Below are 57,671 nucleotides of genomic sequence, written 5' to 3'. Positions count from 1 at the left end.
GATGCACTATTGAATAACGCGGCGGGTAATTTTATATCGCCTACGGAGCGTTTATCGGCAAACGCGTTTTCGGCTATCATTGATATTGTTTTAAAAGGTTCGGCCAATTGTTCGCTGGCTTTGGGCAAATATTGGATCAGGGAAAAAATGCCCGGAAACATATTGAATATTATTACCACTTATGCTTTTACCGGTTCGGCCTATGTTGTGCCTTCGGCCTGTGCAAAAGGCGGTGTGCTGGCCATGACCAGGTCTTTAGCCGTTGAGTGGGGCAGGCATGGCATCCGCGCCAATGCCATTGCGCCGGGCCCATTTCCCACCAAAGGCGCATGGGAAAGATTATTGCCCGGAGACATGGGCCAAAAGTTTGATTTTAAAAACAGGGTGCCGCTTAAAAGGGTAGGCGAACACCAGGAGCTGGCTAACCTGGCCGCTTTTTTGGTGTCCGATTATTCAGGATACATTAATGGCGAGGTGATTACCATCGATGGGGGAGAATGGCTGCAGGGTGCCGGTCAGTTCAGCGGGCTCGAAATGATACCGGATGAAATGTGGGATGATATTGAGAAAGCTACAAGGTCGGCGTAGGGGGAATTAGTATTGGGATATTGAGATGGTATTTTTTTGTATCTCATTGAATTACAGTGATAGCGAGCATTTTCAGGGACCTAATGCAGGACAATCCAATATGTCCTACGATTCATAAGAGACCAGCCTTAATTACCTTTTGCAAAATATTCAGCTTCTTTAGCCATCCCTTGAGAGAAACCACCTAAACCCTTCTCGACCCTATGATAAAGTAATTAATCTAACTTATTAAACGCTATAAACGGATGATTTATAGCGTTATCCCAATCATAAGATTAAATAATTTATTACAACTAATCTCCCGTATCGATGAAAGCTTAAACTATGCGAGTTTGACTGATGATGTTATAACCCCGCAAATTAAAGATGATGCAATAAAAACCAAGGGTTACAAATGTGCCTCCCGATGTTTCTTATATAAAACATCCTCTGATCATCATCCTGGTTAATTAAATTAGTGTGTACAGGTTACCTGATCACTATTTTGCGGATACGGGTGTTGCCATCCGTAACGTAAATATTACCGCTTATATCAACGGCGACGTCGGCTGGTCCACCGAATGTCGCGGTAGCGCCCGGACCATTATCGGCCCCAAACCCGCCGCTACCCGCTATTGTAGTGACCACACCTTGTGGAGTCACCTTACGTATCTTATTATTACGGGTATCTGCCACGTAAATGTCTCCAGATGCATCTAATCCCAAGCCAGACGGACGGTTAAATGATGCATCGGCTCCTTTGCCATCAGCGGAACCCTGCGTACCATTTCCTGCGAGTGTACTCACCACTCCACCCCGGTTAATCTTGCGGATCAAGTTATTTTGTGTATCTGCCACGTATATGTTACCAGTAACATCGACTGCTATATCATATGGCGAGTTGAAAGAGGCCGCCGTACCTTTACCATCGGCAGAGCCACTCATGCCGTTGCCTGCAAGTGTTGTTACTATACTATCGCGACTTATTTTTCGGATAAGGTTATTATGGGTGTCTGCCACATATACATTACCCGAAGCATCTAATGCTACGCCTCTTGGATTGTAGAATTTAGCTGTAGCGCCGGGGCCATCTGCCAGCCCCTGGCTACCTATTCCTGCCAAGGTAATTACCGTGCCTTCGCGGCTCACTTTGCGTATCCGGTTGTTATGGCTGTCGGCTATAAATAAATTATCAGAACCATCCACTGCTATACCAGTCGGATACCAAAATATAGGTCCCCTGCCATCCATGTCAATATGACTATTACCAACAAGGGTTGTTACTTCAGCCTGCGGGCTTATCTTACGGATCAAGCCGGTCCACTCATCTGTAACGTATAAGTTGCCGGCAGCGTCCGCCACTATACCCGTCGGACTATAAAATGAAGCCGAAGCGCCGATGCCATCTGACGAACCTACCGTTGCACGACCTGCGAACGTGCTTACCGTTACAGTGGTTGGTTTATGGAAGTCTTTAATACAAGATGTACTGCTCACCAGGGAAATAAATCCTAAAATAGAAACTACTTGAGTTTTCATGGTACATTAGGTTAGATGAAAGAGATCGTTATTGGAATACAAACTTAAACCAGGACGAGAATGACTTAAATGACGGCAGTTACTTAATCCGGTGATCTTTATTACAGTTAGAATAGCTACGGTGAAATTTAACCAACACTGTTTGATAAACCACTATATCTTGACCCCTGCTGGCCAATTTAAAAATGACCATAAAGGGCGCGGATATCGCCGGCACTGCCGTCCTCGATCGTCCCGATCAGTGGGTACCCCGCGTTATTCAACACGATGTCCAATCGGCCAAAATGCTCATGCGCTTTATTTACGACTTCTTTAACCTGAGCAGGGTTAGTCACGTGTGTAAAGGTTTATTAATTCTATTACCGAATTAATAAACCTTTACAACGTCGAGTTCCAGTGTCAATACCCGATCGCCATATTGTTCTTTTAATGCAGCGATGCTGCTCAGTTCGCGGACCGTCGCGGCCACCTGATCTCCGCGCTCCAATGCTGCTTCTGTCCATATACGTCCCAGACCGCGCGAAGCGCCAGTGATGAACCATATTTTATTCGTTTGCTGTGTCATACTATATTTTATTTGATGAAAGCAAAGTTCAGGGAACAAGCCTTTTGCTTTGTAGCCTAATTACGATTCTTTGTAGGTTGATCTCTGTATTTGTTCAGGTAATCCGGGATGTAGCCAGGTATCTCAAAAAAGCGCCGGGACATCTTTATTTTACTTATAAATTATTATTATATAATTTCTATAGAATTAGTAGTATTTATCAAATCTTTTTTTACATTTGCCTCAGAAAATTAATAACAACAAATTAAAATCTTTAAAAGCACCCACCATGCAACCCGAACTTTTACCTAAATACGGCCTTGCTAATTATCAGTTAACCGCTGTTGCTTTTACTTCCTGTTGTTATTCTTGTTGTTGCTGCTAATCAGTACAAGGGGTAATCCCTCCTCCATAATCGTGCGTTGATCGCACGGTACTCAATTTTTCAATTCATTACATTATTTACCAGGCATTGCTGCTTTATGCGGATTGCTGTGCAACGCCTGCATTGTTAATCACTTAATATAAGTTCATTATGACCATTAACGACGTTTCCCTGATTGGGAAAAAGGTGTTGGTAGGCGTTATAGTAACCCTCATACCTTTTGTTATCATTTTTGGCGGGCTGTGGCTTGGCCGTAAGCTATTGGAAAAAGGCTCTGCAACTAAAACAGCGCAAATTGTTCAACCTCAAAACAGTACACCCTCATGAAACTGGATCAATCAACCAAAAAGCAGATTATCAAAAACGCTTCATTGAGCCTGCTGCTTTATATACTGCCTATCGCGCTCATGTTTGGCACTTTCGCCATCACCGGTCAGCGCCCATGGGAAAAGAAGCAACATCAGCATAAACAGGAAAACACCATAAAAACTAAAACATCAAACTCGCCAGACAATGATTGATCAGATAAAGCAAATAATAGAAAACCTTAACGGCTATGGCTTTTCCGTTTTGGTATTGGTACTCGGTGTATTGGAATTTTCGTTCGGCCTTTATAAAAAGCGCTGGAACAAAAATGAAAAATGGGTTGATATTGCCTGCTTTACCATCCCTAAACTGGTGGTAAAACCATTGGTGGCCTATTACGGATTAAAAGTTCTGCCGGCTGTATTACCAGGATTAAAGAACACCTTTGATTGGGTTCCGTTTTTCTGGGGATTCATCATCATCGCGGTAGCCGATGATCTTACCCAATACTGGTATCATCGTTTGCACCATCAGGTGCCCTGGCTATGGCGTTTTCACCGTACACACCACTCGGCATCGTACATGGGTATGGCAATGGCCAGCAGGCAAAATATCATTTATACCATCTTTTTTTCGCAAACCTATTTAACCACAGCTTTGGTTTACCTTGGTTTGGGGATCCCTGCGGTAGTTGTAAAAGGTATTAAAGGTACCATTACCACACTGGCGCATTCAAGCATTCCATGGGATAAACCATTTTATAAATATAAAATATTACACCCCCTGGCCTGGGTACTTGAACGTACCATTTCAACGCCTGCAACGCATCATGCGCACCATGCAGCTACTACCGATGACGGCGTAGGCTATTATAAAGGCAACTTTGGTAACATGTTCTTTTGGTGGGATATCATTTTTGGTACTGCTCATATCTCCCGCCAGTATCCTAAAGCTTATGGTATTTCGCACTATGAAGGTGACCAATGGTATGCACAATTGGCCTGGCCTCTGTTTAAATCAAAAGTGCCCGGAAGCGAACTTGCAGCCGATGGTCCGATGGTTAAGGATGATGTGCCTTTGCAGCCTCATCAATTATACAGAACCGATGTTGCAGTGCAGCCCGAAGCTGAACAGGTTGATGCAGCATTTCAATTACAGCCTGTAAAAGCGTAATGAAAAAGATTGTACTTATACTTTTTAGTATTGTATTGTTTGTATCATGCAAACAACCGGCGAAACCAGTGGCGGGTATTGCGGTAGCTACGGTTCCCGGCACTAAAAAGCAGCTTTGCTGCGAATCAAATATCCCCAACAGGTTTAAAGCGGCAGGACTAAGCGGTGCGGCGCTTAGTTTGCCTGATACCGGTAATACTCATGCCAGCCATGCGGGGATGGCGTGGGTACCGGCTGGGAGTTTCAGAATGGGGGCCGATAACCAGCAGGCAGAACCTGATGAATACCCCAAACACGACGTAACTGTCGATGGGTTTTGGATAGATAAAACAGAAGTAACCAACGCCCAGTTTGAAAAATTTGTGAAAGCCACAGGCTATATCACCACAGCCGAGCGTAAGCCTGACTGGAACGAGCTAAAAAAACAGATGCCGCCAGGCACCGAAAAACCTGCCTATAGTTTGCTGGTTGCGGCATCACTGGTGTTTGTACCGGCAGATCATCAGGTTAACCTGAACGATTACAGCCAATGGTGGGCGTGGAAAACAGGTGCCAGCTGGAAACACCCGCACGGGCCGGGCAGCGATATTAAAGATAAAGAAAACTATCCTGTAGTGCAGGTGTCATGGTTTGATGCTGTAGCTTACAGCAAATGGGCAGGCAAACGTTTACCAACCGAAGCAGAATGGGAGCGGGCGGCGAGGGGCGGATTGGAAGATAAGATCTATCCCTGGGGAAATGAAAAAGTGAACGAAGGGCAGCCTAAAGCAAATACCTGGGAGGGAAGTTTCCCCTATAAAAACACCCAGCGCGATCATTACTATTATTTGGCGCCGGTTAGTTCATTTGCGCCCAATGGTTATGGCTTATATGATATGGCCGGCAATGTATGGGAGTGGTGTGCCGATTTGTATAACAACAACTACTACAAAACAGTAAGCAACCCGGCGGGAGTTAAAAACCCCAAAGGTGCTTCAATATCATATGATCCGGATGAGCCTTATGCCATAAAAAGGGTAGTGCGGGGTGGCTCATTTTTGTGTAACGATAGCTATTGTTCAGGCTACCGCGTATCGCGCCGGATGAAAACTACCGAAGACAGCGGCATGGAGCACCTTGGCTTCCGTTGTGTTAGCAATTAACAATAATACCCCTAAAATAAATGATTGATCGGCCTGCTTCAACAGGCATAACCAGAAAGGAACATGAAAAAGTAAACAATTACATTCTTCAAATAAGGGAAAAGCAAAGCCTTTCCCCTTCATTAAAACAACGAAACAGGGATCGATTGGCGTTGAGCCTGTTTCAATTGAGTCATTTTAATTATTCAAATCTATGCAAAATATTGCAAATGCAGGGGTTGGCTATGCGTTGACTTTTCCGCTGCACGCAGCTGCTTTTACGCTGCAAATAATCGAGGATGCTTTTCATCCGCAGCAATTATACAGGCCGTTTAATGCGGTTATTGATCAGGCGTCCGTTTTTTCATCTTTTAAAAACCTGTCGACATGAAAAAACTCTTATTAACCCCATTCCTGCTGCTTATTGTTTTTCCGTTGTTAACCATCGCGCAGCAAACCCAGCCCACTATCAATTCGCACCTGGTTGGCCGTGTAATTGACAGTACAACCCGAGAACCGTTGCCAGGGGCTGTGGTTAAGATTCAGGGTACCACGCACGTAGTTTCAACCGATATTGAAGGCAAATTCAGCTTTATAACCGGCCAGAAATTTCCATACAAACTCATTATCACCTTCACCGGCTACGAAAAGAAAGAGTTTATTGCTGATGGAAGCCCGGTTGAAATTAAGCTCAAAGACGCTCAAACCCAGCTGAACCAGGTGGTTGTAGTGGGATATGGCTCACAAAAACGTAAAGACATCACCGGTTCGGTAGCATCCGTACCTGCGCTTGCTTTGAAGCAGCCGGTCCCTTCGCTCGACAGGGCTTTGCAGGGCTCTGTTTCGGGCATCCAGGTTACACAGGCCACCGGGCAACCGGGAGCAGGCGTAACCGTGCAGATCCGCGGTGTAAACTCTATCAATGCTGTTGCCGAACCACTGTATATTATTGATGGTTTCCCTACTTCAAACAGCAACTCACTTACTGATGCGGGTGTGACCAACGGACCTAAGATCAATCCGCTGGCATCTATCAACACTTCGGATATTGAAAGTATAGAGGTTTTAAAGGATGCTTCGGCCACAGCTATTTATGGTACGCGCGGTGCCAATGGTGTAATCATTATTACCACAAAAAAAGGGAAAGCAGGCGTATCATCAATCAATTATGATGGCAGCTACGGTAAGCAGGAGGTGATTAAAACCTTGTCGCTGCTTAACACGCCTCAATGGGAAGCTTTGCGTAACGATGCTTTGGTAAACACCGGTAAAACCGCCCAAACAGAAGCGCAGCTTAATCCATACAATGCCAATACCGACTGGCAAGGTGCCGCTTTCCGTAAAGGAACTTCACAAAATCATAGTCTTTCGATATTTTCAGGTACCGAGCGTACAAGACTTGCCTTTTCCGGCAATTACTTTAAACAGGACGGGATCTTGCAAAATACCAACTTTGAGCGTTACGCGGGCAGGGTAAATGTAGAGCATGATTATAATGATAAGTTCAAGATCTCGTCATACATCACTGGCAGCCGCACCACCGCGCAAATTGCGCCGCAGGGAGTAGTACCTGCCATTTTGCTGATGACGCCAACCACGCCGGTTTATAATAGCGATGGTTCATTTTTTATCAAGAACGTTTTTGAGGGTACCTACGGAAACCCGATCAATACGCTTTATAACCAAACCAATACAACCACCACAAGCCGCATTTTAGGCAATATCGCAGGTGATTATAAGATCACCGAAAACCTTACCGCAAGAGTATTGGCCGGTGTGGATATCATCGACAATAAACAAAACCGTTATCTGCCTGCTACCGTTTATGAGGGATCGGGCTACTCGGGCCTTGGCGAGGTGGGTACGCTTAACTCATTTAACTGGCTTAACGAAAATACACTTACCTACAACAAAAAATTTGGTAAACATTCATTAAATGTATTGGCAGGTTTTACCCAGCAACAGTTTAAAGCCGAAGGAGCTATTACAGGCTCATCGGGCTTTGTGAGCGATTATGATACCTTTAATAACCTTGGTTCGGGCAGTGTAACTTCGGTATCGGGCAGTGGGTTTGCAATCGCTCCATCCTCATCGTCAAATTCCTGGGCTTTAAAATCATACCTGGGCAGGATTAACTATGGTTTTAACAGTAAATACCTGTTAACCTTAACCCTGCGTGCCGATGGTTCGTCGAAGTTTGCACCGGGCCACCAATGGGCATCTTTCCCGTCAGCTGCCATAGCCTGGAATGCATCGAGCGAAGATTTTCTGAAAAACGTAACAGCTATCAGCCAGTTAAAACTTAGGTTGAGTGCCGGTCAAACCGGTAACAGCGATATCCCGGCTTACCAGTCGTACTCGCAGTTAGGTTATTATCGTTATAATTTTGGTAACTCTACGGTTGCTGGTTTCGCACCTAATAGTTTATACAATCCTAACTTAACCTGGGAAAAAACCAGCCAGTATGATTTTGGCTTCGATCTGGGCCTGTTTAAAGACAGGGTTACCGTAACAGCCGATGTTTATTATAAGAAAACAACCAACCTGCTGCTTTACCTGCCTTTGCCGGCAACAAGCGGATTAACCATAATTACCAACACAGCTATTACCAATCCACAACAATATGAAAACGTAGGCTCGGTACAGAATAAAGGTTTTGAACTGGGTATTAACTCGCGCAACATTGTTGGCATTTTTGTATGGAATACCAACCTGGTATTTGCACTTAACCGTAACAAGGTGTTAAGTCTCGGCGGTAACGGCGTTAACCAGTTTATCCCCGATTCATCCCTGCCATCTATCATTAAAGTTGGCGAACCTATAGGCTCATTTATCGGTTACAAAACCAATGGCCTCATCCAGGCAGGCGGACCGGTACTTACCCCGGCAGCCAATACCTCGCCGGGCGGTCAAAACTACCAGGATATTAATGGCGATGGTAAAATAACGCAAACCGGCGATAGGGTGATCCTTGGTAACTCACAGCCTAAATTTACCGGAGGTATCACCAACACCTTCGCCTATAAGGGTTTTGACCTGAGTGTGTTTTTACAAGGATCATACGGTAACAAGATCTACAACCAGCAAAGAGGTGTTTTGGAATTAGGAACAGGTTATACCAACGCTACTACTACATTGTTAAACCGCTGGACACCAACCAACACTAATACGGATGTACATAGTGCTTACCAGGATCCGGCGGCAACAATATCTGACAGGTTTGTTGAAAATGGTTCATACCTGCGCCTTAAAAGCCTTGGTTTTGGTTACACTTTTCCGCAATCGGTACTTTCCAGGTCGCCTATCAAAAAGGTTAGGATCTGCCTGAGTGCCCAAAACCTTGCAACCTGGACCAAATACACCGGTTATGACCCTGAAGTAAGCAGCAACGAGCAATCGGCTATTACATCGGGAGTTGACAACGGTGCTTACCCGAACAATAAATCTGTAATAGTTGGCATAGGGGTTACCCTGTAACGGCTAAACCTTGATTTTTTTAGATATGAAGATGAAAAATATTAAATACCTCATTATACTGCTTGCATTTGCTGTCGCTTCATGCGCAAAGCTCAATGAAGACCCGCGGTCGTTTATCCCTGCAAGTCAGTTTTACAAAACCCAAGCCGATGCTGTGGCAGCAGTTACCGCAGCTTACTCCCTGCTGAATGCCGGTGCAAATAGTATTCAAACGCCTTACAATACCCTTTTTAATACGGGCATGAATTTTATGGCTGATGATGAAGGACCAGGCCCCGGCGCTACTAATGCCGACGTACGTTCGCAGGCCGTATTAGGCCATTCAGCTTCAGGCCTGAGGATCCTGCAGATCTGGCAACAGCATTATGCAGCTATCAAAAAAGCTAATATCGCTATTGATACCATTCCCGATATCAAATTTGATGCTACACTAAACAAAAGGCTTGTTGCCGAAGCTAAGTTTTTAAGGGCACTGTATTACTTTAATTTGGTAAGGCTTTATGGCGATGTGCCTTTGGTGCTGCACGATCAAACTTCCATTAACCTGTCTGATTTGCAGGTGCCAAGAACAGCCGCGGCTACAGTTTATGCCCAGATAGAAACTGATTTAACTAATGCAGCTACCGACTTACCTAATAATTACACTGGTCCGGATGTAGGCAGGGTTACAGCGGGGGCAGCCTACTCATTGCTGGCTAAGGTTTATTTGACCGAACGTAAATGGGATAAGGCCGTAGCCCAGGCAGAGGCAGTAATTAATGGCCCGTACGGCTATGACCTTTTTGCGAATTATGCCGATGTGTTTTTGCCTGCAAGTAAAAACGGAAAAGAGCACATTTTTTCGGCACAGTTTAAATCAAACTCACAGGGGCAGGGCAATAACCAGGCACCGCGATCAATATTGAACGGTATCCCGGGTATGGTGGGCAGCTATGCCGATCAGGTAGTATTTTACTCGGTACCTGATGCTACAAAGCCAAACGGTGTAGATAAGTTTTTCAGTATTTATAAGCTATATCCGGCCAATGACAAGCGTAAACGGGTAAGCTTTGTAACACGCTTTCAAAGCCCTACTACAAACCTTTGGTATGGTAAGCTGAATGATGCTACTATTGCTAACGATTCTATTCCATTTTTTAATAAATATTATGATCCAGGCGTTGCCTCAAACGAAGCTGAGTCAGGCGCTAATGTATCTATCATCCGCTTTTCGGATGTACTGCTGATCCATGCCGAAGCTGAGAATGAATTAAACGGGCCAACAGCCAAAGCATATGCATCCATCAACAGGGTAAGGAAACGTGCCGGGCTGGATGACCTTGCCGGGCTTGATCAGGCTTCATTCCGTAACGCGGTTTATTTGGAGCGCAGACTGGAATTTGTATTTGAATACCAGCGCTGGTTTGATTTGATCCGTGAGCGGGACGCTTCGGGCAACGGTATACTGGAGGCAAGTCTGCTTAAAGTTGGTAAAACCAATGTGAGCAAAGGTGCGGCAGGCAAATTTTACCTGTTCCCTATACCACAACAGGAAATTGACAACAGCAATGGTAAGCTTACGCAAAATCCGGGGTGGCAATAAAACTGATGAACTGAGCGATGCGGGCAATGGCCTGCGCGATTCCCCTCTTGAGAGGGGTGGAGGGGTGTGTTACTCTGTAGGCGACTTATCGCTCATACAACACACCCCCTCCCAAGGCTCTGTCCTTCGCGCCCCCTCTCAAGAGGGGAGTAAGAATTTTAAAGCAATACCTATGAAAAAGACAACAATGTTCCTGCTGATCATCGCTTGCCTTGCCGGCCGGGTATCGGCACAAAGCCCTGTAATTGAAAGCGGCTCGCATGGCATCGATCCAAGGGTTAGCGCTGCCGTGATTCAGGTACTTGACGAGTATATGGCCACTTTTAACGCAAAAGATCTGAAAGGGTGGGAAGATACTTATCAGTTTCCGCATTACCGGCTGGCCGGTGGTAAAATGTCAGTATTGGAGAAGGCCGGTCTGCGCGATTCAGCCAAAGTATTTGGCGAGCTGCAAAAAGCGGGATGGGACCATAGCCAGTGGGACCACCGCAACATTGTACAGGCATCGGCCGATAAGGTGCATGTAGATACCCGCTTTTCACGCTTCAGGGCAGATGGCAGCCTGATAGGGCATTATGAATCATTATACATATTAACCAAAGAAAACGGCCGCTGGGGCGTAAAGTTTCGCTCCAGCTATGCCGAATAAACTTTTTATCAATGAAAACAAGAAAAATAACATTGTTCCTTTCGCTTAGCTTGCTTGCAGCATTTACAGCCAAAGCACAAAACGGACAAACGCCGGTATTTGGCGGTACGGTGGGCAAAACGCTTGATGAGTCGAAGGAGTGGTGGCCGGAACCTCATAAAGCACCCACCGGCGCGCCAAACGTATTATGGATTATTTTAGATGATGTTGGCTTTGGTGCTACAAGTACCTTTGGCGGCGTCATCAAAACTCCCAATTTTGATACCCTGGCCAACAACGGCTTGCGTTACACCAATTTCCACACGGCTGGAATCTGCGCGCCAACGCGTTCAGCATTGCTTACCGGTCGTAACCATCATTATGTTCATGAGGGGGGATTTTCGCATGTAACTTTGTCGGCCGGTTTTCCGGGTTATGATGGGCGGATCCCATCAGATAAAGGGACTATAGCAGAGATCTTGCGCGAGAATGGTTATAACACATTCGCGGTTGGCAAATATGGGTTAACCCCCGATGAGGACGCTACCGACGCAGGTCCGTTTGACCGCTGGCCCACAGGCAAGGGCTTTGACCATTTCTTCGGATTTTTAGGGTCAGCTACAGATCAGTATAAACCCGATTTGGTTGAGGATAATGCCCATGTAACGCCGGACGGTCGTCATCTTACCGATCAGATCACCGATAAGGCGATATTTTATCTAACACGCCAGCATAAGGCTGCGCCCGATAAGCCATTCTTTTTATATTATGCTCCGGGTGCAACCCATTCGCCGCACCAGGTAGCTACCGAATGGAGCGACCTGTACAAAGGCCAGTTTGACAACGGCTGGGACGATTTCAGGGAGAAAGTTATTGCGAGGCAAAAGCAATTGGGTATTATCCCGGCCTACGCCAAACTACCCGAGCGTAATACACGCATTCCGGCCTGGAAATCATTGCCTGATGCAGAGAAAAAATTGTACGCCCGTTTCATGGAAGTTTATGCCGGATACCTTACCTATACCGATCATGAAGTTGGCAGGCTTATCAATCACCTGAAACAAAGCGGTCAGCTGGATAATACGTTGGTATTTGTGATCATTGGCGATAACGGCGCGAGTAAAGAGGGTACAGTTCACGGTGTTATCAACCCTAAAAAGAACTCGGCTAAACTTGTTGCCGAAGATGCGTATCTGAAAACCAATATTGAAGACATTACCGATATCGGTACGCCACAGGCGAGCACCAACTATCCACTAGGCTGGGCACAGGCTGCCAATACGCCCTTTAAATACTGGAAACAGGATGCCAACTCTGAAGGTGGTACCCGTAACCCACTGATAGTTTATTATCCAAAAGGCATTAAAGAAAAAGGTATCCGCACTCAGTATGGACATGTGATTGATGTATTGCCTACAACACTGGAGTATACCGGCATTAAACTGCCCGAATATATCCGCGGCATTAAGCAGGATACCTTGCAGGGCACTTCTTTGGTGTATTCTTTTGATCATCCCGAAGCAAAATCAAAACACGTTTTGCAACATTATTACATTTTCGGCTCGAGGTCGATTTATAGTGATGGCTGGAAGGCCGAAGCTGCGCACCACCCTGATAACGTAGACTTGGGCGATTTTACAGTTGGGCAAAACGTGCCGGATAAAAGTTTTGATGAGGATACCTGGGAGTTGTATAACCTGAACGAGGATTTTAATGAGCGCATCGATCTCGCTAAAAAATATCCTGAAAAGTTAAAAGAACTGAAAGCGGTATTTGAAGCGCAGGCTCAAAAAAATAACCTGTATCCGTTTATTGACTGGTATGATGTTTATCACCAGCGCATTCACAAAAACTATAAAAAGTAACTAATAACAAGAAAGCTAAAAGCGGAAGGCAGAAAGCCTAAAGCTAATAGCTTGATTGGATTAATTAAAAAACCTATATAACCATTTACAATTATGAAATCCGTTTATCAACGTATTTTCGCCATGTCGGCAATGGCTGTTGCGTTCAGCGCAACTGCTTTTGCGCAGCTGCCGCAGGTAAAGGTAACGCCGGCCAACATAGCGCCAATTGATCCCGCTAACTACAAAGGAGTGGAAGGCAAAACACTTGCCGAATCAAAAGAGTGGTGGAATAAACCACTCAAAGCGCCAAAAGGCGCGCCAAATATTGTCTGGATTTTGCTGGACGATGTAGGCTTCGGTGCGTCAGGAACCTTTGGCGGTTTAATCAATACGCCATATTTTGATACGCTGGCCAACAACGGCTTACGCTATGTTAACTTCCATACGGCAGGCATTTGCGCACCAACACGGTCGTCGTTATTAACCGGGCGTAACCACCATTATGTGCATATGGGTAACTTCGCCCATGCTTCTACAGCTGCGGGTTTCCCGGGTTATGATGGCCGCATCCCGCCGGATAAAGGCACCATTGCCGAAGCGCTTCGCTCTAATGGCTACAGCACTTTCGCTGTAGGTAAATGGGGGGTAACGCCCGATGAGGATACCACGGCCGTTGGCCCGTTTGACCGCTGGCCTACCGGTAAAGGTTTTGATCATCACTTTGGTTTCCTTGAATCGGCTACCGATCAGTATAACCCGCCGCATTTGGTGGAGGATAATTTCCACATTAAACCAGATGGCCGTAACCTGAACGAGCAGATCACGGATAAGGCCATAGCTTACATCGATGCCGCTCATAAAGCTGCTCCCGATCAGCCTTTCTTTTTATATTATGCCCCCGGCGCTACCCACGCCCCGCACCAGGTGAGCCACGAATGGAGCGACCTGTATAAAGGTAAGTTTGATGAGGGATGGGACGTGTACCGCCAAAAAGTTTTTGAAAACCAGAAGAAAGCCGGCTACATTCCTGCTTATGCCAAATTACCTGAGCGTAACGAGCGCATCCAGGCCTGGAACAGCCTTTCTGCCGATCAAAAGAAATTGTATGCGAGGTTCATGGAAGTTTATGCAGGCTATTTAACCTATATCGACCACCAGGTTGGCCGCGTGATCAGCTATCTGAAAGCTTCGGGCCAGTTTGATAATACCTTGGTTTTTGTGATGATAGGGGATAACGGTGCAAGTAAAGAGGGAACTGTACATGGTACAATCAATCCCAAAAACTCGGCAGCAACCACACCTGAGGCTGACTATCTCAAAAAGAACGAAAGCGATTACGAAACCATCGGCACTCCGGAGGCTTCAACCAACTATCCTTTAGGCTGGGCACAGGCTGCCAATACGCCTTTTAAATACTGGAAATCTGACGCTGACGCTGAAGGGGGGACCCATAACCCGCTTATTGTTTATTACCCGAAACTAATCACAGAAAAAGGCGGTATCCGTACGCAATACAGCCATGTATCTGATGTATTCCCGACCACTATTGAAGCTGCCGGTTTAAAACTGCCGGAGTACGTTAAGGGCATTAAGCAGGATACATTGCAGGGCAAATCATTCTTTAACTCATTCAATAACGCACAGGCGAAAACATTGCATACACAGCAGTATTACTACATTTTCACTTCCCGCTCTATCTACAAAGATGGCTGGAAGGCCGAGGCTGCGCACCGCCCGGATAATGTGGACCTGCTAAACTTTCCGAAAGAGAAAACCATCCCCGAGCGTAATTACGATAAGGATGTTTGGAAGCTTTATAACCTGAATGAGGATTTTAACGAGCGTGTTGATCTCGCCAAAAAATATCCTGAAAAGCTAAAGGAGCTGAAAGACCTGTTTGATGCTGAAGCCAAAAAGAACCACATCTATCCATTTATTGATCGTGATGATATCAACAACAAAAGGATCCATAAACTCAAAAACAATAATTAATCATGAAAAACCTGAAAATTGCTTTATTGGCCCTGCTGGTAATTTTTACCGGCGAAGTAAAAGCCCAATCACCTGCTTTATTATCGCTTGAAGCATTTGCGGCCAAACTAAAACAGGCTAAAGAACCACAGATCTTAGATGCCCGTTCGGCAGAAGAGTTTGCGCAAAATCATATTAAAGGTGCAGTAAATGTTGATGCCAAAGCAGCAGACTATCAGCAAAAACTGGATGGTTTGGATAAAGAAAAGCCAACGTTTGTTTACTCGATAGCTAATGGCCGTAGCACCGTACTTTCGCGCGAGCTAAGGGCTAAAGGATTTAAGGATGTAGAGGAATTGCCCGGTGGTTGCTGCTTCGTCATCTTTAGTTTTGGTTGATTTTGGGTCGAGGTATTGCGGGGCCTGCAAGAAGCTGATACCTGTGTTGGATTCGCTCAAAGCAAATTCGGCTTTTACTCCTAAAGTGATCAGCATCGAGGTTTACGACAATACCAATCTGGCTAAAGAGCTAAAGGTGAATGTACTGCCAACGCTGGTGTTGTATAAAGATGGTAAGGAAGTTTGGAAAAAGCAGGGCTTTTCATCAACGGCGCAGGTTATTGCTCAAACCGAACTCGCCAAAAACGGATTGGCGGCCAACAATAAATAAAGCCGGAAGATGATTAAATACATTGGCTACCTACTGGTAGCTATATTTTGCGCGGGGCCTGTATTTGGGCAGGCCCCTAAGCAAAAGCCCAATATCGTTGTCATTTTGGCCGACGATATGGGCTTTTCTGATATAGGCTGCTTTGGTTCGGAGATCAGCACACCTAATATTGACAGGCTTGCGCGGGAAGGCCTGAAAATGACACAGTTTTATAACGCTGGCAGATGTTGCCCTTCACGAGCTGCTTTGCTTACGGGGCTATATCCGCATCAGGCAGGCGTTGGTGACATGGTGAAATACAAAGGCTCGCCGGCATACCAGGGCTATCTGAATGAGCATAGCGCTACCATTGCCGAGTTGTTGAAAGATGAGGCTGGTTATAATACAATTGTATCGGGCAAGTGGCACGTTGGGTTACAGCAATCTGCATTAGCCTATAACCGCGGGTTTGATAAATCGTTTACGATGTTGAATAATGGCAGTAGCTATTTTAACTCGGCACCACTGTATAATGATGGCAGCAAAATTACCTTTATGCTCAATGATAAAGCGATCTCGCGCAGCGATACTTCAAAATATTTGACACAAGCCATCACTGATTTTGCAATTAAATCATTGAATGAGATCAAAGATCAGCAGAAACCATTCTTTATGTACGTAGCTTACAATGCCCCACACTGGCCTATTCAGGCGTTGCCGCAGGATATTGCAAAGTTTAAAGGTCAGTATCTTAAAGGATGGGATGTATTACGGAAACAGCGTTATAAAAAACAGCTGGCAACAGGTATCGTCAAAAAACAATGGCAGCTATCGGTAAGGGATAAACGTGCCCCTGCATGGGATTCATTATCTCCCGATGAAAAAGATAAATGGGATACCCGGATGGCCATTTATGCAGCTATGGTTTACCGGATGGACGCCTGTATAGGTGAGATCATGTCCAAACTGAAGCAATTGGGAAAAGATAAAAACACCATTGTCCTTTTTGCATCAGATAATGGCGGCAGCGCCGATGAGGTTAAAAGCCTGGCAACCGTGATACAAAAGAACGGCTCCCCGGGCTCCGTAAATTCGATCGATAGTTATGAGATACCCTGGGCAAACCTGAGCAATACACCATTTAAGTTGTTTAAACGCAACACACATGAAGGTGGTATAGCCACTCCGTTGATTGCCCGGTATCCGGGACATATCAAAGCCGGGACTACCAATAGCAATACTTTCCACTTGATCGATCTGATGCCTACCTGTTTGGAACTGGCAGGGGTAACTTATCCGGCTCTGTTTAAAAACAGGCGCCTTACAACATTGGCAGGTACCAGTTTGATTAATGTTTTTAAAGGCAAAGCTGCGTCAGGTAACGAAACTTTGTTTTGGGAGCATGAAGGTAGCAGGGCCATAAGAAAAGGCCGATGGAAGCTCGTAGCCGAACCGAAGCAACCATGGGAGTTATATGATCTGGAAGCAGACCGATCTGAAACGAAGGATCTGGCTACGAAATATCGCGCAAAGGTTATTAAACTGGAAAAGGAATATCTGGCCTGGGCAAATAAAGTTGGCGTGGTTGACTGGGAAACGATTAAGAATTTGTAACCTCAATACACCATCTTGAACCTGATCGAAGACTTAAGTTCGCCAAGGGACGTTGCGATATAAGCAGTTTTTTGATTAATAAAAGCTAAAATGCATAAAAAAAGCCTTAGCAGCACGCAAGAGCTCCAAAACAAGTTTTCCTACAAAGACTCGAACCTCAATCTTCAGAGCGGGATATGCTTTAATTATGATCACACTTGAACAGTTAATTGTGTTCGGCCACCCAAGCATACCTTAGATATGCCGACGGTGAGCCCTCCTTTTTTGATATTTTATTTTATTCGATTTTGTTTTTTGAGTTTTTCTTTGCTTAGCAGATTAGCATGAGGTGTTCGCATTTTGCGAACCCTACAGAGCCCGCTGGAGCGAAGCCCTTGGCCTCTAAACCGGCCCGGGATATTAAACCTGATAATGACCAATATCATTAAATGGGCCGGTAACGATCACCTTGTTTTCGTGCAGTTAGTGTAACTTTAATTATTCAACAATTAGTAAATGCTAAAATGACTGCCCAGGGATTTAAATTTATATTTTTTACAGGAAAGGGTGGCGTAGGTAAAACTACGCTGGCCTGCGCCACTGCGGTGGCCATGGCGGATAAGGGTAAGAAGGTACTGTTGATCAGTACGGATCCCGCTTCCAATCTGCAAGATGTATTGGGCACCCCCGTTAGCGATCAAGTAACGCAGCATCAGGATCTAAATCTCCTGTTCACGGTCAATATCGATCCCCAAACTGCTGCGGAAGATTACCGCAAAAGGGTGATAGATCCGCTTGCAGCTATTGCTACAGCTGATGAGATAAGCAAAATAAGAGAAGGGCTTTCTGGCGCCTGTACCACGGAGATCGCTTCCTTTGATGAGTTTTCCCGGTTTATCACCGGGGAAGGTCTTTCGGAAATATTTGATACCGTCATTTTTGATACTGCGCCGACCGGGCATACCATCCGTCTTCTGGAATTACCCGCCGCCTGGGATGATTTTCTTGGGAATAACCCGAACGGGGCTTCCTGCATCGGGCCTTCGTCGGCCCTGAAAAGTAGTAGGGAAAGATATGAAAAGGTAGTGTCCAGTTTAAGAGATCCCTTGCAAACTACTTTTTTCCTGATAACGCGGCCCGACGCTGCATCATTGAAAGAAGCGGGCAAAACAAGCCGGGATCTGATCGACCTGGGGATGGCCAATCAAAGCTTATTGATCAACGGAATATTTCAGGCAAGGGACCAAACAGACACTACCGCGCTAAAAATGGAAAAAATAGCGGAAAGGGAATTGCTGGAGATGCCCGGGATATTAAAAAACCTAGCTGCTGAGCATTATCCATTATTGCCTTATAACGTACTGGGCCTGGAAAATCTACGGTCTGTATTTGATACGGACCTCCAAAGTAAAATCGTAGCTGCTGAATTTTTAAAATTAACGGAAGCTGGCCATTTGCTGCCTGATTTGAAGGCATTAGTTGATGAACTGGAAAAAAATAGCGATAGTGGCCTGATCATGACCATGGGAAAAGGCGGTGTAGGTAAAACCATCGTAGCAGCATCAATAGCAACGATGCTGGCCCATCGGGGGCATACCGTTCTTTTAACCACGACCGATCCGGCGGCACATATCAGGGACTTTATGGATCAGTTAACGGCCATCCCGGAAAAATTAACCATTGAACGGATCGACCCGAAAATTGAAACGAAGGATTATATCGATAAGATCGCTGCACAAAAGGGGAAACATTTGGATGAGGAAGGTAAAAAACTCCTGCGTGAAGACCTTCAGTCGCCTTGCACGGAAGAAGTGGCTGTATTCCATGCTTTTTCTAAAGCAATTCAAAGTGCCAGGCGGCGGTTTGTGGTGATGGATACTGCGCCGACAGGCCATACACTACTACTGCTGGATACAACCGGCAGCTACCATAAGGAAATCATGAAGAACATGGCTGTAAGTCCAAGCAAGATTACCAAACCGTATATGATGCTACAAGACGGTGTTTTTGCCAAGATTCTATTGGTCGCCTTACCGGAAACAACGCCCATGAGGGAAGCTGAAGCGCTTCAAAAAGATCTGCAACGGGCCGGAATTGTACCCTATGCCTGGGTTATTAATGAATGTCTTTCAGCTGTAAACGATTTAAAAGATCCCCTTTTAAGAAAACGGGCATCCGCTGAAGTTCCTATCATTGATCATATTGCTGCTCATTTATCAAAAAGAACGTTTGAGATCCCTTATATAGCGGAAGAAAAATTGCTGCCGGCGATCCTTTCACGCTATGACGACGCAGTGATCCAGGCGATTTGATTTTTTGCCCGACTATAAAAGGCGTATATTATTGCCTATGAAAAGCTAACGCCGGTAACCGTAAAACGGGCCATAGAACTCATTGGCCTGTCGGCCTGGGACGATCATCATTTCCGGGAACACGATCCTATGCTCTTGCTGATGGCTTTTTTTTGCCGGTATCCTTTTTTTCAGAAAGATAGGGATTCCCGAAGTGATCGCCGTTTTTTTGCCATGCTTTCCATCCTTTTTTGATCTCCAGGTTCATCACCATATACTTTTCCCCGTCTGCCAGGGGGTTTGCCGTTGGACGGGCGTACACCATATTTGTTGAAGTAATAATTGGGGGATTGGCCAAAACGTTTGAAATGCAGGGGCAGGCCAATCTGGCCTTTATTGCTTATCACGCGGTCATATCGACAATAGACGAATCCTTTTGCAATAACTAAATGTATTTTGTTTTATCTCTGGTTGGAAATAAAATACCTTGTAAATCATTAATTTACAAGGTTATAATAGGTGTCGGTACCCGATTTTGTAGACGACTTCAGCAATTCGAAAACTAATAGCAGGTTAACGAGTTTTATTTCTCCAGTACATAGATTTTCTTTTCGTCAAAATCCCAAACCGTTTTGTATTGGTCAAAAAACCGATAGCCAAAACGTATATAGCTGGCCTCGTTGATTTGCATCCCTTTTCGAAACGGAGCAGTATCTGCAAAGGTATATGGAGCAATACCTTTAATATTTACTTTCAATCTACCATTTAAAACAACATCATTAACATTCACTATCGGATCATCATAGCCGTCTTTTCCGGCGTCAACGACAAGCGACTTCTTTTTTAAAGCCTTCGCTGCCTGGTCATCCAACTGTAGTAAACCACCTCATGCGGATATTATGAGGTGGTTTTTTCGTCCACTTAAGCTGTCTTGCGATGGATGTTCCTTTTATTTTTTCTACGGCGCGCTTGGAAGATATAGATCGAAAAAAAGCGAAGAGGCAGTAGTACTACTTCGTATGGTGTCGAAAACATACATTGAGATCGGTTAAAATCAGTATGAAACAATAAAGCCATCGAAGACTTTCCGATAATGCAGCATATATTGATGCTTAAAACAATTTTATATTACTTAAACCAATAGAGATAAACAGCGGGGCAGGAACAAGGGCGGTATTATCTTCATTCTTTTTGTAAACATGCCTGCTTGTTGGGAATTTGATGCCCTGAACTTCCGCATAATTTGTCAAATAATGAACAGATGCCGCATTGTTGAGAATCTCAACATTATAGTCATGCCTCTTGAACAGGCCCGACTGATCGATATAAAATACCTGTTCCCTGCAGTGTGTTGCGATGTTTTCCGGGAAAGTGACATGCAGCCGTCTTAATACCTCTCCATTTTCAGTCCATGGCTCCAACTCTTTCACTTTATATCCGGGTTCCGCTAAACAAAACGGTGTGTTCAAATAAGTCCACATAGCGTACCCTGTGAAATAGGTTACCTGAAGTTTTGACCAGGGTGTTTCTGTTACATAGTCCTTAAAGCTGTTTCGTGGAAAATACAATTGATCGACCAGTACGTCCTTCTCATCTATGATGGCGACTTTGTTAGTTTCAAAGGTATTATGCCAACCTTCTTTTATAAAAGGAGAGAACGACACATGCTGTTTTGTAGTACTCAACAAGACATTAATGTCATCCATAATACCGGGGACCTGCTTAAATGCCCAGGTAACGCCCCCAATTTTAAGATGTGCAGAAATATTTCCAAACTTTTTCCAGTTATCCAAGCCGCCATGGGCATCAATCGTAAATTTTAAGAGATCATTCATATCGTGAGTTTATTTAATTTGCAATCTGATTTAGTTTTTTTTGTTGTTGTTTTTTGCAAGTGCAAATATAAATCTTTCTACTTGTTATTTGCAAGTGGAAATATTTATGGTGGTGGGTTTTCTCTTACTAATGGGTTTTTATGCTTAAATTGCACTTGTAATCAGCAAGTGAAATGCTTGTGAAGTTTATGACGATATCATGAAAAAGATAAAGAAACGTTCTGCCTGCCCGATAAGTTTTAGCCTGGACTTTCTCGGAGATAAATGGACATTACTGATCGTCAGGGACATACTGCTTAATAATAAAAATACTTTTGGCGAGTTTTTCCAGTCGGCTGAAGGTATCGCAACCAACGTATTAACAGATCGCTTAAAAATGCTGGAAACCGAAGGTTTCATCATGAAATACCCCGTTCCTGGCAAGGCCAGGGTGGCCTATTGCCTTGCAGAAAGAGGCATTGCCCTTATCCCGATTATTATGGAAATGGCGATATGGGGAATGTCAGAGAATAACACGGAAATAAAAAAAGAGTTAACGGCAGCCCTTAAGAACGATAAGGAGGCCGTCTTATCAGGATTAGCAAAGAAACACCTGGCGATATACGAACAAAGGAAAGAATCAAGGATTGAACCCGATCAGGCAAACGTTTAACGATCAAGCATCCTGGGCAGTGTAGTCATTTTCACTCCTCCGCCATTGGCAGTACGTTTTCATTAGTTGGATAACCGGCCGTGATCATTTTATTTTTTATCAGTTTTGTTATTCAGACCCCTGCCTTCCCTGAACACTTACTCGATAATGTATCTTCCGCAGTGCTTTTTATATAAAATCAGGAAATAAAATCCATTTCCTGTGCCGGGATAAGTGTAAACAGTATGCCTTTAAAGAGAAAATCCACAAGGAACAGCGGCATCGCGTCATTTTGGCTACTATAAACTGCAATACGGCCACACATCGCAAATAACTCCTGCCGATTTTTGTACGGTAATATTTAAGCAAAAAATGGGAAAGACAATTTTTATTACCGGGGCATCTTCAGGGCTGGGTAAAGCCACTGCCAAATTATTTCAAAGTAAAGGCTGGAACGTTATCGCGACAATGCGCAATCCCGCCCTTGAAACAGAACTTACTGCATTACAAAATGTAACTCTACTGCCATTAGACGTTACCAATTTGGAGCAAATTCAAAGTACCGTAAAGGAAGCAACCGGCCAACATGATATCGATGTGGTATTTAATAACGCCGGTTATGGCCTCGTTGGCGCGCTGGAAGCTTTTTCAGATGAACAGGTGGTAAGGCAGATAAACACAAATTTGCTCGGTGTCATCCGCGTTACGCAGGCTTTTGTACCCTATTTCCGAAAAAAGAAAAGCGGGTTGTTTATTACCACAACTTCTATCGGCGGCCTGGTGACCTTCCCTCTCGACTCGATCTATCACGCAACAAAATGGGCGCTGGAAGGCTGGAGCGAGGGTATGTCCTATGAACTGGGGCTTCACAACATCGGTATCAAAACCATTGCGCCGGGTGGTATCAAAACTAACTTCGCGGGTGAGCCATTAGATGTTGCCCGCCACCCTGCCTATGAAGAAGGATTGGAAAAGCTGTTTAACCTGATGAATCCTGCCAATTTTGAACCTGTGGAATGGATTGCAGATGTGGTATATGAAGCTGCTACAGATGGTAAGCAGCAGCTACGCTATGTTGTAGGGGCATTTGCCAGGCAGTTGTATGAAAGGCGTTTGGAAATCGGTTCTGAGGTAGCAGTACAGGAGATGAACAAAATGGTCTTCGGAGAATTAGTAAATTAGCCAAATGAGGAAAGAAGCCAACAACCCCTTGCGGATAGATTCTATTTCAGCACTGCACAGAATGCTGGGCTTACCCAAGCCATTACATCCGTTAATAAGTCTGGTGGATAATACAAAAATGGTGGTAAATAAAGCGCAGCTGAACAGTTCTTTTCTCTTTAACTTTTATAAAATTTCTTTTAAGAAAACGCTAAAAGGGCTCATCGGCTATGGACAGGGCCATTACGATTTTGATGAGGGCGGTATGGTATTTACCGCCCCCAATCAATTGCTTTCAATTATTAGTAACGACGAAGAGTATGAAGGCTTCTCATTGCTTATCCACCCGGACTTTATCAGGAACTACCCGCTGGATAAAAAAATCAGGTCGTATGGATTCTTCTCTTACGAAACGAATGAGGCCCTGCACCTTTCTGATAAAGAAAAGACGATTATTTTAGGCGTTCTGGATAACATACAGCAGGAATTAAACGGAGCTATTGACGATCTCAGCCAGGACTTGCTAATCTCTTACATCGAGGTGCTGCTCAATTACAGCAACCGTTTTTACAAAAGGCAATTTATTACCCGCAAGGCGGTAAGTAATGATATGCTTATGCAGATGGAAGATGTATTAAATGACTATTTTGAAAAAGAACAGGGATTGGATAAGGGACTACTGACGGTAGAATACCTGGCGCAGCATTTACATATCTCCCCTCGGTATTTAAGTGATATGCTGCGTTCCCTTACCGGCCAAAATGCACAGCAGCATATACACGAAAAACTGATAGAAAAAGCAAAGGAATATCTTTCGGTTTCCCATTTAACAGTTGCAGAAATAGCCTACCAGCTGGGTTTTGAGCATCCGCAATCGTTCAATAAAATATTTAAAAGAAAAACCAATGTAACGCCCCTGGAATTCAGGGCCTCGTTCAATTAAAAAGCCAGTAAATGGATATCAGATTATTTATAGAAGAGTGGATTAAACTGGGCAATGCTTTCGATACGGATGCATACCTGGAAAAGTACAGGGCCGATGCAATTCTGGACGACCCTTCTGTTGGGAGGAAATTTATCGGTCACAAAGGCATCCGGGATTATTTTACCACTTATTTTATAGGATATAAAACTCAGACCCGGTTAATGAAGCTGGACATCCACGGTAACGAAGCGCATCTGGAAGTGGAATTTACCGGGGAATTTCCCGAGGGGAAAATCGGCGGTACTTTTGATATTATACTCAGAGATGAAAAAATCGCAGCAGTAAAAGCAGCGCTTATTTAAGCAGTAAAACAATAAGTTGCGATTTCGGCTGCAAACCTGTGATCAGGCTGATTTAAGCGTCATTTACCAACTCGGTCGATATTTTTAATATTTCCTGATTGAACTGGTATGTTTTAAGGATCGAGGTTTACTGGTGTGTAGTTTAATTAACACCGGTAAGGTTAATTTAATGGTTGTATAAAACACGCTAAGGAAACCGGCAGTAACGCATGAAACGTAATAAAAAAATTGTGTTGTTACTACTTGTGCTTTTTTATTGATAGATTCGGGAACTAGCTGGAATCTATGTCAATGTATCTTAAACTTGATGATCAACAACTGTTGCGATTATTGATTAATGGTAGTGAAGACGCATTTGCAGCTATCTACAACAGGTATTGGCGAAAACTGGTTGCGATAGGTTATAGTCATACTAAAGACAGGTTTTTAGCCGAAGAAATTGTACAGGAAGTTTTTCTGAGTATCTGGAACAGACGGAATGAACTAAAAATAGATACGGTAAGTAGTTACCTGGCAACAGCCATAAAATTTTCCATATTTAAACATATTGCAACCAATAACCGCCGTCAGAGAATTTTATCGGCCATGCCGAACGCAAGCTTAGTGGAAATGACGGATGAGCTTGTGCATGCCCGCTTTTTGAAGGAATATATAAGCGGCGTGGTAGAGGAGATGCCCGAAAAATGCCGCCTGGTTTATAAACTAAGTCGCGAAGAAGGGCTAAACGTTGGCGAGATCTCGCAAAAAATGAACATTGCCGAAAAAACGGTTGAAGCACATCTGTCTAAAGCGCTTAAAGTGCTCCGCCTCAATTTGAAAGAATTTATGGTATTGGCCATATTTCTTCACAAAATTTAACATCGCCCAGTTAATTTTGTTGTTTATCCGCGTCTTACCAAAGGTTTGCTCATTAAGTTATTTTAAATAAATATTAAAGTTTTTGTTTTTTGACTAAGGGTAACTTCATAGTTGTTGTACATCCTGTTATAAAAAACAAAGATGGAAGACGAACACCTGCAGTCGCTTGCCAAAAAATATCTTTCCGGCACGGCTACCGAAGCCGAAAAGGCCGAGTTGCATACCTGGTATAGACTTAAGGAAGGGGAAGATCTGATATTGCCTTATCTTGATCAGCGTGAAGAAGCGGAAGCAAGAGAGAGGATGTATAAAAACCTGAAGCAAAAAATGGATAATGCCGATGGTGAACAGCACCGACCTAAAGCACTTAAATTCAGGCTGGTTGCTGCGGCTATCGTGTTGCTGGGTATTGCCATGTCGTTTTATTACCTTAACATATACCACTCTGGCGGGCAACTACGGCTTGTAACAACCAAAAGCGGCGAGCATAAAAAAATTGAACTTACCGATGGTACTTTAATTTACTTAAGTTCAGAATCAAAGCTTTCATATCCCGTTGCCTTTAAAGGAAATACCCGCGAGGTGATTTTAGAAGGAGAAGCTTTTTTTGAGGTAGCTAAAGACAAATCAAAACCCTTCATTTTGCATACCGGTAAGTTAACTACAAAGGTGTTGGGTACATCATTTAATGTGGATGCTATCCTGTCACACCCTGATGTTACCGTGGCACTTATAAGCGGTAGGGTAATGTTTTCTGACGGAAATGCGCAAGCTGTACTTAAGCCCAACTTCCAGGTAGTATACAATAAATCAAAAAAACTGCCACAGATTGAAACAATCCCGGATTCGGCAGCGCTTATTGGCCGCCATAAGGGCTCATTTGAATACAAGAACACCCCGCTTGAACAGGTAATTGAAGATCTGAACCGAAACTTTAATACTCACGCCGTTGTAATAGGCGCTGTTAAAAACTGCACCTTTTTTGGCCGTATTAAAGAGGGCGAAAGTCCGGAGCAGTTTCTTAACAAGTTAGGAATAATTATGGATGCTACGGTAACCGGTAAAAATGGCGGTTATGTTATCAAAGGAAAGGAAGGAGGTTGCCGTTGAGCTAAGTTATCTACTTTAAAACAATCTTCAGCAGGCCCGGCAAGGCCTGCCTGAAGATCAAAAAATGTCATTCGTTAAAGCAGTACTTGAAAGGTTGGAGCCAAAAGTATCTGCAATTTTTTTAAACATTTTATTTAGTGAATATATGAAAAATAATGTGCCCTGCCAATGGGGCCGCAAGTGTACGCTTTTTATGAAATTGAGCACATTAATGCTTTTATTATGCAGCACTGCGTTTTCTATGACTCGCGTTGATGCAAACGGGCAGGAGGTCCTGAAAAAAAAGATCACTGTATACGTTAAAAATAGTCCGGTTTCTGATGCGCTCGAGAAGATCTCCGCCTCATCGGGGGTTAAGTTTACTTATAATGGAGCGGTAAGTAACAGTACCGAAAAAGTATCGGAAAAAGCGGTGAATATTGAACTTGGCGTTGTACTTAAACGGGTGCTGGCTAAAACCGATTTTACTTTTATCGTACTCGACGATGGCGAAATCCTTGTTCGCTATGATGATGCTAAAAAAAATACCAATTCTGGTAAAACGTTTTTTCAGCGAATTGTTACAGGCAGGGTCACCGATGAAAAAGGCATTGCGCTGCCCGGTGTTTCCGTTAAAGTTAAAGGAACAGATAGGGGTGGTATAGCCGATGCTAAGGGAAATTACCAGATCCAGGTTAATGCCGATAGCGAAATTTTGGTTTACAGCTTCATTGGCTATAAGAACCAGGAAGTAGCCGTTACGAACAAAAAGGTTATTGATATACAAATGCAGCCCGCGGCTGATAATGAACTAAAAGAAGTAGCGGTAGTAGCTTATGGCACGCAGAAAAAGGTAAGCCTTGTAGGCGCACAGTCAACTATTGATATTGAAAACCTGAAACAGCCTGTTTCGGATGTTACCACCCTGCTGGCCGGGCAGGTTGCCGGCGTTATCGGCGTACAACGTTCCGGCGAACCGGGCCGTAGCAGTGCCGATATCTGGATTCGTGGTATATCAACCTTTACGAGCAGCTATCCATTGGTATTGGTTGATGGTATTGAGCGCTCTATCAATAATATCGAGCCTGAGGATATTCAATCTTTCACGATTTTAAAAGACGCGTCGGCCACTGCGGTTTACGGTGTTCGTGGTGCAAACGGTGTTATCATTGTACAAACCAGGCGTGGGGTAGCCGGTAAGCCCAAAATAAACGTCGATTTTTATGAGGGTATAAACTCATTTACCCGTATCCCTAAAATGGCCGATGGCGTAACCTACATGAATATGGTTAATGAGTCATTAACCACCCGGGATCAGCCTGCCAAATACACGCAAACCTATATCCAAAACACCAAAAACCAGGTTGATCCGCTGTTGTATCCGGATATTAACTGGATAGATGCCGTTTTTAATAAATACAGCCACAACAGGCGCGCTAATATCAATGCCAGCGGCGGGGTACCAAGTGCCCGTTACTACGTTTCGGCAAGTTATTATGATGAAACCGGCTTGCTTAAAACAGATGAGCTGGCCAAATACAATTCAACTATTGATTATAACAGATACAATTTTACCAGTAATCTAAACCTTGAGCTTACAAAAACCACCAAACTTGATTTAGGTGTACAGGGTTTTGTGGGCAAAGGGAACTATCCTTCAGTTTCGGCCAGCGATATTTTTGTGCAGGCCATGATCGTACAGCCTACGGCTTTCCCCATTATGTATCCTGGCGGTTTTGTTCCGGGCGTAAACCCCAACGGCGATCAGCGAAATCCATATGCTGATTTAACTACACGGGGTTACAGCACCACGTATTCGAGCCAGTTATATTCAAATGCCAGGCTTACGCAGGACCTGAAATTTATTACACCGGGCCTGAGTTTTACGACCATGTTTGCTTATGATATCAACACATCACATAGCGTTAACCGCAGCAAGCGTTTGGATACCTATTTTCCTGATGCAACAACACCCTATAACGCCGACGGATCGCTTAACCTGATCAAAACATATTCGGGCACAAGTACATATCTTAACTTTTCGGAAGCAAGCGGCGGTTACTATAAAACCTATACCGAATCGTCGCTGAATTATGACCGCACTTTTGGCGATCACCATGTCGGTGGCCTGCTATTATTTAACCAGCAGGATCAAACCAATTATCCGGGGGGCTCCTTTGCAAACTCAATTCCTTACCGTTACAGGGGCCTGGCCGGCAGGGTTACCTACTCCTATAAAGACAGGTATTTTGCCGAGTTTAACGTAGGCTACAACGGATCTGAAAACTTCTCGCCCCAAAAACGCTACGGCTTTTTCCCGGCCTTCGGCGTGGGCTGGCTTCTGTCCGAAGAGAAATTCTTTGAGCCGCTGAAAACAGCGTTCTCCATGTTTAAGATCCGTTACAGTAATGGTTTTGCGGGTGCTGATGACGGCGGTCCGCGTTTTGACTACCTTACTTTTTTAACAGATGGTGCCGATGGTTATACATTCGGTCTTAACCGACAGGGTGTAAGCGGAATCAATATTACCAATTATGGTGTAAACGTGACCTGGGCAAAATCACACAAACAGGATCTCGGCTTTGATATACGAACGCTGAATGATAAGCTCTCACTTACTGTTGATTTGTTTAAAGAACACCGCACGGGTATTTTATTGCAAAGGCAGGCCGTTCCAAGTTTTGTAGGGCTTGCAAACTCGCCTTACGGTAACCTGGGTATTGTTGATAATAAGGGGATTGATGCCAGCCTGCAGGATAACATGACTATTGGCAAGGTTAATTTAAGCATCCGTGCAAACGTTACTTATAACAAGGATAAGGTGATAGAAAACGATCAGCCCATACCGCCGTATCCATGGATGAACCGTCGCGGTAACAATGTACTGGCTAATTACGGTTATATAGCCGAGGGTTTTTTTACCAGCCAGGATGAAGTTAACAAAAGCGCGGTACCCGGTGATAAAAGCAGCATAAGGCCCGGCGATATTAAGTATAAAGACTTGAATAACGACGGTGTGATTAACGCTTATGATGTTACTAAAATTGGCCGCGGCGATGTGCCTTCGTTAATTTACGGAGCCGGCTTTACGGTATCGTACCTGAATTTCAGCGTGGGCGCTTTTTTTCAGGGTACCGGCCGGGCTGACAGGTATATTTCAGGTAATGCTATCCAGCCGTTTTCAACCAATGGCGGTGTAAGCAATGCCTATGCCAATATTACCGACCGATGGACACCCGAAAACCCCAATCCCAACGCGTTTTATCCACGCCTGGCCTTTGGCGATGCCGCGAACACCAACAATACCCAAACCAGTTCATTCTGGATCAAAAACGTTCAGTTTGTAAGGCTTAAAACATTGGATGTTGGGTATACGCTGCCTAAAGGTTTGTTTAATAACCTGGGTTTAAAAGGAGCAAGGGTATATGTAATGGGGTATAACCTGTTCACCTTCAGTAAGTTTAAATTATGGGATCCAGAGCTTAATACAGGCAATGGAACGTCTTATCCTAATACTAAAACGTTGTCGCTAGGCCTTAGCGCGCAGTTCAATTAATACTAACTGTATTTAAAATTCAGGTATGAAAAAAATATTAATAATGTCTTTCTTACTATCCTTGGTAAGCATGAACTTTTCCTGTAAAAAGGGATATCTGGACCAGGTTCCGGATGATAGGTTAACCCTTGATCAAACGTTCAATAACCGTAATACGGCATTGAAATTTTTGGCAAATATATACTCTAATATGCCCGATGAGGCTTCGCAGCGTTTTGCCGGTTTCGGGAATACCGTAGGCCAGTGGACGGGTGGCAGCGATGAGGCTGAATATGTTTGGGGCTTTGTAACCAGCAATAATATCAATAATGGTACTTATGATGCTTCAAGCAGCCTGATTAGTGGCTTCTGGACTTATTTTTACCAGGGGATCAGGAATGCCGGAGTATTTATGGATAATATAGATAAGGTGCCAGACCTTACGCCCGATCTTAAAACGCAGTACAAGGCCGAAGCAAGGGCATTGCGTGCTTTATATTACTTTTATCTTTTGCGCATTTATGGGCCTGTGGTTATTATCGGCGATAAAACCATCGCTCCGGATGCATCTTTTAACGATGTTCAGTTACCCAGAAATTCATATGATGAGTGCGTAAGTTATGTTACTGCCGAACTTGATCAGGCGGCCAAAGACCTTCCTGCATTGCCTTCTAATGATAATAATTATGGACGTTTTACCAAAGGTTTTGCATTGGCCATCAAATCTGAAATGTTGTTGTATGCTGCCAGCCCGCTTTACAATGGCAATACCGATTATGCCCCTATGAAAAATGCCGATGGCAAACAACTGATCACTCAGCAGCCCGATGCAAATAAATGGAAGCTTGCTGCAGATGCCGCTAAGGACTTCATTGACCAGTTTGTTCCGGCGGTATATGATCTTTATCGTGTAAATGACCCAAGCGGCAATTACAGCCCGTATCTATCATGCCGTGACGTATTGTTAAAAGATTGGAACAAAGAAGTTATATACGCCAATATTGGCGCAGGCGTTACGAACCGGCAGTATGAAACAACCCCATACCATCAGGGTGCAGCTGACGAAGACAGGGGGGCCGGAGGTCTGGGCGCTACCCAGGGTATGGTTGATGCTTATTTTATGGCCAATGGACGCGCTATTGATGATGCCGCATCTGGCTATCAAAAAACTGGCTTCTCAGATTTTAAGGCACCTTATGATGATCAGTCAAGAAGTACCTACAATCAATGGGTAGGGCGCGAACCTCGGTTTTATGTAGGCATTACCTATAACGGCAGCGAGTGGCTTAATAAAAACTCAGGCAATGTGATTACACAACTCTGGAATACCGGTAACTCGGGCCGCAACACCGGTGGTAATGATTATTGCCCTACCGGATACGTGGTGCGAAAAAATATGCCACCAAGCGATAGGACACAAGGCAGCCGCTCATGGGTAATGTTAAGGCTTGCCGAAATTTACCTCAACTATGCAGAAGCGTTAAATGAAAGCAATCCGGGCAACGCCGATGTGCTGACCTATATTAACCTGATCCGTAACCGCGCCGGCATCCCCGAATATGGCAAAGGTGTCCCTGCACCGGTAGGGCAGGAAGCCATGCGCCTGGCCATCAGGAAGGAGCGGCAGGTAGAACTGGCATTTGAAAACAACCGCTTTTTTGACGTAAGGCGCTGGAAAATTGCCGAAACTACGGAAAGCGGGCCAACCTACGGATTAAATATCAGTGCCGACCTGCCCGATTTTTATAAAGTGGTGTCGTTTGAAAATCGTGTTTTTTCTAAAAAACACTACTTCTATCCATTGCCGCAAAATGATATTAATAGTGATAAACTATTGGTGCAAAATACCGGTTGGTAAACTCATTGAAAAAAGCATACCGGTAAAGGCCATTTGAAATTGGCTTTTGCCGGTATAAAAAGCAAATCATCCTGTTTTAAATAAACAAATCCTGGTTGCCGTGCAAAAGCGCCGTAGCGCAGGATGTTAGCACATTGTTATGAAATTTATCAAATATGCATCATTACTGGTGGTGTTTTTCCTTACACATATTTTAATCAGTTCGGCAACTCAGTTCAGCCCCGGCGACACGCTGAAAAGCCCTGCCAAAAACTGGAAAGAGCATTGGTTTGAGCACGACCTTATAGTTTCGCGCACTTATGCCGATGCTAACGTGGTTTTTTATTATGATGATAACATGTACCCTTCAGTAACATGGCCTTATAAAACCATGTCGGCTGTTTGGGCTTATGTAAAAAAAACATACGGAGCATTCGGTACTGATCCCCGCCTGTACGTGGTGTTGCACCGTGTGGTTAACAATAAGCTGGGCGGCGGGCACCCTGCATCGTACTTTGATGCCAGTCATGATCATCACAATACCATTGATTGCGGGCTTGATGACTGGACAGGCTCTGAAGGGCAGCAAATTGGGATGCCTGTTCATGAGGTAGGGCACATTGTTAGCGGTGCCAGCCATGGGGTAAAAGGCTCGCCATCGGATGCTTTATGGGGTGATAGCAAGTTTATGGAAATTTTTAACTATGATGTACTGAAACATATTGGCAGGGAAGATGAAGCCGGCAGGGTTTATAAACAAATGCAAACCCAGTATGATGATTTCCCCCGCCCCCAATCGCAGTGGTTTAAAAACTGGTTCTACCCAATTTATCATAACTATGGCGAAGCAGCGGTATTGAATAAATATTTTGGTTTGCTTGCCGATTATTTCCCGCAAAAAAATAAAGAGTACACCAGGGACCTGAACTGGGGCGAGTTTATACATTTTTGGAGCGGTGCCGCCGGTGTAAACCTCAAGACGCAGGCATCTGTAGCCTTTGGATGGAGTGATGAATGGGAAGCGCAGTTTATTAAAGCGCAGCACGATTTTCCGCAGGTTAAATACAAATAAGTTTAACAGTGAAAATGCTGATAGACCGCTGGCCATTTTTTTTAGAAAAGACCGCTGCCTGGTTGTAAAGACATTTAAAAAACATTAATCATTAACTCAATTAAACAATGAAAAAGACCTTAGTGAAATATTACCCGGTACTGATGGCCCTGGTAGTATTAATCAGTTCATGCTCAAAAAACGACGATAATTACGATTACCGGAAGATGCCAACTTCGGTTGAATTGCCTATAGCGGCGCATGCAGGCCCCGCATCGTTTGATAATGGCGGTTTTAAGTATAAAATATCTGAAAGCATCAGCGCGCAGCCGCAGTCCTTATCCACTACTGTGTTACTGTCTGCAGTAAAACCGCTTACAAAGGCCTTAACAGTTACCCTTCAGGTTGATATGAATGCCGTTACCAGTCTTAACGCGGCACACAGAGCCCAATTTGTTGCCGATAGTACCGAGGCGGTAAAAAACGGTACTGATCTGCCTGATCGTAACAGCGCACAATACGCCACCTTTGTACCTTTGCCATCAAGCGCTTATAATGTGCCAGCTTCAACCGTAACTATCGGGGCCGGACTTTTATCGGCCAATCATAATATCAACCTGATTACCTCGGGCCTTTCGCTTAGTACTAATTATATGTTGCCCCTATCTATTACAGATGCGCAGGGCCAGGCTATCAATTACTATAAAACAGTATACTATATTATTGGGATAAAAAGTCAGTATGAAGGCAACTATACAGCAAATGGTTCTATTGCTTTTCCTGATCCTTCAATAAACAGATCATGGACTAACAGAACTAAAACTTTAACAACCATTAACGGCACAACTGTACGTTCAGAAGCAGCAGACCTTAGTGGAAGTAATTACTACATGTATTTAACGGTAAACGCCGATAATTCGGTAACTGTTAAATCGGCTCCTGAAGCCGCTAACCAAACTATCCAAAATAATGGTGTATGTATGTATGATCCGGTTACAAAAACTTTTAGACTAAATTACAAATACGTAGGTGGCACCGGCGATCGGCGAATCAGTGAGAGCATCAAGTTAAACTGATACTTAAAAAATGCAGTAGATAATCCAAACGCTTTCATCAGAAACGTTATTAGTTGAAAATACCTGATTAGAAAAGGCAAATGCCAGGATGCCAGCTACGTGAACATATTCGTTTAGCCGAAACGCTGGCATGCAAGAGGTTATCGGTCCGACTCTGATATTACCCACTTGACTGAAACCAACAGGTTGAAAGGCCTTTAGATACCCTCTAAAGGCCTTCGTTTTTAGGTGGGTACAACCAAGATCCTGTCCCGCAAGAGTTGCAGAAATTGTTCTTTGGTTATCTGTACGCCGGGCGCCTTGTTTTAACAATTGGGCAGCAAATGCTGAGCCCTTTAATAGGTTTTCCCGGTTATCTCAGGCTATGTAGGGCTACGTTATTTTATTAAAAACGTACGCTGCCTGTGCGGTTTTATTACAAATGAATATGGGGAAGTTTTTATAACTATTTATTTGTTAGCTAGTTATTGATTTGGAATGACGATTGAGCTAATTGAGCACGTGAATCATATTCCTATTATATGACCTTTTACGATCTGGCATCCCTTGGAACCTTGTTTACCGGGCTTACGCTTGCTTTGCTGTTGGCAGCCAAAAGCACTGACCGTAGCAGTAATTTATTTTTAAGCTCTGCGTTAGTTACAGTCGTATTGAAGACCAGCGGACTTACGCCGGTTCTTTTTCCGGCCCTGGGGCCGCTGTTGTATTTTTATGTGCGGCAGCAAACCTGTCCCGGCCAACGGTTCAAACTAATAGATCTGCTGCACTTCAGCCTCTTGCTGCCTGCATTTTGGATGCCGGCATGGCTGGTATTAATTTCGGCCATTGGCTACCTCTATTTGTCACATCGTTTGATCAGTATTTTCTATGACCGGATACAGCCGGTGCTGATGGACCGGCCCCGGCTTACTTTTCGGCGGTTGGAACAGTGGATTTTCCTGCTGGCTGTACTCTGCCTGCTCTGGTCATTTTACCCTATCTTCGGTTTTGCCGCAGCTTTGGCATTGTTCGGGATGGCGGCCGGTGCAATACTGAAACCCCTTGGATCGGTGCAACCACAACCAATAACGCCGGACATGCCGGATGCCAGAAGTAAAAGCCGTAAACTTAAAGAAGCGGTAGCCGCCGGCCGCCTTTATGAAGATGCCGAACTGACCCTGGCTACCCTGGCGCTGAAACTGGCGATACATCCGCATGACTTGTCCCGGATCCTTAACATGGGGATGAAAAAGAATTTTAATGATTTTATCAATGAGTTCCGGGTACGCGAAGTGGTCCGGAAAATGCAGGATAGCAGCTATAACCACCTGACCCTGCTCGGCATTGCCTTCGGGTCCGGGTTCAATTCCCAAAGAACTTTCAACCGGGTTTTTAAAGAAATGACCGGAAAGACCCCTGTGGAATACAAGAACAACCTGAAAAAAGAATGGCCATTTGATAAATTGGCCATTCTGCCGCATAGGAGGCTGGTAATATTGCGTTCGGAAAGTCGGCCAAACCAGGTCTCCGAAAAATTAAACCGTAATCGTATGTTCCGCAATTATTTTAAAACCGCATTCAGAAACCTCCGGCAGCAAAAGTTGTACTCCATCATCAATATCGCCGGTTTAAGTATGGGGCTGGCCTGCGCCATGCTGATCATACTGTATGTTCAGGACGAAGTAAGCTACGACCGCTTTCACCAAAATGCCAGTCAGATCTACCGGATTGATAAGCAAACGACCAAAGATGATAACAGTGTCTCCAACGGCAGTTATACCGGTTATTTCCCGGGCCCGCGTTTTGCTGCAAAGATCCCCGAAATACAAAGCTTTGTCCGCTTTCAACCGGCGCAGGCAGATATTAAAATCGGCACAGATGTCAATTCGCAGGGTGTCTGTTTTGTCGATGCTAACTTTTTTTCGGTATTCAGTTTTCCTTTACTTAGTGGTGATGCACGTTCCGTATTAACCCAACCCAATTCCGCGGTAATTACCGAAGAAATGGCGAAAAAGTATTTTGGGCATTCAAACGCTGTTGGCCACATTATCTCCATCAAGGACGACAGTGTATTTAGACCCTGCATGATCACAGGGATTGCCAGGAATTGCCCGCAAAATTCATCCCTCAAATTTCAGGTACTGCGACCGCTGCATGTTTCTGCTGCAGCCGAAAATAATAATGCTAATTGGTTTAACTCATTTCTCAGCACTTTTGTCGTGCTATCTCCCGGTGCGGATATTAAAGCTGTTGAAGCAAAAATGAACCAGGTATTTGTATCAGATGCCGGCAAAGCCATTGGGGAGATAAAAAATAAATATCACGTAAAAAATATCGGTATAGCTTATTTGCTGGAGCCGCTTACTGGTATTCATCTGGGTAAGATGGTGCCGGGCGAAAACGAAATACTCCGCGATAAAAGTAACCCTGAATTTGCGTATATTCTTTCGGCTATTGCTCTTTTTGTGCTGCTGATCGCCTGTATCAATTTTGTTAACCTGACAATAGCACGTTCGGTAAAGCGGGCAAAAGAGATCGGTATCCGTAAAGTGATCGGCGGCACCAGACAGCAATTACGGCTGCAATTTTTAAGCGAGTCTTTTCTGCTTTGTTTGATCGCTTTCACCGTCGCGCTGGGGATCGTTATAACGATATTACCGGTATTTGGCGGGTTAGCCAATAAAGTGCTGTCGCTTACTTATTTGCTTAATGCAAAACTGGTGAGCTGCTATATCGCGCTTTTTTTGCTCACCGGTTTACTGGCCGGGTTTTATCCCGCTATCATCTTGTCCGGTTACCAGCCGGTCAAAACCTTGTACAGTCGTTTTAACCTGGCCGGGAAAAGTTATTTACAAAAGGCCTTGGTTGTCTTTCAGTTCACGCTGGCTTCTTTTTTAATCATCGGCGCGATCACCATTTTTTTACAGTTCAATTACCTGACTACACAAAGCCTGGGTTATGATGATCGTAATTTGATTACGGTTGACCAATTTTCATTGACCCGAAGTGAAGCGGCTTTGATAAAAAAGAAATTGATGGAGAACCCCAATATTGTGGAAGCTGCCCCTAAAAATGGCGGTTATAATAACAATACAGTAAAAATAAATGGTGATCAGCAGATTAACATCGCTGTTGAAACAATAGATGCTGATTATTTACCGCTCCTTCGTGTACCCGTTATTGCCGGAAGGAATTTTTCAGCTGCCTATCCGTCGGATCAGCTAAAATCAGTCTTGATCAATGAGGCGTTTGCCAAAGAAGCCGGTTGGAAGCACCCCGTTGGGCAGCAAATCAATACCTTTGGTAATGAGACCTACACCGTCGTAGGTGTGGTTAAGGACTACCATTATCAGCCTTTGACTGAAAAAACAGGCCCGCAGCTTTTCACCATGAATCCGGCAAACAGCTTCGGTATGATGTACATTAAAATCAAGCCCGGCACAGAGACCGCGAGCCTCCGGTTCATCGGCCGGATATTTAAAGAATTGTTCCCGCTCAGTCCTTTCGTTTACAACTTTAAACAGGACCAGAATAGGCAAAGTTATGCGGCCGAAGCCAGGTGGAAAGCGATTATTTTATTCAGTGCCGCACTTACTATCTTTATTTCCTGTATAGGCTTGTTCGGCTTATCTGTATTGGCCGTTGAGAAGCGGGTTAAAGAGATCGGCATACGCAAAGTGCTTGGAGCTTCAGCAGGCAACGTGGTGGTAATCCTCTCAGCGGATTTTTTTAAGCTGGTCGTTATCGCGCTCGCTATATCCGTTCCGTTTGCCTGGATCGCGGCCAGCCAGTGGCTGCAACATTACCCTTACCGAATTATACTCAACTGCTGGTTGTTTGTATCCGGTAGTGTATTGGTTATACTGATCGCCCTGATTACTATCAGCTTTCAATCTGTCAGGGCAGCGATCGCCAACCCGGCCAAAAGTCTACGAACGGAGTAAGTTATTTACTATTTTTCAGTTTACTTGCCTGCTAAATACCCCGGAGAATGAACTAAAGCAGCTTAATGATGAAGAAAATTATGTTCCTGATTTTGTTGGCCCCGGTGCTTTGCCGGGCACAGCATATCTCTCAAACAGACTGGAAGAATTTTTGGACTATGCGCGATAGCGTATCAGCCAGCCCTGATACGGCCCGGCAACTTGCCGCGGTTAACCACCTGTATATCAGCAGCGCCAGTGATGGCCTGAAGGCGTTCATGCGTAATAAAGACGGCCTGGACCGTAAATGGCTGGCGTTGCTTAAGGGCAATCCCGGCTTTTGGGATACCCTGCAAAGAAAGCAATTCATGATCAATGCTGCCGTACGCAAACTGGAAAGACGGATCGCCCGCTTTCAAAAGCTATATCCCGAACTGAAGCCCGCTCAGTCGTATTTTATTGTTGGTTTACGGCAGCAGGGTGGCACGGTCCGCGGCAGTTTGTCGATCATCGGGGTGGAAGTCGTGTTGAACGATCCTGAGATGACAGGCGATCAGTTGGTACGCATGGGAATCCACGAGTATACCCACACACAGCAAAAGCGTCCGGATTTTCAGCATATCAATGTACTGACTTCGGCTATCCGGGAGGGGGCCTGCGATTTTGTGGCCAAACTGGTAACAGGCATCCCAATGAAAACACCTTATATGGCTTACGGTCCCGTGCATGAAAAGGAAGTGTGGAACTCTTTCCAACGGGAAATGTATACGCAAAACAATGATAACTGGGTGAGTACCGGCCAAAACCCGGCGTTGCCCGCGCCCGACCTGGGCTACTTTATCGGTTACCGGATATGCCAGGCATATTATGACCAGGCAAAAGATAAAAAAGCAGCGCTAAAGGAAATCATCGAATTAGATTACGCAAACCCGGTAGCAGTGGACGATTTTTTCAAACGTTCAGGTTACCGATGCGGCCGATCGGGTAACTGACCCACGATTTAAAAGTTTTGAATGGTGATAAAAAACATTTTCGATAAATTCAACAAAAAAGCTGCTCAACTTAACAGGGGCAAGTAATTTGGATTTTGAAAGTTTTTTAAAAGACGCATTTTTAGCCTTTAAACGCAAAAAAAAGCCCTTAGCAATGCGCTAAGAGCTTTCCAAAACAAGTTTTCCTACAAGGGCTCGAACCTCAATCTTCAGAGCCAGAATCTGACGTGCTACCATTACACCATAGGAAAATTACAGAACATCTGCCACTTAAAGTGATAGCATTTTGTTTCTTGCAAATATACGAAATATGCAAACCGGTGTAAACCCCGTTTTAAAAAAAGCCACATCCGGGACAATCCGGATATGGCTTTTTTACAGTAGGATTATCTGCGGGTTAGTCCTCGTTCACGAATGAACGCAGCATCCAGGTATTTTTTTCGTTGAATTGCATGAAGCGGTTGATCATGTCGTTAGTGCCATCGTCTCCGGCATCGGCGGTGATGGTCAATATCTCGCGTTCCATTTTTATCAGCGCAGCCAAATCGTCAATAATAGCTTTCACCATCAGGGTGTCCTTTAAGCCGATGGTCTGGATCTCTTTGATGCTTGATGTTTCAATATAATCTTTAAACGTGCTGATAGGAGGTTTGCCAAGGCTCAGGATCCTTTCGGCAAGCTCATCAATGGTAACCAGCGCGGCAGTGTACAGCTCTTCAAATTTCAGGTGCAGTGTAAAAAAGCTTGTGCCTTTAACGTTCCAGTGGCAGCCGCGCAGTTTTTGGTAGTGGATATGGTAATTAGCCAACAGGTCGTTCAGGTGGTCAACTACCGGTTTTACTTTAACTTCTTCGAGGCTTATTTCTTTTGCGTCCATAAATAATAGTGATGTTTTAAGTGTAACATGCCTTTGCGGGGCAATGTTTGGCAAAGGTAAACAGTTTTAATTTTAATGAGCATATTTGCATTCTCTATGACTTCGCTTTTACCCTTCATCAGTAAAACTTACCAGTCCCCGGTTTGGCGTATGGAAATTGACGAAAGCAGCCAAACGCTGTTCCTCGAGATCAGGGACCATGCCGATAAGCAGGTTAGTTTTTCGGCCCTTAACCTGCAAAACGGTGAGGTTTATTTTGAAGGCTTAACTACCCCCGAGCGCTGGCTTACCGGTATTGAAGCTGCTTATGGTGGCGTATTATTGCTGCATAATTACCAATCGGCCACAGGGCCGGTACATAAGGGCTTGACAGCTATTGAAGCTACAACAGGCAAGGCATTATGGAGCAATTTTACTTTGGCTTTTGATCATCTGTCGGTAAATGGTCCTGTAGTTTACAATGCCCAGCTACAACCAAAGAAATTATTTTTACTTGATGTTAAAACCGGCAATGTGCTAAGAGGATATGAGCCGGTGCCAGATCAACCGCTGAATAATCAGGTCATTAACCCTGAATTGTTGCCTGCTGCGGAAGTAAATAGTTTATATTTACCGCTCAGCATATATGCAAATGCGGTTCATTATATCAGCGACAATAGATTCAGAATTGTATCTTTGCACACGCTTTTGCAGGAGCATCTTGAACAGCACTTGTTTGTATTTAACGAGGAGGGTACCCTTTTGTATCACGATTTGTTACATAACGCTATACAAAAAATGCAACCCGAGGCGTTTGTACTACATAATAATCAGCTCATCTATTTAAAAAACAGATCGGGCTTAATAGTGTTGAACTTGTAAATTACTGTATTATAATTTATTATGAAATTTAAGATTTTATTATTGGTCGCTCCCTTACTCACACTCTCCATATCGCTTTTTGCAAACCCTGTTGTTGACTCAATTGGTGTTGAAAACCTGAACGGCAAAAAAGTGATCGTTCACAAGCTTGATCCCAAAGATAATTACTATTCTATAGGCCGTCGCTACAACATCAGCCCTAAAGCTATTATACAGTTTAATAATAACGCCCCGCTTAAAATTGGCGGTATTGTAAAAGTACCTACCGAATTGCCGTTTTCGGGCGAAGCTGCCGCGCAACCGGCAGTAACTGCACCTGCAAAACAAGCAGCAACAAATCCTGCACCCGCACAACAAAAACCGGTTATCCAGGCTCCGGTTCAGCAAAATAAACCTCAGGTACAGGCTCCGGTTAGTTCGCCTGCCCCTGTAACGCAGCCTGCTGCAAGCAAACCACAACAGGCTGCTGCCGATACCGTTAAAAAAGTAAGCATGCTTAATGTGCAGCAATACAAAGTATCGGCGGGCGAAACCTTGTTTTCTATCGCCAAGCGTTTTAATACATCTGTTGAGGATATCAAAGCACTTAATAAACTAAGTTCTGATTCTGTAACTCCTAACCAGGTTATTAATGTGCGTACCGGTTTACCCCCCGAAGAAGCAAAACAGCCTGTAATGCAGCGCGATTCAACTTCGGTGGCTGCGCAGCAGGACACCACCGGCGATCATGGCAAAGCTAACCGTTTTGGTTTATACGAGAAAGTTGAAAAAGGCGTAGCTACCTGGATGGATGACGCCGGTTTAGATCCTAAAAAGGAGTTGGTGCTGCACCGTACAGCACCAATAGGCACCATTATTAAAATTACCAACCCAATGAATAATCATACCACCTTTGCAAAGGTTGTTGGCCGTTTTACCGATAACGAAACAAACAAAAATGTTTTGATCATCATGACCAAAAACACTGCCGATGCTTTAGGTGCTTTAGATAAACGTTTCCAGGTAAATATCAGCTACGGCAGCCCGAATGAATAAACCTTATATTATTGGAATTGCCGGCGGAAGCGGCTCAGGCAAAACCTTTTTTTTAAAGTGCTTTTTAGAACATTTTACTGCCGACGAGGTGAGCCTCGTATCGCAGGATGATTATTACATCCCGGTAGCACATAACATGACCAAGGAGGAGAACAAAGAATATAACTTTGATCTTCCTTCAACTATTGATCATGAACATTTTCAGCAGGATATCAGCAAGCTTTTAAATAAGGAAGCTATCCTAAAACAGGAATACACTTTCAATAACCCCGATGCTATCCCCAAAATGATAGAGATCAAGCCTGCACCTATTTTGATAGTGGAGGGCTTGTTTATCCTGCATTTTAAAGATATATCGGAGCTGCTTGATCTTAAAGTTTTTATTGATGCCGATGAAGATGTTGCCCTGCAGCGCCGCCTTAAACGCGATCTGATAGAACGCGGCTACTCGCATGATGATGTGATGTACAAATGGATCAACCACGTGGTGCCGGCCTACAAAGAATACCTGCTGCCCTACAAAGATGAATGCGATCGCGTGATCACTAATAACACCCACGTTGCCGAGGATATTATGGTGATAACAGAAGAGATTTCGGCTGATTTGAGGGGACGTTTATTTTAAGACAGGTCGCCTAAAATCTCTTTCAGTGCTTTTTCGTAATCGGCTTTGGTAATAACCCCGGCATCAAATTGTTTGTATAGTTCATGCAGCCTCAACGCTTTTTCGGTGGTGTAACCGGGATAACCGGCTTTATAATAATCTAAAGGCGCTTTTTCCTTTTCAAACGACCAGATAAGCGCCCAGATCCAGCCGATAATAGTCCAGCCCAGAAACAGGTTTAACAGGAAAATCAATTTGAAATCGGCTTTTTCGCGGGCTATTATAGCGGGTATAAAATACAGCAGTGCGGCAATTGCCATGCCCATCATTCCAGCAATGCCAAATATGAAATCCATGTTTTAAAGATAGGAGTTTCTTTGAGGGATGCTATAGCTTTTTACTAAATCGTCATTGCGAGGAACGAAGCAATCGCGAGCTATACAGAGCGGACTTGCTTATTGAGAATTATTAATAATTGTAATTTGATTTTTATAGGTATTAATGAGCTCCCTACGGTCGGTTGTCTTCGTGCCTTATGATGACGTCATCGTAAATAATTGATTATCAAGTTGGTTTTTGGGGCCTGTTTTGTGATATGGGCGTTGCCTGTGGCCCGCGCTATACGCTCATACTGCACGGGCATTAGCCACAAGGCCGGTATCCGCTGCTATCGCTAACGCGCCCGACACACCATCGCTAAGATATATTTTATACGTCATCGCGGTGTTTTTCAGGGTTTCCTTGATGGTTACTCAATGACGTGACTACAGAATTATCTCCGGCACTTCCCCCTCAACAATAAGCTTCCCTGCCGTAGCTTGTTTTATTTCTTCAACACTTACTCCCGGAGCCCTTTCAATAAGCCTGAAACCACCTTCGGGCAAAACGTCAAATACACCCAGCTCCGTCACGATTTTTTTAACGCAGTGTACGCCGGTGAGAGGAAGGGTACATTGGGGCAGCAACTTTGATTCACCAGCTTTGTTTACATGCTGCATGGCTACAATGATATTTTCGGCCGATGCTACAAGATCCATAGCGCCGCCCATACCTTTAACCATTTTACCGGGGATTTTCCAGTTGGCTATATCCCCGTTTTCGGATACTTCCATAGCGCCAAGGATGGTAAGGTTTACCTTTTTAGCCCTTATCATCCCAAAACTCATGGCCGAATCAAATATGGCCGACCCAGGCAGCATGGTGATGGTTTGTTTGCCTGCATTAATGGTATCCGGGTCTTCCTCCCCTTCAAAAGGGAAAGGTCCCATCCCCAATAAACCATTTTCGGACTGTAATACTACGTCCATGGTATCCGGTATGTAATTGGCTACCAGCGTAGGGATGCCAATGCCAAGGTTAACGTAGTAACCGTCTTTTATTTCTTTTGCAATTCGCTTTGCGATGCCTTGTTTGTCTAACATGATTTTCTTTATTAAATCATGTCATTGCGAGGTACGAAGCAATCGCATGCTATACAGGGCGGCTATGCCTCTGTGCGATTGCCACGCTACGCTCGCAATGACATGTTGCGTTTTATTAATTATGTCATTGAGGAACGAGGCAATCGCTTGCTATACAGAGAGACTTGTATAGTCGCTTTGCCAATCGGGGATTGCTTCGTGCCTCGCAATGACGTGGTGTTTAAGCTTAGTTTTTACTCCTTACTGTCGCATGCTCTATACGCTTTTCATAGTTACTTCCTTTAAAAATCCTGTGTACATAAATACCCGGGGTATGGATATGATCCGGATCAAGTTCGCCGGGTTGTACCAGTTCTTCTACTTCGGCAATGGTTACCTTACCCGCCATAGCCATTACCGGGTTAAAATTGCGCGCGGTAGAGCGATATACCAGGTTGCCCATTGTATCGCCTTTCCATGCCTTTACAATGGCGAAGTCGGCATTAAAGGCCATTTCCATTAAATAATCTTTACCGTTAAAGTTGCGCACTTCCTTGCCTTCGGCCACTTCGGTGCCAATACCTGCGGGGGTGAATATGGCGGGCATGCCGTAACCGGCGGCCATACAGCGGGTGGCCAGCGTACCTTGTGGTATCAGTTCTACTTCAAGCTCGCCGCTTAGTAACTGGCGTTCAAATTCGGCGTTTTCACCCACGTACGATGAGATCATTTTTTTTACCTGGCGCTGCTTCAGCATCAAGCCGATACCAAAGTCATCAACCCCCGCATTATTGGAGATACAGGTGAGCTGCTTAACCCCCTTTTTTACCAGGGCGGCAATACAATTTTCTGGCAATCCGCATAATCCAAAGCCGCCCAGCATGAGGGTCATGCCATCGGAAATGTCGCGGATGGCCTCATCGGCACCACTAACTACTTTATTCATATATTATAATTGGTTGCTATAAATTTAAGTAAAATAAGCCTGAAGCTTATGGTTATGTAGATAACTTATTAGGGCAGGTTTGTGTTTTATGAATGTAAGCGTATTACATCGTTTTAACTTAAGCTTTTGAAGGATGGAATGGAAATGGGCGATCGGGGCCACAAGTCAGCTCTGCACCACCCTGCACACAAGACTTGCGCCAAAAGCGTAAACAAATAACGGAAATAAACTTATGTCATTGAGGAGGGACGACGAAGCAATCGCATTGCTATACAGGGCGGCCCTGCGTCCGTGCGATTGCCACGCTATCGCTCGCAATGACATGGGGACAATTGATTTATAGGTTTTATTAAAACAATTGGAAATTAATTTTATTATTAATTAATATATCAAATAAAAACCTATGGAATTACGAGATGACGAGTTCAGGAGCGACGAGCTTAAACGCCCCGAACATGAAGAAAACAAACCCAATGCTTACCGGGTGGATGACGACAATAATGAGGACGAAAAAGACCTGAAACGAAGTTATCTGTTTGGTAGCTCAGAAATGAAAAGCCCCAATGACCCAGGTATGGAAGGAAACGGTATGGGAGGCGAAAATTTTGGTCAAAACAATATCACCCCGGCCGGTAACGATAAAGACAATCCGTCACAAATGGCGGGCAATAATAACGAATACTTTAACCGCACCCAGCCTGCCGAGGAACATCCCGAAAACAGCAATTTTAAAGATCCTAACCAGGCAGGTAACGCCAACTACGGCAATGTGATCAACGTATCACAAAACGGCCGTTCGGATGAGGACAGCGGACAAACGGAAACCAGTAATAGCAAGCCCAACCCGCAGCAGCAATACGAGGAAGGAACTGCCGACGATGACGGGGATGCCAGCAAAAAGCAACAAACCAATATTCCAGGACCTAATGAGCTGCCTGATCAGCAGAAGGTAGGGGAGTAAGGTAAAATTTTATGTCATTGCGAGGAGCGAGTCGTAATGAGCCTTGGGGCGACGTGGCAATCTCGTCGTTTTGCAATACGAAAAGCATATTTGCCCTGTATTGCTACGAGATTGCTGCGCTACGCTCAATGACATGGTTTTATATTTTACCACTTAACCGTCTTCTCCATAAAAGCGATCAAATCATCGGCCATAGCTTGCTGCTCTTTCAGGCTCGGATGCCCCGGCGTATTTTTATAAGGAATAAAGTGCGTGTAAATGCCTTTATCATTTAAAGCAGCAACGGCCTTTTCGATATAACCAGGCCATGGCGAACCTGCTTTGGTTGCATCCATGCTGCCCAGCGCGCAAATGATCTGTGCTTTAGGATATACCTTGCGTATACTTTTTACAAACTCTTTATAAGCTTTAATGATCTGCTCCGGCTCGGGGGCTTTACTGCCAAAGCGCTCTTTAAACTGTGGATTGTTGGGTTGGTTTACAATCCACGAATCATTTTGAAACAGGTTGATCACTACTACATCGGGCGTATACTTTTTGAAATTCCAGGTGCTTGTTGGGTCTGTTGGATCAAGGCGGTTATACATTTCGGGCATAATGAGCGGGAACCAGCTCACGGTAATGCCGATACCGCTTTTAGAGGTGCAAACATACTGTGCATTAAAGTGACGGGCAGTAAGGGCCGCGTAGCTCAGGTAGCCGTTTTCATAAGGGGCGCTGCCACGATCCTGCCCGGTGGTGTCCTCATCGGCATAACCGCAGGTAATGGAGTTGCCGAAAAATTCGATCTTACGTTTTTGGGTCTCCGGAGGAGGAAGGGCAGTGGCGTCTTTAGCTAAGGTGAACTGATAAAAAAGGGTTTTGCCTTTGTCCCATTCGGTACGTTTAAACAGTTCGAGGGTGTGCTTACCGCTCGGCAGGTTCTCAGCGAGTGTATAAGCCTGTTTGGTATTATCAAGGTGAATGGTGTTTACAACCTTGTCATCAACAATGATGGTAAAATAGTTTTCGCCCCGTTCATCCTGCATCACAGCCGATGCGCCGGTTCCGTCAAAACTAATTTTTAATGATGAGCCCGTCCAGTACAGTTCGGCAGCTTCATCAGTTTGATTGATCCGCCCGGTGTAGCGGATGCGCTGATCTTTGCTCTTTAAAATAATATTTTGAGCAAGACAGCTTGTTATTGAACCGGTAAATGCAATGAAAAGTACAAGAAAATATAATCTGCGCATTTTTATTAGGGTTTGGCCGCCCTAAAAATAGGAAACTTATACAAAATCAATGCAGCAAAAAAGTCTCCTCTATGCATATGCCGTTGTTAGTGTTGTCACCAACAACTTCTATTCTTTCAATAAATTATGTTTTTTAATTACGTTACCGTTAATAAAACTGGTAAGCAAATGTTGTTGGTGACAACACCAACAACGGCGGGGTTGCCCTAAAAATAGGAAACTTATGCAAAACGCGGATAAGTCATTGGCCTATCCGCAAATATTTGTTAAGAAACTATCATTCAATTGGCATACCAAATTGCAGCAGGTAACCATTATAGTCAAAAACGCCGAATTCGCGCATGCCGTAATTAAAATCTTCTATGGGGTAGCAAATCACCGCCCTGTCTTTCAGCTCGCTCCACAACAGATCAACCTTATCCGTGCGGATATAAAATGAGCCGGTAAATTTAGGTACAGTGAACGATGCATTATCAATAGGCAAAGCTAACATGATCTCGATATCATCACGGCTTACCGTGGCCCAGCCCCAGTCCTCATCATAGCCAATACAGGTAAAACCAAGGTTATTAATATAAAAATCAACACTTTCCCGTACCTGCCGGGTGTATAACATAGGAGCAATAGATTTTAAAGACATAGTTGAAATAAGTTAAGGTTGAATCGGTGTTAAACAAAATGCGTCATTGCGAGGAACGAAGCAATCCCCGATTGGCAGAGCGAATATGCAAATCCGCCCTGTATAGTTTGGGATTGCTTCGTTCCTCGCAATGACGTTTGGTTAGTTGTTGGTATTATTTTAACCTTGCGTTTACTTCAAATATACATAAGTTATTCCATCTCCGCCACGATCAGCATGCTCATCTTCCATGCGGTCAACCTGTTCATATTTTTTGAGGTATTGCCTGATCATTTTGCGTAAAATTCCATCGCCCTTACCATGAATGATCTTGAGGTTGTTAAAACCCATCATCAGTGCACGGTCAAACAGTTTTTCAATGGCGTGAAGCGCATCTTCAGTACGCTGGCCACGTACGTCAATCTCCGGACTAAAACTGGCCATGTCATTGGTGTGCGAACTGAAATTTCGTCTGATCTCTTTAGGTACCGATGATTTGGAAACTTTAATCACGCGTTTCTTTTTAGCAACCGTACGCAAATCGCCAATGGCAATTACTACGTTTTCTTTAATGATCTCAATTACCTGGCCCGTAGTTTCCGAATCGGTGAGTTTCACCCAGTCGCCTGGTTTCAGCTCTTCATCAACAGGAGCTGCAGGTTTTGGCGCCTCAGTTTTAACGGTATTCTTTTTAAGTTCAACGTTCAGGTTTTCGCGCAGCTGGCGGGTTTTTTCCTTATCGGCATTGCTGCTCTTTATTTCGGAAATGGTGTTTTCAACCAGCTTGTTTGCGTTCAGGATAATGTTCTTGGCCTGGTCCTTGGCTTCCTTAATCAGTGTACGTTTATTTTCTTCGAGATAGCTTTTTAACTTCTCGTTTTCGGCAAGCAGTTCATTAACCTTGCGTTGTTGTTTATCCAGTTTTTGTTTGGTTTCAAAAATAGAACGCTTTTCACGCTCCAGGTCAACCAGCAGGGTGTCCACCTTTTTTTGCCCTTCGCTTATTTTGTTTTTGGCGAGGTTAAGCACGTTTTGAGGCAAGCCTATTTTTTGGGCGATCTCAAACGCATATGAACTGCCGGGCTTGCCAATCTCCAACTGGTACAGCGGCCTCATCTCAACGTTATTGAACAGCATCGAAGCATTTTCGATCCCTTCCGTATTGCTGGCAAATATTTTAAGATTGGAGTAATGGGTAGTTACCATGCCCTTAACCTTTTTTTGGTTAAGGGATTCCAACACGGCCTCGGCAATCGGCCCGCCAAATTGCGGATCTGTACCGGTACCAAATTCATCTATCAGAATGAGAGTTTTGCCGTTGGCCTGCTCCACAAAATTTTTCATTTTGGACAGGTGGGCACTGTACGTACTCAAATCACTTTCTATCGACTGGTCATCGCCTATATCAACAAAAAGTTGCTTGAACACACCTACTACACTGGCTTCATCCGCGGGGATGAGTAAGCCGGCCTGCACCATCATCTGTAATAAACCAACGGTTTTCATACAAACAGATTTACCGCCGGCGTTAGGGCCCGATACCACGATGATGCGGGTACCTTCGTCTATCTGCATATTGAGTGGGACAACCGTTTTTTTCTCTGCCTTAAAATTCAGGAACAATAGCGGGTGACGGGCATTGTATAATTTAACCCTGGCCTCGTTTATCACCTGCGGCATTTCGGCCTCAATATCAATGGCAAACAGCGCTTTGGCGCGCACAAAATCAAGCTTGGTTAATAGGCCATGGTACGAGAGCAGCAAAGGCACATAAGGCCTTAACTCGGTAGTTAAAGCGGTAAGGATCTTTACTATCTCCCGGCGGCGTTCAAATTCCAGGTCGCGGATGCGGTTGTTGAGTACAAATACCTCTTCGGGCTCAATATAAACTGTTTGGCCCGATGCTGATTCGTCATGCACAAAACCTTTCAGTTTGCGTTTGTTTTCGGCCAGCAGCGGGATCACCAGCCTGCCATCGCGTACTGTTAACGAACCATCAGCAGCCCAGCCGTTTGATGTGGCATTTTTAAAAACCATATCAATTTTTTTGCGGGCTTCCTGCTCGGCTTTGGCAATGCCTGTGGTAATTTCCATCAGCTCGCGCGAAGCATTGGGCCTGATCTTGCCTTTCTGATCAATCACGGCGTCTATCTTTTTAAGGATCGCCTTTTCAATAGGCAGGTGCTCAAAAAGGGCTTCGAGGTTTGGGTACAGGCCTTCACGCTCGTTAAAATAGGCAATAACGGCAAATACCGTGGTTAACGAAGCCTGAACCTGGTAAAACTCTTCTTCGCTTAAAAAAACGCCCTCTATACGGGCTTTATTGGCAAGGGACTTTATATCGAAAAAATGCTGGATGGGCAGGGCCTCATCATTAACCAGGATATTCTTAAACTCGTTTGCCTGGCTCAGGAATTTATGGATCTGGTCGTAATTGCTCATCACCTGGATCTTGTCAACCATTTGTTGACCCATTTCGCTCAGGCAATGTGCTTTTATCAGTTCTTTTATCTCGGTAAAACCCAGCTTATCTACACTGTTTTGGGGGTAAAGCATCAGGTTATGACTTTAAGTTTTTTAACGAATCGGCTTTGCGGGCTCTCTTGATTTTGCGGGGATGGAATCTCCCGGCCGAGTCGGTTTTTAGTTTAGTTTTTAAATTTTTCAATGAGTCGGCTTTGCGGGCTTCCGTGTTTTCGTGCGGATGAGTTTTCCTTGCCGAATCTATTTTAGTTTTAATATTTAAGTTTTTTAACGAATCGAGCTTACGCGTAGACTTGCTCTGTTCTGTTTGTACTTTGGCAAGCGAATCGGTTTTACTTTTAATTTTTATATCCACCTGGTCATAAATGGCCAGCAGTTTATCGGGCTGCATGGCGTAGTACCGCATGCTGCGGTTAAAATGCGCGGTATCGGTATGCAGGCGCTGAAACATGGCAATGTATTTACCCGCGCCGTATTTATACAAACTATCGGGTATCTGCGTAGTATTATACAGGCTGCCGTCGATGATGTGCATTTCGGTTAACACTGCTGCCATAGCGTCGGGTTTGAGGACGTCGTTGGGAATACTTTTGCCATTGCAGGCACATAAAAAAAGTGCTGCAGAAAAAAACAAGGTTATATATTTATGCATTCAGTAATTTAGCGGCTGATTAATTAAGCAAATTTACGGATAAATGAGCATTGCAGATAACATCAAAAGCTTAAAAAAGGAAACGGAAGCAGATAAGGTAATATTATTGGCCGTATCAAAAACAAAACCTGTTGCAGATGTACAGGAAGCCTATGATGCCGGACAGCGCCTTTTTGGCGAAAATATAGTGCAGGAAATGGTTGAGAAGTACGAGCAGCTGCCTAAAGATATCGAATGGCATTTGATTGGTCACCTGCAAACCAATAAGGTAAAGTATATAGCGCCTTTTGTAAGTATGATCCAGTCTGTTGATAGCCTGAAACTTTTGCACGAGATCAACAAACATGCTGAAAAAGCCGGAAGAATAATTGACTGCCTTTTGCAAATTTATATAGCCGACGAAGAAACCAAATACGGACTGGGCTTTGATGAAGCAATAGAATTGCTGCGCTCTGAAGAGTTTGCTGCAATGAAAAACGTTCGTATCCGTGGGTTGATGGGTATTGCTACCAATACCGATAACGAAAAGCAGATTAAAGAAGAATATTACGAACTGAACACCTTTTTCGAGGGCATAAAAGTGAGTTATTTCCGGAAAGAGGAAAGTTTTGATATCCTGTCGATGGGCATGTCGTCTGATTATAAACTGGCTATTGAGCAAGGCAGTAATATGGTAAGATTGGGCAGCACGATATTCGGAGGTAGGGTGATCAAGCACTGGAAGAATAATTAATTAGCCCATCATGTCATTGCGAGCACAGCGCGGCAATCGCACGGAGGCATAGCCGCCTTGTGTAGTATGCGATTGCTTCGTCATTCTTGCTATGGCCGTTGTTGGCGTTGTCACCAACAACCTATTTTTTGAAGAAAAATTTAAGTGTTCAATTTTTTAAAAACGGGTGTTCAACTTGTAAAGTTGTGAAAAATTAAGTAATTGATTATCAGTTGTTATGTGTTCATTTTGTTTGGATGGGTAATATGCGTTGAAATTAAATAGTTGATTATCAGTTGTTTTTTGGGGAGGATATCTGTAAGTGTTCACACCTAAAAAAGTTGAACACCTGTTAAAATAAATATGAAATTGTTGGTGTCAACACCAACAACTGCGAAGCGAAAAGATAAAAATGAATAATACAGAAAATAAAATTGAAAGTCAGCACCCTCTTCAGGGGGCCGGGGGGCTAATTATAAGGGAAGCCATTCAAACCGACTGTCCGCGCCTGATGGAGCTGGTGCATGAGCTTGCCCTCTATGAAAAAGCCCCGGACGAGGTTACCGTAACCCTGCAGCATTTTGAAGAAACCGGGTTTGGCCCTAACCCGGTATGGAAAGCTTTTGTTGCCGAAGTTGACGGCCTTGTGGTTGGTTTTGCCTTGTACTATGTTCGCTACTCCACCTGGAAAGGCTCCCGCATGTACCTGGAAGATCTCATTGTAACTGAAGATATGCGTGGCAAAAAGATCGGCAAACTACTTTTCGACAGGTTGATCCAGGAAGCTAAAGAACGAGGTTTCAGCGGTATGGTTTGGCAGGTACTTGACTGGAATGAGCCGGCCATTAACTTTTACAATAAGTACGGCGCGAATATTGAGGCGGGCTGGTTAAATGCTTCGCTTTCAAAAGAGCAGTTGTTAAACTACTAATACTATACCTATGAAAAATCTGTGCCTGTTGTTTTTTATGGCGATGGGATTATCATCGTGCCAGTGGGGCGTTCCTAATAAAATTCCCGAAAAATCATTTGATACTCTGCGTTATGCTTATAAAGTCATCAAAGCGCGGGCGGCAGATTGCGGTGCTAAGGCCGATAGCGCCTGTACGGTAGTGAAAATTAACTACCCTATTTTTGACAGCGCCAAAACTTTAAATGATAGCATAACCCGTAAGCTTACATCGATGTTTGCTATGGACGGTAAAGCCGACACCAGCCTGGAGCTAATGACCAAAAAGTTCCTGAAATCATATGATGAATTCAGGAAGACTAACCTGCGGCCGGGAATGTTTTTTACGCTGGATGATTCCGTTAAGGTGATCCACCAGGATTCGAGCTTAACAACGCTCGAAGTTCGGGGTTATTCATATACCGGCGGCGCTCATGGCAGCACATGTGTCGGCTTTATAAACTGGGATACCAAAGCCGGTAAAAACCTCAAACTTGATGATGTTCTTGTTGACGGGTATCATGATAAATTAAATGCTGTTGCCGAAAAGATCTTCAGGAAGAATGAAAAATTAAGTGATACCGCATCACTCGCCACCAATTATTTTTTTAAGGATAACAAATTCGCGCTCAATACTAATTTTTCCATTACGCCACTTGGGATTAAATTTTTGTATAATCAGTATGACATTAAACCATACGCGGCCGGTATTACCGAATTGTTCATTCCATATGCACAGATCAAATCATTAGTACAGCCGGGTTCGGTTGTAAGTCAATTCATTAAATAAATGCTTGTTTTTAAATTCGGAGGGGCATCAGTTAAAGATGCTGCGGGTGTTACCAACCTTGCTAATGTTGTAAAACAATATACTGATCAACAATTGCTCATCGTGGTATCGGCTATGGGCAAAACCACCAACGCGCTCGAAAAGCTTACCAAAGCTTATATGGATCAGGCTGATGATATGCATGATATCTTTAACGAGATCAAAGAATATCATTACAATATCCTGAATGGCTTGTTTGAACCCGGTCACCCGGTATTTGACGAAGTAGCTAACACCTTTGTGGAGATTGACTGGGCCATTGAAGATGAACCACATGACAGCTACGATTTTGTATATGATCAGATCGTTTCCATCGGCGAGTTGGTGTCAACCCGGATAGTTAATGCCTATCTGAACCTGGTCGGCCTGCAAAGTAAATGGCTTGATGTACGCGGATATGTGCATACAGATAATACCTACAGGGAAGGCATAGTTGACTGGGATAAAACTAAAGCAAGTATCAGCAAGGATCTTCCAACCTTACTTGAAAAAAGTATTGTTGTAACCCAGGGCTTTTTGGGCGGCACCTCCGAAAATTTTACCACCACACTTGGTCGCGAAGGATCAGATTACACCGCATCCATATTTGCAGCGTGTTTGGGTGCCGAGTCGGTTACCGCCTGGAAAGATGTTCCGGGAATCCTGAACGCCGATCCGAGATTTTTTGCTGATACGGTTAAATTTGATGAGCTCTCCTATACGGAAGCCATCGAAATGACCTATTACGGTGCAAGCGTTATTCACCCAAAAACTATCAAGCCATTACAGAATGCTAAAATTCCGTTGTTAGTAAAACCCTTCACTGATCCTTCGGCTACCGGTACTGTAATAAAAGAAGATGGGCATAACCAGTTTACCAAACCGGTGATCATTTTGAAGCAGAACCAGGTATTGCTATCAGTATCAGGTAAAGATTATTCTTTTATTACGGAAGATCACCTGAGTGATGTGTTTCGCCTGTTTGCCCAGAATAATGTTAAGGTAAATGTAATGCAAACCTCAGCATTGAGTTTTTCAGTTTGTTTTGATCTGAATGAGGAGCGCTTTGAGAAGCTATTAACTGGTCTAAAGCAGGATTTTAAAGTGAAGTATAATGAGGGCTTAACGTTGATTACCGTGCGTCATGATGGTGTAAATACCATTAAAGAATTAACTGAAGGGAAAACTATTTTACTGGAACAGATCAGCAGGAATACGATACAGGTGGTGGTGAGGTAAAAGTCAAAAATCTCGCTTTATCAACATTCGTCAGTGTTCAAATACCTGCTTTTAGCGCCAAAAAGCTATATTTGGGCATGAAGGCAATCAACACGATTAGGGATTCAGCAAATATCGGACTCGGGATTTTATCGGCAGCTTTTGGCCTTAAGGGTTTTTTGCTATCAAGCCATTTTATCGATGGTGGTGCTACCGGCGTTTCTATGCTGATATCTGATATAACCTCCATTCCTATATCGATATTGATCTTTGTTATCAATGTTCCTTTCTTGTGGCTTGGTTATCGCAAGCTTGGGCTTTGGTTCGCGATAAAAAGTACCGGGGCCATTGCGCTTTTATCGCTTTGTCTGGCATTGGTCAGCTTTCCGGATGTTACTCATGATAAATTGCTTACAGCGGTATTTGGCGGTGTATTTATTGGTACCGGCAGCGGGTTGGCCATGCGCGGCGGAGCTGTGCTTGATGGTACCGAAATAGCGGCCGTATTGGTAAGCAAAAAAACGCAGCTGCTTAAAGTGAGCGATTTTATTTTGCTGCTTAACGTTTTGATATTTGGGGTAGCGGCATCGGTGCTGGGTGTTGAACCGGCCATGTATTCGATATTAACCTATATGGCCGCCGCTAAAATGATCGACTTCCTGCTGAACGGTATCGAGCAATACTCCGGCGTTACTGTAATCTCAACCAAAAGTGATGCGATACGGAGGGCGATAACGGTTACGCTTGGCAGGGGTGTTACTATTTACCAGGGGAAAAGTGGTTACGGTAAAGACGGCCATGTGAATGATCCCCGTGATATTGTTTTCACTGTGGCCACCCGTTTGGAAATTCCATCATTAAAACAAACTATTCTTCGTATTGATCCGAAAGCTTTTATTGTACAGCAAAGTATTGACGATACTACAGGCGGCTTACTAAAACGGAAGAAACTACATTAAGAAGCTAAAAAAGAGCTTAAAGCCTAAGGCTGAAAGCTCAAAGCAGTTTTGTATACGGGAAAATCGGGCTTTAGGCCTTAGGCTTTCCGCTTTAAGCTTACAATACGCTTACCGGGTGCTTATGATCATCAATGGCAACAAACGTAAAAGTGCCGGTGATAGCTTTTTCGCGTACAAAGGAGTACATTTCTTCAATATAGATTTCAACCAAGACTTTTAGGCTGGTATTACCGATATGGGATATACGGCCAACAAGCTCAATAATGGTGCCTGCCGGGATAGGGCGGTTAAAGTCGATCCTGTCGGATGATACGGTAACCATTTTTTTACGGGTGAAGCGGGTGGCCGTAATGAAAGCTACCTCGTCCATCATGGCCATTGCCGAACCTCCGAAAAGCGTGTCGTAATGATTGGTGTCGCTCGGGAACACGGTTTTGAATATCCGTGATTCGGCTTCTTTAATTCGTTCTTCAGTAGTCATTGAATTGAATTTTAACTCCCTCTCTTTTGGAGAGGGTTGGGGTGAGGTCGCTTATCTCAATTTACCCCATTTTAAATAAGTAGCGCCCCATGAAAACCCAGCACCAAATGCTGTCAGGATCATGTTATCGTTCTCTTTAAAATCTTCTTTATAATCCCATAACGCCAGCGGGATAGTGGCAGCTGTGGTGTTACCATAACGGTCGATGTTGATCTTAACACGGCTTTCAGGTAGGCCCAAGGCGTCACCTACGGCGTGTATAATGCGGTAATTGGCCTGGTGGGGTATTAGCCAGTTAATATCATCTATGGTAAGGTTGTTACGTTGCAGCACAGATGTACAGCTTTCAGTCATCCCTTTTATGGCAGCTTTGAAGACTACGCGGCCATCCTGGCGTATGTAGTGCAGTTTGCCGTCAATAGTTTCTTCAGATGCCGGGTTCATAGAACCTCCGCCGGGTACATATAAATGCTCCCTGCCGTGCCCATCTGTTTTAAATACACTGTCAATAACGCCAATATCTTCGGTAGATGGTTCAAGCAATACCGCGCCGGCGCCGTCGCCAAAAAGGATACAGGTGTTGCGGTCGGCATAGTTTACAATGGCGCTGTTTTGATCGGCACCGATAACTATTACTTTTTTATAACGGTTGCTTTCAACCAGGCTCGAGCCAAGGGTAAAGGCATAAAGGAAACCACTGCAGGCCGCATTAACGTCAGACGCCCAGGCATTGTTTAAACCACATTTATCACAAACGATGCTGGCGGTGGAGATAAGCAGGTAATCGGGGGTTGAGGTGGCTACAATAACACAGTCAATTTCAGAAGGATCGACTTTGGCATTTTCAAGTAAATTTTTTACTGCAAAGGCAGCCATATCTGAAGTAGCCAGTGTTCTGTCGGCGAGGATCCTTCTTTCTTTGATCCCCGTACGTGAAACTATCCAGTCGCTGTTAGTTTCAACCATTTTTTCTAAATCACTGTTAGTTAAAATGTTGTCGGGAACATAGCCGCCTACACCGGTAATCACCGCACTGCTTTTTAATGCCATAAATATTATATACTCTCAAAAAAACATGCAAAGATAGAGAAATTTGACGGTTTAAAGTTGTCATGCAACTGTATGTTTATACAATCTTATCTTCCTGCGCACCGATAATTTGCTGTTTATCGACACAAAAAGGCAGCTAACCGACACATGCTTCAACACTGACTATGCCGCTTTTACTTTTGAATCAACGAATTAGTTTAAACTTAAAAGGAGAATATACAATGGAAAGAAAGAACTTTTTAAAAAGCCTGGTAATTGGCGCAGTGTCATCGTCGGTATTGGTTGAAGCCTGCAAAAAGGATGCTGATACCGCCACAACAACTACTACTTCATCTTCCGGCAGTACTTCGGGGTCAACCGATTCAGGCACCTGCAGTGTTGCACCTACCGAAACCGAAGGCCCCTATCCAACACATTCACCGGCATCTTATGTAAGAAGCGATATTACCGATGGCCGTACCGGGTATAAGCTTACCGTGAAAATTACAATCAACAATAGCAATAATAGCTGTAGCGCGCTTTCGGGAGCGTTGGTTGATATCTGGCATTGCGATGCGGAAGGCAATTATTCTGAATATGGCGGCAGCGGCACACAATCAACAAATTATACTTCCGTACATTTTTTGCGTGGCAGGCAAACTACCGATTCAAATGGCCTGGTAACTTTTACTTCTATATTTCCAGGTTGGTATACGGGCAGGGCTACGCATATTCACGTTCATGTGTATAACTCATCGGGTACATCATTGAAGGTAACACAGATCGCTTTTCCGGAAGGTTCCGGCACGGCCCTGGCGGCTGTTAATGGTTATGCTAAAGGCATGAGCGGATATACGTATAACGCCAGTGATAATGTGTTTAGCGATGGGTATACGCTTGAAACTGCTACTGTTACCG

53 protein-coding genes (2 of these 53 only partly in view) are annotated in these 57,671 nt (G+C 44.2%); 37 read left to right on the top strand and 16 right to left on the bottom strand.

What is annotated here, in order from left to right:
* On the top strand, nt 1-588 hold the 3' portion of the coding sequence (locus tag DIU38_RS15375; RefSeq protein ID WP_243770738.1) for an SDR family oxidoreductase. The gene continues 324 nt to the left of window position 1, outside the view; the window shows 588 of its 912 coding nt (coding positions 325-912); the start codon falls outside the window, past its left edge; its stop codon occupies nt 586-588.
* 468 nt (nt 589-1,056) lie between these two features.
* Here the strand turns inward: DIU38_RS15375 and DIU38_RS15365 are convergent, their stop codons facing one another.
* The 3 genes from DIU38_RS15365 to DIU38_RS34055 form a co-directional block, all read right to left on the bottom strand.
* Complete coding sequence (locus DIU38_RS15365) at nt 1,057-2,106, bottom strand: NHL repeat-containing protein (protein WP_112651869.1); 1,050 nt, start codon at nt 2,104-2,106, stop codon at nt 1,057-1,059.
* Nucleotides 2,107-2,285: 179 nt separating this feature from the next.
* On the bottom strand, nt 2,286-2,441 hold the full coding sequence (locus tag DIU38_RS34060) for an SDR family NAD(P)-dependent oxidoreductase (RefSeq protein ID WP_243770739.1): 156 nt from the start codon (nt 2,439-2,441) through the stop codon (nt 2,286-2,288).
* A gap of 32 nt (nt 2,442-2,473) precedes the next feature.
* The gene (locus DIU38_RS34055; RefSeq protein WP_243770740.1) at nt 2,474-2,671 is read right to left on the bottom strand and encodes a hypothetical protein; all 198 of its coding nucleotides are present in this window, start codon (nt 2,669-2,671) and stop codon (nt 2,474-2,476) included.
* A gap of 514 nt (nt 2,672-3,185) precedes the next feature.
* Between DIU38_RS34055 and DIU38_RS33120 the strand changes: the two genes are divergently transcribed.
* From DIU38_RS33120 to arsA, 14 genes are all read left to right on the top strand, one after another.
* Nucleotides 3,186-3,362: a hypothetical protein gene (locus DIU38_RS33120; RefSeq protein WP_167516193.1), complete on the top strand. Its 177-nt coding sequence runs from the start codon at nt 3,186-3,188 to the stop codon at nt 3,360-3,362.
* Nucleotides 3,359-3,556 (top strand): hypothetical protein, encoded by a 198-nt coding sequence (locus DIU38_RS15355; RefSeq protein ID WP_090523922.1) that lies wholly within the window; start codon nt 3,359-3,361, stop codon nt 3,554-3,556. Before DIU38_RS33120 ends, DIU38_RS15355 begins: the two co-directional genes overlap by 4 nt.
* Entirely contained in the window at nt 3,549-4,514 is a 966-nt protein-coding gene (locus DIU38_RS15350; RefSeq protein WP_112651871.1) for a sterol desaturase family protein, read from the top strand. The genes DIU38_RS15355 and DIU38_RS15350 overlap by 8 nt, the downstream gene beginning before the upstream one ends.
* Entirely contained in the window at nt 4,514-5,656 is a 1,143-nt protein-coding gene (locus DIU38_RS15345; protein ID WP_112651873.1) for a formylglycine-generating enzyme family protein, read from the top strand. The genes DIU38_RS15350 and DIU38_RS15345 overlap by 1 nt, the downstream gene beginning before the upstream one ends.
* A gap of 193 nt (nt 5,657-5,849) precedes the next feature.
* Nucleotides 5,850-6,026, top strand: a complete 177-nt coding sequence (locus tag DIU38_RS15340) for a class II D-tagatose-bisphosphate aldolase, non-catalytic subunit (RefSeq protein WP_149354109.1) — start codon at nt 5,850-5,852, stop codon at nt 6,024-6,026.
* Nucleotides 6,023-9,112, top strand: coding sequence for a SusC/RagA family TonB-linked outer membrane protein (locus tag DIU38_RS15335; RefSeq protein WP_112651875.1), 3,090 nt, complete (start codon nt 6,023-6,025; stop codon nt 9,110-9,112). Before DIU38_RS15340 ends, DIU38_RS15335 begins: the two co-directional genes overlap by 4 nt.
* 31 nt (nt 9,113-9,143) lie before the next feature.
* The gene (locus tag DIU38_RS15330) at nt 9,144-10,694 is read left to right on the top strand and encodes a RagB/SusD family nutrient uptake outer membrane protein (RefSeq protein ID WP_112652009.1); all 1,551 of its coding nucleotides are present in this window, start codon (nt 9,144-9,146) and stop codon (nt 10,692-10,694) included.
* A 172-nt stretch (nt 10,695-10,866) separates the two neighbouring features.
* Nucleotides 10,867-11,343, top strand: a complete 477-nt coding sequence (locus tag DIU38_RS15325) for a hypothetical protein (protein ID WP_146750431.1) — start codon at nt 10,867-10,869, stop codon at nt 11,341-11,343.
* A gap of 11 nt (nt 11,344-11,354) precedes the next feature.
* Complete coding sequence (locus tag DIU38_RS15320; RefSeq protein WP_112651879.1) at nt 11,355-13,187, top strand: arylsulfatase; 1,833 nt, start codon at nt 11,355-11,357, stop codon at nt 13,185-13,187.
* Nucleotides 13,188-13,280: 93 nt separating this feature from the next.
* The gene (locus DIU38_RS15315) at nt 13,281-15,161 is read left to right on the top strand and encodes an arylsulfatase (RefSeq protein ID WP_243770741.1); all 1,881 of its coding nucleotides are present in this window, start codon (nt 13,281-13,283) and stop codon (nt 15,159-15,161) included.
* A 2-nt stretch (nt 15,162-15,163) separates the two neighbouring features.
* On the top strand, nt 15,164-15,538 hold the full coding sequence (locus DIU38_RS34050; RefSeq protein WP_243770742.1) for a rhodanese-like domain-containing protein: 375 nt from the start codon (nt 15,164-15,166) through the stop codon (nt 15,536-15,538).
* Nucleotides 15,504-15,809 (top strand): thioredoxin family protein, encoded by a 306-nt coding sequence (locus tag DIU38_RS34045; RefSeq protein ID WP_243770743.1) that lies wholly within the window; start codon nt 15,504-15,506, stop codon nt 15,807-15,809. Before DIU38_RS34050 ends, DIU38_RS34045 begins: the two co-directional genes overlap by 35 nt.
* A 9-nt stretch (nt 15,810-15,818) precedes the next feature.
* Nucleotides 15,819-17,402, top strand: coding sequence for an arylsulfatase (locus DIU38_RS15305; protein ID WP_112651881.1), 1,584 nt, complete (start codon nt 15,819-15,821; stop codon nt 17,400-17,402).
* Between the two features lie 503 nt (nt 17,403-17,905).
* The gene (gene arsA / locus DIU38_RS15300; protein ID WP_112651883.1) at nt 17,906-19,693 is read left to right on the top strand and encodes an arsenical pump-driving ATPase; all 1,788 of its coding nucleotides are present in this window, start codon (nt 17,906-17,908) and stop codon (nt 19,691-19,693) included.
* A gap of 127 nt (nt 19,694-19,820) precedes the next feature.
* Here arsA and DIU38_RS33115 read toward each other — a convergent pair whose 3' ends face one another.
* The 3 genes from DIU38_RS33115 to DIU38_RS15290 all read right to left on the bottom strand — a co-directional run bounded on the left by DIU38_RS33115 (nt 19,821) and on the right by DIU38_RS15290 (nt 21,507).
* Nucleotides 19,821-19,997 (bottom strand): hypothetical protein, encoded by a 177-nt coding sequence (locus tag DIU38_RS33115; RefSeq protein ID WP_167516192.1) that lies wholly within the window; start codon nt 19,995-19,997, stop codon nt 19,821-19,823.
* Between the two features lie 258 nt (nt 19,998-20,255).
* On the bottom strand, nt 20,256-20,543 hold the full coding sequence (locus DIU38_RS15295) for a hypothetical protein (RefSeq protein ID WP_112651885.1): 288 nt from the start codon (nt 20,541-20,543) through the stop codon (nt 20,256-20,258).
* Between the two features lie 241 nt (nt 20,544-20,784).
* A complete protein-coding gene (locus DIU38_RS15290) occupies nt 20,785-21,507 on the bottom strand; it encodes a hypothetical protein (protein ID WP_112651887.1) in 723 nt (240 codons plus the stop codon).
* A gap of 199 nt (nt 21,508-21,706) precedes the next feature.
* Between DIU38_RS15290 and DIU38_RS15285 the strand changes: the two genes are divergently transcribed.
* The 12 genes from DIU38_RS15285 (at nt 21,707) to DIU38_RS15230 (ending at nt 38,926) form a co-directional block, all read left to right on the top strand.
* Nucleotides 21,707-22,159 (top strand): winged helix-turn-helix transcriptional regulator, encoded by a 453-nt coding sequence (locus DIU38_RS15285; RefSeq protein WP_112651889.1) that lies wholly within the window; start codon nt 21,707-21,709, stop codon nt 22,157-22,159.
* A gap of 351 nt (nt 22,160-22,510) precedes the next feature.
* Nucleotides 22,511-23,320 carry an SDR family oxidoreductase gene (locus tag DIU38_RS15280; RefSeq protein ID WP_091163289.1) on the top strand — a complete coding sequence of 270 codons (810 nt, stop codon included), beginning with the start codon at nt 22,511-22,513 and terminating at the stop codon, nt 23,318-23,320.
* 4 nt (nt 23,321-23,324) lie between these two features.
* Nucleotides 23,325-24,242, top strand: a complete 918-nt coding sequence (locus DIU38_RS15275; protein WP_112651891.1) for a helix-turn-helix domain-containing protein — start codon at nt 23,325-23,327, stop codon at nt 24,240-24,242.
* Between the two features lie 11 nt (nt 24,243-24,253).
* Nucleotides 24,254-24,586 (top strand): Cif family virulence factor, encoded by a 333-nt coding sequence (locus DIU38_RS15270; protein ID WP_112651893.1) that lies wholly within the window; start codon nt 24,254-24,256, stop codon nt 24,584-24,586.
* 291 nt (nt 24,587-24,877) lie between these two features.
* Nucleotides 24,878-25,444: an RNA polymerase sigma-70 factor gene (locus DIU38_RS15265; RefSeq protein WP_223266138.1), complete on the top strand. Its 567-nt coding sequence runs from the start codon at nt 24,878-24,880 to the stop codon at nt 25,442-25,444.
* A gap of 141 nt (nt 25,445-25,585) precedes the next feature.
* On the top strand, nt 25,586-26,554 hold the full coding sequence (locus DIU38_RS15260; RefSeq protein ID WP_112651895.1) for a FecR family protein: 969 nt from the start codon (nt 25,586-25,588) through the stop codon (nt 26,552-26,554).
* A gap of 241 nt (nt 26,555-26,795) precedes the next feature.
* Entirely contained in the window at nt 26,796-30,089 is a 3,294-nt protein-coding gene (locus tag DIU38_RS15255) for a SusC/RagA family TonB-linked outer membrane protein (protein WP_243770744.1), read from the top strand.
* A 25-nt stretch (nt 30,090-30,114) separates the two neighbouring features.
* Nucleotides 30,115-31,926 carry a RagB/SusD family nutrient uptake outer membrane protein gene (locus tag DIU38_RS15250; protein ID WP_112651899.1) on the top strand — a complete coding sequence of 604 codons (1,812 nt, stop codon included), beginning with the start codon at nt 30,115-30,117 and terminating at the stop codon, nt 31,924-31,926.
* A gap of 139 nt (nt 31,927-32,065) precedes the next feature.
* Nucleotides 32,066-32,977: a hypothetical protein gene (locus DIU38_RS15245; RefSeq protein WP_112651906.1), complete on the top strand. Its 912-nt coding sequence runs from the start codon at nt 32,066-32,068 to the stop codon at nt 32,975-32,977.
* Between the two features lie 107 nt (nt 32,978-33,084).
* Nucleotides 33,085-34,032: a BT_3987 domain-containing protein gene (locus DIU38_RS15240; RefSeq protein WP_112651908.1), complete on the top strand. Its 948-nt coding sequence runs from the start codon at nt 33,085-33,087 to the stop codon at nt 34,030-34,032.
* A gap of 521 nt (nt 34,033-34,553) precedes the next feature.
* Nucleotides 34,554-37,955, top strand: coding sequence for an ABC transporter permease (locus tag DIU38_RS15235; RefSeq protein WP_112651911.1), 3,402 nt, complete (start codon nt 34,554-34,556; stop codon nt 37,953-37,955).
* 65 nt (nt 37,956-38,020) lie between these two features.
* Entirely contained in the window at nt 38,021-38,926 is a 906-nt protein-coding gene (locus DIU38_RS15230) for a DUF2268 domain-containing putative Zn-dependent protease (RefSeq protein WP_112651912.1), read from the top strand.
* 397 nt (nt 38,927-39,323) lie between these two features.
* Here the strand turns inward: DIU38_RS15230 and DIU38_RS15225 are convergent, their stop codons facing one another.
* Entirely contained in the window at nt 39,324-39,803 is a 480-nt protein-coding gene (locus DIU38_RS15225; protein ID WP_091163299.1) for a Dps family protein, read from the bottom strand.
* Nucleotides 39,804-39,878: 75 nt separating this feature from the next.
* On the opposite strand from DIU38_RS15225, the gene DIU38_RS15220 reads away from it, so the two are divergent.
* Genes DIU38_RS15220 through DIU38_RS15210 form a run of 3 tightly spaced genes read left to right on the top strand, consistent with a single transcriptional unit; the run spans nt 39,879 to nt 42,324 of the window.
* Complete coding sequence (locus DIU38_RS15220) at nt 39,879-40,664, top strand: DUF4905 domain-containing protein (protein ID WP_112651913.1); 786 nt, start codon at nt 39,879-39,881, stop codon at nt 40,662-40,664.
* 21 nt (nt 40,665-40,685) lie between these two features.
* On the top strand, nt 40,686-41,699 hold the full coding sequence (locus tag DIU38_RS15215; protein WP_112651915.1) for a LysM peptidoglycan-binding domain-containing protein: 1,014 nt from the start codon (nt 40,686-40,688) through the stop codon (nt 41,697-41,699).
* Complete coding sequence (locus DIU38_RS15210; protein WP_112651917.1) at nt 41,692-42,324, top strand: uridine kinase family protein; 633 nt, start codon at nt 41,692-41,694, stop codon at nt 42,322-42,324. The genes DIU38_RS15215 and DIU38_RS15210 overlap by 8 nt, the downstream gene beginning before the upstream one ends.
* Here the strand turns inward: DIU38_RS15210 and DIU38_RS15205 are convergent.
* The 3 genes from DIU38_RS15205 to DIU38_RS15195 all read right to left on the bottom strand — a co-directional run bounded on the left by DIU38_RS15205 (nt 42,321) and on the right by DIU38_RS15195 (nt 44,649).
* The gene (locus DIU38_RS15205) at nt 42,321-42,659 is read right to left on the bottom strand and encodes a superinfection immunity protein (protein ID WP_112651919.1); all 339 of its coding nucleotides are present in this window, start codon (nt 42,657-42,659) and stop codon (nt 42,321-42,323) included. The genes DIU38_RS15210 and DIU38_RS15205 overlap by 4 nt on opposite strands.
* Nucleotides 42,660-43,067: 408 nt before the next feature.
* Nucleotides 43,068-43,724: a 3-oxoacid CoA-transferase subunit B gene (locus tag DIU38_RS15200; protein ID WP_112651921.1), complete on the bottom strand. Its 657-nt coding sequence runs from the start codon at nt 43,722-43,724 to the stop codon at nt 43,068-43,070.
* A gap of 226 nt (nt 43,725-43,950) precedes the next feature.
* On the bottom strand, nt 43,951-44,649 hold the full coding sequence (locus DIU38_RS15195) for a CoA transferase subunit A (protein ID WP_112651923.1): 699 nt from the start codon (nt 44,647-44,649) through the stop codon (nt 43,951-43,953).
* Nucleotides 44,650-45,052: 403 nt separating this feature from the next.
* On the opposite strand from DIU38_RS15195, the gene DIU38_RS15190 reads away from it, so the two are divergent.
* A complete protein-coding gene (locus DIU38_RS15190; RefSeq protein ID WP_112651925.1) occupies nt 45,053-45,610 on the top strand; it encodes a hypothetical protein in 558 nt (185 codons plus the stop codon).
* A gap of 146 nt (nt 45,611-45,756) precedes the next feature.
* Here DIU38_RS15190 and DIU38_RS15185 read toward each other — a convergent pair whose 3' ends face one another.
* The 4 genes from DIU38_RS15185 to DIU38_RS15170 form a co-directional block, all read right to left on the bottom strand.
* Nucleotides 45,757-46,842 carry an SGNH/GDSL hydrolase family protein gene (locus tag DIU38_RS15185; RefSeq protein WP_112651927.1) on the bottom strand — a complete coding sequence of 362 codons (1,086 nt, stop codon included), beginning with the start codon at nt 46,840-46,842 and terminating at the stop codon, nt 45,757-45,759.
* A gap of 277 nt (nt 46,843-47,119) precedes the next feature.
* Nucleotides 47,120-47,482, bottom strand: a complete 363-nt coding sequence (locus DIU38_RS15180; protein WP_208057804.1) for a VOC family protein — start codon at nt 47,480-47,482, stop codon at nt 47,120-47,122.
* 171 nt (nt 47,483-47,653) lie between these two features.
* Nucleotides 47,654-50,017, bottom strand: coding sequence for an endonuclease MutS2 (locus DIU38_RS15175; RefSeq protein ID WP_112651929.1), 2,364 nt, complete (start codon nt 50,015-50,017; stop codon nt 47,654-47,656).
* Nucleotides 50,018-50,021: 4 nt separating this feature from the next.
* Nucleotides 50,022-50,597, bottom strand: a complete 576-nt coding sequence (locus DIU38_RS15170) for a DUF4296 domain-containing protein (RefSeq protein ID WP_112651931.1) — start codon at nt 50,595-50,597, stop codon at nt 50,022-50,024.
* Between the two features lie 43 nt (nt 50,598-50,640).
* Between DIU38_RS15170 and DIU38_RS15165 the strand changes: the two genes are divergently transcribed.
* The 5 genes from DIU38_RS15165 to DIU38_RS15145 all read left to right on the top strand — a co-directional run bounded on the left by DIU38_RS15165 (nt 50,641) and on the right by DIU38_RS15145 (nt 55,243).
* The gene (locus DIU38_RS15165) at nt 50,641-51,330 is read left to right on the top strand and encodes a YggS family pyridoxal phosphate-dependent enzyme (protein ID WP_112651933.1); all 690 of its coding nucleotides are present in this window, start codon (nt 50,641-50,643) and stop codon (nt 51,328-51,330) included.
* A 391-nt stretch (nt 51,331-51,721) separates the two neighbouring features.
* Nucleotides 51,722-52,240 carry a GNAT family N-acetyltransferase gene (locus DIU38_RS15160; RefSeq protein WP_112651935.1) on the top strand — a complete coding sequence of 173 codons (519 nt, stop codon included), beginning with the start codon at nt 51,722-51,724 and terminating at the stop codon, nt 52,238-52,240.
* A gap of 10 nt (nt 52,241-52,250) precedes the next feature.
* Nucleotides 52,251-53,048 (top strand): DUF3298 and DUF4163 domain-containing protein, encoded by a 798-nt coding sequence (locus tag DIU38_RS15155; RefSeq protein ID WP_112651937.1) that lies wholly within the window; start codon nt 52,251-52,253, stop codon nt 53,046-53,048.
* Complete coding sequence (locus tag DIU38_RS15150) at nt 53,049-54,305, top strand: aspartate kinase (protein WP_112651939.1); 1,257 nt, start codon at nt 53,049-53,051, stop codon at nt 54,303-54,305. It begins immediately after the preceding gene.
* Nucleotides 54,306-54,382: 77 nt separating this feature from the next.
* Entirely contained in the window at nt 54,383-55,243 is an 861-nt protein-coding gene (locus tag DIU38_RS15145; RefSeq protein ID WP_112651941.1) for a YitT family protein, read from the top strand.
* Between the two features lie 97 nt (nt 55,244-55,340).
* On the opposite strand, the gene DIU38_RS15140 is transcribed toward DIU38_RS15145, so the two are convergent.
* Together DIU38_RS15140 and DIU38_RS15135 are read right to left on the bottom strand one after the other, a co-directional pair.
* Nucleotides 55,341-55,724 (bottom strand): acyl-CoA thioesterase, encoded by a 384-nt coding sequence (locus tag DIU38_RS15140; protein WP_090524011.1) that lies wholly within the window; start codon nt 55,722-55,724, stop codon nt 55,341-55,343.
* Between the two features lie 51 nt (nt 55,725-55,775).
* A complete protein-coding gene (locus tag DIU38_RS15135; protein WP_112651943.1) occupies nt 55,776-56,774 on the bottom strand; it encodes a beta-ketoacyl-ACP synthase III in 999 nt (332 codons plus the stop codon).
* Nucleotides 56,775-56,995: 221 nt separating this feature from the next.
* Between DIU38_RS15135 and DIU38_RS15130 the strand changes: the two genes are divergently transcribed.
* Nucleotides 56,996-57,671 carry the 5' portion of a dioxygenase family protein gene (locus DIU38_RS15130; protein WP_112651945.1) on the top strand. 53 nt of this gene lie beyond the right edge of the window, so only the first 676 of its 729 coding nucleotides appear in the window; it begins with the start codon at nt 56,996-56,998; its stop codon lies beyond the right edge, outside the window.

The organism is Mucilaginibacter metallidurans (genome assembly GCF_003286435.2).
In the GTDB taxonomy this organism is placed as follows: Bacteria; Bacteroidota; Bacteroidia; order Sphingobacteriales; family Sphingobacteriaceae; genus Mucilaginibacter; species Mucilaginibacter gossypii.
This window is presented reverse-complemented; position numbering and strand designations above follow the sequence as displayed.

Bases quoted from the DNA above. Each gene is read 5' to 3' on its own strand.
- DIU38_RS15365 (WP_112651869.1), bottom strand. From the start codon at position 2,106: ATGAAAACTCAAGTAGTTTCTATTTTAGGATTTATTTCCCTGGTGAGC.
- DIU38_RS34055 (WP_243770740.1), bottom strand. From the start codon at position 2,671: ATGACACAGCAAACGAATAAAATATGGTTCATCACTGGCGCTTCGCGC.
- DIU38_RS33120 (WP_167516193.1), top strand. From the start codon at position 3,186: ATGACCATTAACGACGTTTCCCTGATTGGGAAAAAGGTGTTGGTAGGC.
- DIU38_RS15355 (WP_090523922.1), top strand. From the start codon at position 3,359: ATGAAACTGGATCAATCAACCAAAAAGCAGATTATCAAAAACGCTTCA.
- DIU38_RS15350 (WP_112651871.1), top strand. From the start codon at position 3,549: ATGATTGATCAGATAAAGCAAATAATAGAAAACCTTAACGGCTATGGC.
- DIU38_RS15345 (WP_112651873.1), top strand. From the start codon at position 4,514: ATGAAAAAGATTGTACTTATACTTTTTAGTATTGTATTGTTTGTATCA.
- DIU38_RS15340 (WP_149354109.1), top strand. From the start codon at position 5,850: ATGCAAAATATTGCAAATGCAGGGGTTGGCTATGCGTTGACTTTTCCG.
- DIU38_RS15335 (WP_112651875.1), top strand. From the start codon at position 6,023: ATGAAAAAACTCTTATTAACCCCATTCCTGCTGCTTATTGTTTTTCCG.
- DIU38_RS15330 (WP_112652009.1), top strand. From the start codon at position 9,144: ATGAAAAATATTAAATACCTCATTATACTGCTTGCATTTGCTGTCGCT.
- DIU38_RS15325 (WP_146750431.1), top strand. From the start codon at position 10,867: ATGAAAAAGACAACAATGTTCCTGCTGATCATCGCTTGCCTTGCCGGC.
- DIU38_RS15320 (WP_112651879.1), top strand. From the start codon at position 11,355: ATGAAAACAAGAAAAATAACATTGTTCCTTTCGCTTAGCTTGCTTGCA.
- DIU38_RS15315 (WP_243770741.1), top strand. From the start codon at position 13,281: ATGAAATCCGTTTATCAACGTATTTTCGCCATGTCGGCAATGGCTGTT.
- DIU38_RS34050 (WP_243770742.1), top strand. From the start codon at position 15,164: ATGAAAAACCTGAAAATTGCTTTATTGGCCCTGCTGGTAATTTTTACC.
- DIU38_RS15305 (WP_112651881.1), top strand. From the start codon at position 15,819: ATGATTAAATACATTGGCTACCTACTGGTAGCTATATTTTGCGCGGGG.
- arsA (WP_112651883.1), top strand. From the start codon at position 17,906: ATGACTGCCCAGGGATTTAAATTTATATTTTTTACAGGAAAGGGTGGC.
- DIU38_RS33115 (WP_167516192.1), bottom strand. From the start codon at position 19,997: ATGGTGTACGCCCGTCCAACGGCAAACCCCCTGGCAGACGGGGAAAAG.
- DIU38_RS15290 (WP_112651887.1), bottom strand. From the start codon at position 21,507: ATGAATGATCTCTTAAAATTTACGATTGATGCCCATGGCGGCTTGGAT.
- DIU38_RS15285 (WP_112651889.1), top strand. From the start codon at position 21,707: ATGAAAAAGATAAAGAAACGTTCTGCCTGCCCGATAAGTTTTAGCCTG.
- DIU38_RS15280 (WP_091163289.1), top strand. From the start codon at position 22,511: ATGGGAAAGACAATTTTTATTACCGGGGCATCTTCAGGGCTGGGTAAA.
- DIU38_RS15275 (WP_112651891.1), top strand. From the start codon at position 23,325: ATGAGGAAAGAAGCCAACAACCCCTTGCGGATAGATTCTATTTCAGCA.
- DIU38_RS15270 (WP_112651893.1), top strand. From the start codon at position 24,254: ATGGATATCAGATTATTTATAGAAGAGTGGATTAAACTGGGCAATGCT.
- DIU38_RS15265 (WP_223266138.1), top strand. From the start codon at position 24,878: ATGTATCTTAAACTTGATGATCAACAACTGTTGCGATTATTGATTAAT.
- DIU38_RS15260 (WP_112651895.1), top strand. From the start codon at position 25,586: ATGGAAGACGAACACCTGCAGTCGCTTGCCAAAAAATATCTTTCCGGC.
- DIU38_RS15255 (WP_243770744.1), top strand. From the start codon at position 26,796: ATGACTCGCGTTGATGCAAACGGGCAGGAGGTCCTGAAAAAAAAGATC.
- DIU38_RS15250 (WP_112651899.1), top strand. From the start codon at position 30,115: ATGAAAAAAATATTAATAATGTCTTTCTTACTATCCTTGGTAAGCATG.
- DIU38_RS15245 (WP_112651906.1), top strand. From the start codon at position 32,066: ATGAAATTTATCAAATATGCATCATTACTGGTGGTGTTTTTCCTTACA.
- DIU38_RS15240 (WP_112651908.1), top strand. From the start codon at position 33,085: ATGAAAAAGACCTTAGTGAAATATTACCCGGTACTGATGGCCCTGGTA.
- DIU38_RS15235 (WP_112651911.1), top strand. From the start codon at position 34,554: ATGACCTTTTACGATCTGGCATCCCTTGGAACCTTGTTTACCGGGCTT.
- DIU38_RS15230 (WP_112651912.1), top strand. From the start codon at position 38,021: ATGATGAAGAAAATTATGTTCCTGATTTTGTTGGCCCCGGTGCTTTGC.
- DIU38_RS15225 (WP_091163299.1), bottom strand. From the start codon at position 39,803: ATGGACGCAAAAGAAATAAGCCTCGAAGAAGTTAAAGTAAAACCGGTA.
- DIU38_RS15220 (WP_112651913.1), top strand. From the start codon at position 39,879: ATGAGCATATTTGCATTCTCTATGACTTCGCTTTTACCCTTCATCAGT.
- DIU38_RS15215 (WP_112651915.1), top strand. From the start codon at position 40,686: ATGAAATTTAAGATTTTATTATTGGTCGCTCCCTTACTCACACTCTCC.
- DIU38_RS15210 (WP_112651917.1), top strand. From the start codon at position 41,692: ATGAATAAACCTTATATTATTGGAATTGCCGGCGGAAGCGGCTCAGGC.
- DIU38_RS15205 (WP_112651919.1), bottom strand. From the start codon at position 42,659: ATGGATTTCATATTTGGCATTGCTGGAATGATGGGCATGGCAATTGCC.
- DIU38_RS15200 (WP_112651921.1), bottom strand. From the start codon at position 43,724: ATGTTAGACAAACAAGGCATCGCAAAGCGAATTGCAAAAGAAATAAAA.
- DIU38_RS15195 (WP_112651923.1), bottom strand. From the start codon at position 44,649: ATGAATAAAGTAGTTAGTGGTGCCGATGAGGCCATCCGCGACATTTCC.
- DIU38_RS15190 (WP_112651925.1), top strand. From the start codon at position 45,053: ATGGAATTACGAGATGACGAGTTCAGGAGCGACGAGCTTAAACGCCCC.
- DIU38_RS15185 (WP_112651927.1), bottom strand. From the start codon at position 46,842: ATGCGCAGATTATATTTTCTTGTACTTTTCATTGCATTTACCGGTTCA.
- DIU38_RS15180 (WP_208057804.1), bottom strand. From the start codon at position 47,482: ATGTCTTTAAAATCTATTGCTCCTATGTTATACACCCGGCAGGTACGG.
- DIU38_RS15175 (WP_112651929.1), bottom strand. From the start codon at position 50,017: ATGCTTTACCCCCAAAACAGTGTAGATAAGCTGGGTTTTACCGAGATA.
- DIU38_RS15170 (WP_112651931.1), bottom strand. From the start codon at position 50,597: ATGCATAAATATATAACCTTGTTTTTTTCTGCAGCACTTTTTTTATGT.
- DIU38_RS15165 (WP_112651933.1), top strand. From the start codon at position 50,641: ATGAGCATTGCAGATAACATCAAAAGCTTAAAAAAGGAAACGGAAGCA.
- DIU38_RS15160 (WP_112651935.1), top strand. From the start codon at position 51,722: ATGAATAATACAGAAAATAAAATTGAAAGTCAGCACCCTCTTCAGGGG.
- DIU38_RS15155 (WP_112651937.1), top strand. From the start codon at position 52,251: ATGAAAAATCTGTGCCTGTTGTTTTTTATGGCGATGGGATTATCATCG.
- DIU38_RS15150 (WP_112651939.1), top strand. From the start codon at position 53,049: ATGCTTGTTTTTAAATTCGGAGGGGCATCAGTTAAAGATGCTGCGGGT.
- DIU38_RS15145 (WP_112651941.1), top strand. From the start codon at position 54,383: ATGAAGGCAATCAACACGATTAGGGATTCAGCAAATATCGGACTCGGG.
- DIU38_RS15140 (WP_090524011.1), bottom strand. From the start codon at position 55,724: ATGACTACTGAAGAACGAATTAAAGAAGCCGAATCACGGATATTCAAA.
- DIU38_RS15135 (WP_112651943.1), bottom strand. From the start codon at position 56,774: ATGGCATTAAAAAGCAGTGCGGTGATTACCGGTGTAGGCGGCTATGTT.